This is a genomic window from Flavobacterium lindanitolerans (assembly GCF_002846575.1).
Lineage (GTDB): Bacteria > Bacteroidota > Bacteroidia > Flavobacteriales > Flavobacteriaceae > Flavobacterium > Flavobacterium lindanitolerans.
In genome coordinates this window covers 1,211,102-1,268,772 of record NZ_PJND01000007.1, presented here as the reverse complement: position 1 = coordinate 1,268,772, position 57,671 = coordinate 1,211,102, and the positions used below count along the sequence as shown (strand labels likewise).

Genomic DNA, 57,671 nt, shown 5'->3' with positions numbered 1-57,671 from the left:
CATCACAGGATTTTCACGAAAAGCTATAAAAAAGCCGGAAACAAGTTCCGGCTGTATCTCTAGGTATTTTCAATTTCCATCTGAATCGCTTCCCATTCTTCCAAAAGATTATCCAGGTCTTTTTTCTTTTTATTATAGGCAATAAAAAAAGAAGCATCTTCTATATGTTTGTCATACTCGGACTCTAATAGCTTGTCGTCTTTCTGAATGTCAATTTCCAACTGTTTAATCTGGCTTTCCACCTTACTCAGTTTATTTTGAAGTGCTTTATTTTTTTTCTGTTCGTCATAAGACAACGACTTTTCTTTCGGGGTTTCTTTCTTAACGACATCTTTCTTTTCCACTTCACGCATATTTTCAAGATTGCGCTGCTCTAAGAAGAAATTAATGTCACCCAAATATTCCTTTATCTTCTGATTTTTGAACTCATACACTATATTTGACATTCCCTGAAGGAAATCCCTGTCGTGAGAAACCAACAGCAAAGTCCCATCATATTGCTGCAATGCTGCTTTCAATACATTTTTCGATTTGATGTCCAAGTGGTTTGTAGGTTCGTCCATCACAAGCACATTTATAGGCTGCAATAACAATTTGCAAAGCGCCAGACGGTTTCTTTCGCCCCCTGAGAGCACTTTTACCTTTTTTTCGACATCATCTCCCCTGAACAAAAAAGAACCCAGCATATCGCGTACTTTTGAACGATTGGTATCATTAGCGGCATCCTGCATGGTCTGAAGCAACGTTATCTCACCATCAAGATATTCTGCCTGGTTTTGGGCGAAATAACCCAACTGCACGTTGTGTCCTAATTTTATGGTACCCGTATAGTCAATCTCGTTAACTATAGCTTTGATAAAAGTTGACTTTCCTTGTCCGTTCTGACCCACAAAAGCAATCTTACTGCCTCTTTCGACCAACAGCGAAATATCTTTCAGAATCGTCTTGTCGCCATATTTTTTAGTTACATTTTCCGCTTCAACAACTACCTTCCCGGGAGTTACCGAAACCGGAAATGAAATATTCATAACGGAATTATCGTCTTCATCGACTTCAATCCTTTCAACCTTATCCAGTTTTTTTATGAGCGACTGCGCCATTGAGGCTTTTGAGGCTTTTGCCCTAAACTTCTCGATTAATTTTTCGGTTTCCTCAATTTTCTTGGCCTGATTTTTCTGAGTAGCTAATTGCTTCTCACGGATTTCCTGTCGCAATTGCAAATATTGCGTATAAGGTTTATTAAAATCATAGGCTTTGCCTAGTGAAATTTCAATGGTTCTGTTTGTTACGTTATCCAAAAACATCTTATCGTGCGAAACAATGACTACAACACCGGGGAAATTACGCAAAAAACTCTCCAACCAAATAATCGATTCAATATCCAGGTGGTTCGTAGGCTCATCCAGTAACAATATGTCATTAGACTGCAAAAGCAATTTCGCCAGTTCGATACGCATTCTCCAACCTCCGGAAAAGGTTTCAGTCTGGTTATTAAAATCTTCTCTTTTAAAACCCAGTCCTAATAAAATCTTTTCTGTATCGCCTACATAATTATATCCGCCCAACAAATCAAAACGATGCGTATAGTCAGACAAATCTTCAATAATCTGGCTGTACTCTTCACTTTCGTAATCGGTTCGCTCGACCAGCTGCTTATTGATTTCTTCGAGCTTTTTTTCAACGATCTTTATTTCTGTAAATGCTTCATAGGCTTCTTCCAAAACCGTCCTTCCTTGTTCGAAGTCGATATCCTGACGAAGAAATCCTATTTTGACTTCCTTTTCAGTAGCTATGCTTCCCGTATCCGGAGCAATATCACGCGCCAGGATTTTCAGCATAGTAGATTTTCCAGCACCGTTTTTACCAACAAGACCTACCCTGTCACCGGCTCCCAATCTGAATGTAATTTCTTCAAAAAGATAAGTACCACCGAAAGAAACTGACAAATTATGTATATTAAGCATTTATTATATTTTTTTTGTAATTGTATGTGTAAATTTGTAATGCCAAATACGGCAATCAAAATTTTTTGCAAATGTTAAAAAAAGGATCCAAATTATATAGTATTTTAACAGGAACTTGTCCTAAATGCCAGAAAGAGAACATGTATGTGGACAGAAACCCCTATAATCTGCCTGCCGTTTTCAAAATGCATGAAAAATGCAGCCATTGTGGTCAAAAATACAAGATAGAGCCTTCCTTTTTTTATGGGGCAATGTATGTGAGCTATGCTGTAGGAATTGCTTTTGGAGTAGCTGCTTTTGTTATCTCTTACTTATTTTTGGGCACTAACCTTAAAGTTGCATTTGTTGCCATTATAGCCACACTCATTATTTTTATGCCAATTATTATGAGGGTATCCCGAAATATCTGGATCAATATGTTTGTGGATTACGATAAGGACTGGGATAAAAAATAAGTTACCATTTTACTTTTTTGAATCGCAGGATATCTGCAGAATTGTCTATCGATTTTCCAAATTCAATACTTTCAAATAATTGTTTTGCCATATCAGGCCCAATCATAACGCCCCTTGTGCCAAGCCCGTTCAGTAAGTGAAGGTTTGGATATTTTGGATGTGTTCCTACCAACGGCCTTCTGTCTGCCACTGTAGGCCTTATTCCGGCCAGATGTTCCACAATTTCAAAATCGCATTGCAGAATTTCCTTGCTGTTCTCTAAAAGCTGTTTTTTGGCTTCATTGGTCGGCTCATTGGTTTTGTCTGCCCAATTGTATGTTGCTCCTACTTTATACAAATCATTACCCAAAGGCAGCACAAATACCGATGCTTTGATTATGGCATCCAGGTCTAAATTTTTAGCTTTAATAATCAGCAATTCACCTTTTGTCCCCTTTAAAGGTAAGTGTCCAAAATAAGGATTGGCTGTCATTCCATAACCTTCGGCAAAAACAATATTTCTGGCCACAATATCCTTATATTGAATATAGCCTTCTTTAAATTCTATAACCGAATAATCAAAAGTATCTTCACTTAGCAGATTATTTTCTTTCAGATAATTGCGATAGCTTGACAATAGTATCTCTGTATCGACATAGCCAGACTGCAAAACTTCACCAAAATTAAATGGCGAATCAATTGCCTTATATTTTTTGGAAACCAATCTTGAAGAAAGAAAAGGCGCCAATCCAACCTTATCTGTTGCCAGAAACCAATCATTCTGTTCTTCTACAGAAAAGAATTTTCTGTAGACCGGAGTAGTGAAATTAAATCGGGTATTCAGCTTTTTTTCCAGATTTCCATAAAAAACCTGAAGCAGGTCCAGTTGTTCCTGAGCCCTCCATACTCCGCTAAATCTTTTCAGAATAACCGGATTATACAATCCGCCTGCAACTTTAGAAGAACGTTGCGAATTATTCTCAAAAAACAAAATAGATTTATTGTGCTGTGAGGCTGTTTCGCCAAACGCAATTCCGGCCAATCCGCAACCGACAATTAAATAATCAACCATAATGCAAAAATAAAAAAACTCTTGCCTTTGAAAGGCAAGAGTTTTATTTGTATTGGAGAAATTTTTATTAATAATTCCACATATCCTGTTCGAAGTTGCGGATCTTATCTTTTACTCTTTCTGATTCTAACAATTGCATCTGTGCATTGTCTTTCATATATTCTTCAATCTTTCTGTCACCCATAACGTTTTCTTCCTGATAAATCACTCCATTAAAACGGCGCGAATTCAATAAGTGGTCAAATGTAATTGGAAGTGCAGAGTTTTTGTCGTTGAAAGCTTTTGCTTCATGAAGAACGTCACGTACTGCCGGGAAGTATACCCAAAACAATTCGATTGGATCTTCTTGCTCGGTTCCCATTGTATAAACGTCTGGAACTACAGGACAGATACCTTGCAAACGGTATTTCAATTCACCTTGACGCTTGTCAAAATACCAGTAACCTTTGATTTTGTAACCCATTACGTCAGCAGGCATAATATCTGTTTTAACGATATTATCTTCAGTAATTTTTTCACCTGCATTGTATTGCTCACGACCAGCATCTGTTGTATCAATTTTTGACAATGATGATTCAATGTCTTTAAGTGATTTCTTAGTCGTAAAATAGCTGTCGTCATATACTTCAGCGATTTTTCCTGACTTCATATTATCCACAAGAACTGCATACAATGATTTTCTGTCTGGCCCAAGGTTACCCTCAACCGGAAAATACATTGGAAAATTGATTCTCTCATCAAGATCAATAAATTCCCAAACCATTTTGCCCATCAATACGTCACGATCGTGAACATATCCATAAGGTAGTGGTTTATCATTATCGGACTTAAGCTGAGCTTCGGTTTTCTTTCCGATTTCTTGAGGAGTTTTCGCATTCAAAAGATTAGACTGTGCAAAAGACACACCAGAAACTAAGCTTAATGCTACTACTAATGAAAAATTTCTCCAATTCATTTTCTTATAATTTATAGTTTGCTAAGTTTAAAAACTCAAACTTTCAATAATTATTGTGTTATTTCGTAAGCAACAGGTGCTGTTTTAGGAAGCATGATTGAACTACCTTCCAATTTAGTCTTAATTTCAGAAATAATGACTACATCACCTCTACCCGCTTTTTGGATTGCAGCTTTCGCTCTTCCATCCATTTTGTTACCAGAAACAACAATTGTAGGTTGTCCAGGAACTTTAATGTTGAAACCAACTACATTCAATGTAACATCAAAATCAAAATCTTCAAGAATAGCATTAACTGTCTGAACTTCAAGGTTTGATTTAGGACCTTTAACAGTACCTGTTTCTCTTCCTCTCAAAGCACCTGTTGGCCCTGGAATATTCTTGATTCTGAATACTTTCTTAGAATTTACTGATGTACCATCAGGTAATTTACCTGAAACATTGATAACCAATTCACGTCCAGCTCCAGGACTCATATTATAAGCACCAGCTTTACCAGCTTTTGTTAGACCAGGAGCAGATGCTGTAACATTATTATCAGATATACCAGCAAACGAAATTGTCATTGGGTTAACAACACCACGGTAAACAACGTTCATTTTATCAGCAGAAATGGTAGCTTCGTTAGGTCTAGGAACTACAACATACGTACCTTTAAATGGTAAATTAATTTTCTTACCATCTTCAATAAAATTAAATGAACCTCCAATGTTTTGCTCTCCGATACCACCAGCAGTCAAATTAATTTTAGCCTGTCCTGTTGCATTATCTAAAACCGCACCTGTAACACTTTCAGGCTTAGTATTTTCGTCATAACGACCCAAAACCACTTTACCAGTAACTTTTTCACCTTGGAAGTAAGCATTTTTATCAAGAACAACAATCGCCTGATAGTTGCTATATGAAGCTGCTTGTACGGCTGCTTTTCCTAAAGCCGCACTGATTACATCAGATTCTGCTTTTTTAACATCACTTTGCCAAGCTGACAATTTAGCCAAAGAAGCGATTGCAGGGAAACCTTTAAAGTGGTAGTTCAAGAATTTATCTTTCAAACCATCTTTTGTAGTAACATCAGAAACATCAAATGATTTGTTTACCTGATTTAAGATAGCTGAGTATTTTTTCTCATTACCAAGTGCATTTTTCATCTCAGCCTTATAGGTTTCGATAGCACTCATAACTTCATTACCTCTTTTAGTGTATCCATCACCAATGAACCAACTGTTGTCAAGGTTATCACCTTTATCCATAGATTCGTATGGTAATTTACCATTCTCCTGCTCAACACCTTTAAGTGTTTCAGCTTTCAAAGTACCGATAAAATCGTAAAATTTCTTCGTTGCAGCCTGAACTTTATGAGCTGTTTGTGCAGCTACAGCAAATTCTCCTTTAGCTTCCGCAGCTTTAGTATCCAAAGCTTGCATCATTTGCTCATTAGTTAATTTTGCTGATTCGTTTGCTGCTTCGAATTTTTCATTCATTAGTCCAAAAGCAGATAAAACTTCTTTGGACATATTTAGTGCCAACATCGCGATGAAAACCAGATACATCAGGTTAATCATCTTCTGTCTAGGGGTTAATTTTCCTCCTGCCATTTTTTCTAATTAGTTTATTTTTATTTTGTTAATGAAAAAATATAGTCTTAAACTAATTATCCTTTGTTACTCATTGCAGAAAGCATACCACCGTAAACATTGTTCAATGAAGCGATGTTTGCAGTCATAGATTGCATTTGTTCTTTTAATTTAGCAGCGTTGTCAGCGATTTCTTTGTTAGCCTCAGCATTTCTGGAAGCACTTTCCAATTGTACTTTGTACAAGCTGTTTAATGACTCCATTTGAGCTGCAGCCATAGATAATTCTTCGCTGTATTTTTTAGTAGCAGCAATTCCGTCAGCAGCCGGAGAAATTCCTTTAGCAGCAGATTCGAAATTTTTGATGCTGTTTCCTAAACTAGCCATCAATTCACCATCAATTTTAGCTTCTTTCAATAGGTTATCTAATTTTTGAGACAATAGACCTTGAGCTTCAGTTGGGTTTTCTTTTTTAGCTTCTTTCTTTTTAGCTTCACCTCCTGCTAATTCAGGATATACAAGAGTCCAATCAATTTCGTTATCTACAGGCTCGAACGCAGACAAAGCAAAGATAATCGCTTCTGTTACAAGACCGATAGTTAACATTACGTTTCCTGTTAGTGGTCCTATTTCGAAGTGGATAATCTTAAATAATGCTCCTACGATTACAACTGCCGCTCCCATACCGTAAGCGAAATTCATTGCTTTTTTGCTTAAAATTGCCATAATAATAAATAGTTTTTAGTTAGTTAAGTAAATATAATAATTATAAAGTTGGTTAAATTTTCTTATTTAGGTGTGTTTCCCGTATTTTGAACACCCATGTAATCCTGTACGGTTCTGAAACCGATAAAGCTTCTTGCAGAATCAGCATATTCAAAGTCTCTTGTACTTACCTGCAAGAAATAAGCAACATCTTTCCAGGAACCTCCGCGTGTTACTTTACGCTCATTTTTAGCATCCGGCACGTTAGGGTTCATTGTAGATACATATTCGTAAGATGATGCATCATAAGAAGAGTTTGTCCACTCCGCTACGTTACCTGACATATTATAAAGGTTATAATCGTTAGGCTCGTATGACTTCGCTTCTACAGTATATAAAGCTCCGTCAGCAGCGTAGTCTCCACGGTTAGGCTTGAAGTTTGCCAGGAAACAACCTCTGTCGTTTTTAGCATAAGGACCACCCCAAGGGAAAGTTCCTGACTCAAGACCTCCTCTAGCAGCGTATTCCCACTCTGCTTCTGTTGGAAGACGGAAAGAGTTGATTTGGTTTCTTCCTTTTTTCTTCGCCTTGATGTATGCATTTTTGTATAATGTTCTCCAAGCACAGAAAGCTTTAGCCTGTTTCCATGTAACACCTACTACAGGATAATCATCATAAGCCTGGTGCCAGAAGTAATCATTATGCATTGGCTCATTATAAGAGTAAGCAAAGTCTTTAATCCATACTGTAGTATCAGGATAGATTTCGATTGGCTCCGTCTTTTTATAGAAATCTTTTCTTCCTTTTTTCTTAACCGCATCGTTTAGATTCGCTTCAGAGTAACGGAATTTCAATTTTGAAACATCAATAGTTCTTAATCCGTTGTATGATTCAGCAGCAGGCAAGTACATTGAATCCATAACCTCAACATAATATTCATCCGGATATTTCTGAGGGTCTGTAATCAATTTTACTTTTTTATTCAGCTTTCTTCCCGCATACGGATCATCTCCTGTACCAACACTATAGTAATTCTCATACATATATTTGTCATAAGGAGACATTGTAGCCGGATCTGTATCATCAAACGCAAACTCACCGATACCACCAGTTCCTTTGGTCTGACCTACTTCTTCAGCAAGAATAGCCAAACGCATTCTGATAGTTGAGTCTTTCACCCAATTCACAAATTGCTTGTACTCGCTATTCGTAATTTCTGTTTCATCCATATAAAAGGATCGAACGGTAACCGTTTTTGTCGGAGCGTCCTGTACGTTGGCTAAATCATCATCTGATTTACCCATAATAAAAGCACCACCTGGAACCAGAGTCATACCGTATGGTTTTTCTGGATGCCATTTTCTGCCTTTCACACCTACTAACTCCCCTTTATCGCTCGAACCACAGCTTGTCAATACTGATGCTAATGCTGCTAATGCAATGAACTTCTTCATATAAATTTGGGTTATGATATATTCTTATTTTTTAAGGGCGTAAACCTATTTATTATTTTTCTAAAAAACAATTTTTTTATTAAAAATCCTTAAATAAAGTATAACATTGACCTAAGGATGTGTTAAAAAAAATAGGAACGTGCCGTCTATACTATATTTTTCCTTTGTGCCTTCCACCATCTTTCCGGGATTTCGTTGGCACAAGCACCTAAATAATCTTCATAAGTGCAAGGTAATAACGTATTTCTTTTTAATTTATTATTAACATTTGAAATAAAAGGTATTTCTATCCACCAACGTTCTGTTTTGTGGCTTTTAAAAAATACCAGTTCCTCGTCTTCTAAAGGCACAATGTATTTTAAATAGTTATCCCGGCTTCCAAACGGATACTCGTTCGAACGATAATGATAACCTTCAATAAAATACCACACAATCTGGGCGATCAGAACTGCCTCCTGTTTTGAATTATTGTGATTAAAAATGCCAAAAATTGAAACTTTATCGCTGATTCCTGCATATCTTGATAAAGAACAGATTTCTTTCCCGTTAAATCCGTTGGGTGTAAAAGTAATAAAATTACCGGAATCAGAAGATTTCACACATGTTAAATCTACACTCACAATATCCGCATCTCTGAAAACCGGCTCGGCTATTGAGATATTATTGGAAACTTCACCCAAACGATAGGCATCAAAGAATAATTTTTCTATTAAATCAATCTCTTCCTGTGAGTTATAATAAGTTTGATAACCCAGGTTGCTGTAATTAAAAAGATTGTTAGGTTCTTCAACAATCATTTTAGTAAGGTAGGAATTTGCAGAAAGTGGTCTATCGGCTGCTCCAAAGTCAAATTTACTATCGATAGAGGCAACATTTACCATTTGTTCCAATTCATCAAAGGCTCTGTATAGCGGATAAGTCAAATCCTGTGAACCACCAATAACTATCGGAATGATTTTGTTTTTCAACAAATAGGCTATCACTTTTTTTAAGGCGAAATAGGTATCTTCTATATCATTACCTGCCAAAATATTTCCCAGGTCTGCAATTGATGCCTCCCAGTTTCCCGGAAATAATCCATATAGTTCCTTGCGGATATGCGACAGCTTTGTATTTTCAATTTCAATATGGGCACCTCTGTTTTCCTTCACTCCCACAATTGCGAGTCTGATTTTGCTTAAATCAGGAAAGTCTTCTCTGGTATGCAGTACTACCTTACTCCCTAAATTCTGGGAAGACAGTCCGTTAATAAACTCCAGTATCTCTTCATCTAAAGGAGTCAGAAAATCAAATTCCATATATTATTTCTTTTTTACAGTAGTTTTTTTAGCAGCCGGCTTTTTCGTAGCGGTTGTCTTTTTTGCCGCAGTCTTCTTTGCGGGAGCCTTCTTCTCAATCATATCTTTTACTTCGTCCAAAGTAAGTTTGGATGCATCAACATCTTTACTCAATTCTATCTTGACCTTCCCTTTGGTAATGACTGAACGTCCCCAACGCGCTTTTTCAACCCGGATTCCGTCTTCTTTCCAATCATGAATTACCTTATCAATCTCTTTTTGGAGCTTGTCCTCTATCAACTCAGTAATGTCGGATTGGGAAAGATTGTCGAAATTGTATTTTTTGCTGACATTAATAAACATGCCATTCCATTTGATAAAAGGTCCGAAACGACCCACTCCTTTTTGTACCGGCTCATTTTTATACGTTCCGATTGGAGCATCTGCCTGTTCTTTTTCGGCTATCAATTCTTTGGCACGGTCAAAAGTAACATCCAAAGGATCTTCTCCTTTTGGAAGCGAAATGAACATTTTTCCAAATCGCACGTAAGGCCCGAAACGACCATTGTTAACTTCTACCTCTTCACCTTTATAATCTCCTAATTTTTTAGGCAGCAAGAACAAATTCAAAGCTTCTTCCAGAGTAATATTTCCAATATTCTGGTCGGCCATCAGACTTGCAAATTGCTTTTCATCATCTTCCGCATCACCTATCTGAGCCATTGGACCAAATTTACCCAAACGAACACTTACCGGTTTTCCTGTTTTCGGATCCGTTCCCAGAATTCTCTCTCCCGATTCTCTCTCTGCATTGGCTTCTACATCTTTTACATTAGGATGGAACTGGTCATAAAACTCCTGCATCATCTTTGCCCAGTTTACATTTCCTTCTGCAATTTCATCAAAATCCTGCTCAACTTTTGCCGTAAAATTATAATCTAATATTCTTTCAAAATTCTTTACTAGGAAATCGGTCACAATAACACCAATATCAGTTGGAACGAGTTTTCCTTTATCAGAACCTGTATTTTCCTTTAGTAGCTTTTCATCAACTTTTCCGGACTGTAAGGTCAATTGCGTATATTTTCTTTCCTGCCCGTCCAGATTTCCTTTTTCAACATAATTTCTATTAATAATTGTCGAAATGGTTGGAGCATAAGTCGACGGACGGCCAATTCCAAGCTCTTCCAGTTTTTTAACCAAAGAAGCTTCCGTATACCTTGCCGGCGGTCTGGAATAACGTTCTGTTGCAGTGATATAATTGTTCTGAAGTTTTTCATTCACTTTTAAAGCCGGAAGCATTCCTTCCTGTTCTTCGTCTTCATCATCATGTCCTTCCAGATATACTTTAAGAAATCCTTCAAAAAGCAAAACTTCTCCGGTTGCGGCAAACACCTCTGAATGGTTATTGGCTTCAATTTTTACATTGGTTCTTTCCAATTCGGCATCGCTCATCTGCGAAGCCAATGTTCTTTTCCAAATCAGGTCATAAAGTCGGGCCTGGTCTCTATCAATGTTTACCGTATGCCTTGACATATCTGTCGGACGGATGGCCTCGTGTGCTTCCTGAGCACCTTTGCTCTTATTGGCAAAAGTTCTGGGCTTTGAAAATTCCTTACCATACGATTTGATGATTTCTGCCTCAGCAGCATTTATGGCTTCATTCGACAGATTGACACTGTCTGTTCTCATATAGGTAATCAATCCCGCTTCATAAAGCCTTTGGGCCAATTGCATCGTCACCCCAACCGGAAGGTATAATTTTCTTGCTGCTTCCTGTTGCAAAGTGGAAGTAGTAAATGGTGCTGCCGGTGATTTTTTGGTAGGTTTCGTTTCTAAATCTGATACCTTATATGTAGAACCTATATTTTTATTCAGGAAATCTTCGGCTTCTTTTTTTGTATTGAAATTCTTTGGCAGTTTCGCCTTAAATGTTTTTCCGGCTTCATTTGAAAATTCTGCTACTATAGAGTAAGAAGCTACGGCTTTAAAGTTTTGGATTTCTCTTTCTCTTTCTACAATTAATCTTACTGAAACTGACTGTACTCTTCCGGCAGAAAGCCCGCCTTTTACTTTTCTCCATAAAACCGGAGAAAGCTCATAACCCACCAATCTGTCCAGGACTCTTCTTGCCTGCTGCGCATTTACCAAATCGTAATTAATTCCTCTTGGATTCTCAATCGCTTTTTGGATTGCCGTTTTGGTAATTTCATGAAAAACAATCCTTTTTGTTTTTGATGGCTCTAACTTTAATTCTTCTGACAAATGCCACGAAATGGCTTCTCCTTCACGATCCTCATCACTCGCCAGCCAAACCGTATCTGCTTTTTTAGAAAGATCCTTGAGTTTTTTCACCAATGCTTTTTTATCAGGAGAAACTTCATATTTTGGAAGAAAGCCATTTTCAACATCTACTCCTATTTCTTTAGAAGGCAAATCTGCTATATGCCCGTAACTGGACTCTACCTGATATTCGCTCCCTAAAAACTTCTCAATGGTTTTTGCCTTTGCAGGCGACTCAACAATCACTAAATTCTTTGCCATAATGCTTCTGTTTGTGTCGCAAAAGTATATGAATTTTTTAAATATTGCATTTCAGAAAATTTTAAAAGTAAAATTATTAACTCCTAACAGACTTCTGAGAAAGAGCAAAACACTGATTCTTAAAAGATTGAAAATACCATATAAATTTTAAGACTCCCTACCTTATATAGACACCCTTTACCTCCTATCGGCTTCCTTTTTATGTTAAACATTCGGATTTCATAACCGATTTTCATTTCTTATTTATAAATTTATGCAAACATATTACAAGATTTTTCCTACCATGAATCCAAACTAAAAACGAAAACATCGTGATTTCAGTCCTTAAGAAATACCTAGAACAGAATCGGCATGGCAATCTGAATGAGGAATTTAAAGATATTTATCTCTCACACCCCAACTACCCAAGCTTGTTTTCCGTCACAGACACTCTGGAAGTGTTGCGTATCGAAAACATGGCTGCCAATGTTCCTAAAAATCAGCTTGAAAATCTTCCGGAACACTTTATTGCAGCTATAGAAGTCAAGGATGCCCTAAACTTTGTCTTTGTCAGTAAGAACCAGGACACTATTATTTATGAGACCGAAAACAATGAAAAACATACCGTAACCCGGGAAGAATTTCGGGAATTATGGAATGGTTTGATTCTGGCAATTGAGAAAAACGAAAAACCATCTGATATAAAAAAATCAGAACACAAAATAGCCATTACTTTAGCAGTATTGGCCACTGTTTATCTGGTTTCTAATTTTGCTTACGGATTTGAAATTTACGGCTTCCTGTTCAGAACCCTATCATTTATAGGATTGCTTGCCGGTATTTTTATACTTTTAGAAAAAAACGAGAACGGCAACGAACTCGTTTCTAAAATCTGTAGCTTTAATTCCAATACCTCATGTGATTCAGTAATTAAGTCAAAAAACAGCCGGATTACCCAATGGCTTGATTTTACAGACTTGCCCATTTTATTTTTCTCCATCAATTTTATAGCCGGTTCATTAGCGGGGTCTGCTTTTGGCATTATCGGGTTGCTTAGCCTGCTGTCATTACCCGTCTGTCTTTATTCAGTATACCTGCAAAAGACAAAGCTTAAAAAATGGTGCATGCTCTGCCTTGTTGTGTCGTCTTTGGTTTTGGCACAATCATTATTGTACGTTTCATACTTTGATAATTTCAAGATAAATCTAACGGCTGTCATCCATTACACTATTATAGCTTTAATCTGTTCTGCCTTGTGGTTTCCACTAAAAAAAATCATATCTGAAAGAAAAGACCTGGCAGACAAAAACAAGGAACTTTCCAGATTCAAAAGGAATTTCAACCTATTCGAGTTTCTTTCTTCAGATGTACAGGAGTTGCCGGAATTGACAAGCCTAAAACCTATTCTTTTTGGAAATCCGGAAGCTTCATTAACCTTAAGGCTTTTCCTTAGCCCTAGTTGTGGTCATTGCCATACAGCTTATCAAAAAGGGAAAGACTTTATGGAAAAATATCCCGAAAAAATCAGGTTGGCGGTTTATTTTAACCTGAATATAGACAATCTTGGAAATCCTTATGTGCCTGTCGCAACAAATCTGCAGCAAATCTATTTCAGCAATGGCAATATCAGACAGGCTATTGAAGACTGGCATGTCCAAAATCTCAATATCGAAGACTGGTTAAAAAAATGGAAACAGCAAACCATCAGCGAGGAAGTAGCGACAGAACTCAATAGACAATACCAATGGTGTATCAAAAACGAATTCAATTATACGCCGGTAAAAATAGTAGACCATAAATTATTGCCTAAAGAATATGAATTGGAAGAAATAAAATATTTCCTGTCGGAACTGGAAGACCTAAAAGCCGCAATCGTTTAGACGTAAATTACAGACTAGTTGTTCATCCTAAGGAAATAAGAAATATATTTGACTAAATTCTGAAAAAATTAATGCAGAAATTCCCTTTTTTCAAACAAGCCGACCAAAAAGACTGTGGCCCTACCAGCTTGAAGATTATTGCCAAATACCATGGCAAAAATATCAACATACAAAAGCTTCGCAGTCTAAGCGAAACCACCAGAGAGGGAAGCAATTTGCTATCGCTAAGTGAAGCGGCAGAAAAAATAGGATTCCGGACACTGGGTGTACGGCTCAGTTTAGAAAAACTGGAAGAAGCACCTTTACCGTGCATATTACATTGGAATAACAATCACTATGTAGTACTGTATAAAATCAAAAAAGGGGTTTATTATGTTTCCGACCCGGCCTTTGGGCTGCTCCAATACAATAAAGAGGATTTTTTAAAATCCTGGATTGGAAATAATGCAACCGAAGCAACTCCAGAAGGAATAGCCCTTCTTTTTGATACTACACCCAAATTCTACGAAAACGAATTTGAAAAAGAAAACAAAAGCGTTTTTGGTTTCGGACTGCTTTCAAGATATGTATTCCGGTACAAATCGTTTATTATTCAATTAGCGATTGGACTTCTGGCAAGCAGTTTATTACAACTGATTTTTCCATTTCTTACGCAAAGCATCGTCGATATTGGAATCCAAAACCAGAATATTCACTTCGTTTATCTGGTCTTGTTTGCCCAGCTTTTTTTGTTTGCCGGAAAAACAGCCTTGGAACTTATCAGAAGTTGGATATCGCTCCATCTTTCGGCAAGAATAAACATTTCGCTTATTTCTGATTTCTTTATCAAACTGATGAATCTGCCAATTTCCTTTTTTGACGTCAGGATGACCGGAGACATCATGCAGCGAATCAACGACCATAACAGAATTGAGCGACTGTTAACAACCTCGTCACTGGATGTGCTGTTTTCTATAATCAACATGATTATAATGGGAGGTGTTCTGGCCTATTACAACCTGAAAATCTTTTTGGTTTTCTTTGCCGGAAGCCTGCTCTATTTTCTTTGGATTATCCTGTTTCTTAAACGAAGAGAAGCCTTGGATTACAAACGTTTTTCAGAAATCAGCCAGGAGCAAAGCAAGGTCATCGAACTCATAAACGGAATGCAGGAAATCAAGCTCCACAATGCCGAAAAGCAAAAACGCTGGAGCTGGGAATATATTCAGGCCCGCCTTTTTAAAGTTTCCATGAAAGGATTGGTATTGGAACAAACACAAAACATTGGTTCCTCAACCATCAACCAACTTAAAAACATCTTCATTATTTTCCTTTCTGCCAAATTGGTTATTGATGGAGAAATTACGCTGGGTATGATGATGGCAATTACCAGTATTGTAGGAAGCCTAGATGGCCCGATTACACAACTCATCCAATTCATCCGGGAAGTACAGGACGCAAAAATATCGCTTTCCCGATTATCTGAAATCCATGAAAAAGAAGACGAAAGCCAACAGGAAGAAAATCAGATTCATGAATTTCCTGTTGATTCCGACATTGTACTTAAAGACGTCAGCTTTAGATATACAGGAACAGACACTCCTGTTTTAGAAAACCTGAATCTTGTCATCCCTGCCAATAAGATAACGGCAATTGTAGGAACCAGCGGCAGTGGTAAGACAACGCTGATGAAGCTCCTGTTGAAATTTTACGAATGCGACAAAGGAGAAATTACGGTTGGAAACACGCTCCTTAAAAACATTGCCCAAAAAACATGGCGTGCCAATATTGGCGCTGTGATGCAGGAAGGCTATATTTTTAATGATACAATAGCCAACAACATTGCGATTGGTGTTGACATTATAAACAAGGAAAGACTCGCCTATGCCAGTGATGTGGCAAATATCAAAGGATATATTTCAGGTTTGCCTTTGGGATATAACACCAAAATTGGCATGGAAGGCATTGGCATGAGTACCGGGCAAAAGCAACGATTATTGATTGCCAGGGCGGTTTACAAAAACCCGGAAATGTTGTTTTTTGACGAGGCTACATCGGCACTTGATGCCAACAATGAAAAAGAAATCATGGAAAAACTGGATGTTTTCTTCAAAAATAAAACCGTTGTGGTAATTGCACACCGACTAAGCACCGTCATGAATGCTGACCAGATAGTAGTTCTCGATAATGGAAAAATAATAGAACAGGGCAATCACGAAGCATTAGTAAAATTAAAAGGAAGCTACTACCAGCTTGTTAAAAACCAACTGCAACTCGGAACATAATATGCCAGACGATAAACACATAGAACTACGAAGTGAAGAGGTTCAGGAAATCCTGACCAAAGTACCGCATTGGATGATACGATGGGGAAATGTGGTTATTTTGACCGTACTGTTATCCTTACTGGTCATGTCGTGGGTTGTAAAATATCCTGACATTGTTACTTCAGAAATTACCATAACCACGCAAATCCCTCCACAGAGACTCATTACCAAAAGTTCGGGGCGTATTGAGAAAATTTTTATCAAAAACGGAGAAACTGTTTCGGCAAATACAGCTTTGGCCGTAATTGAAAACACGGCCCGATATCAGGATGTGTTTTTGCTAAAAAGCATCATCGACACCCTTAAAATAGATAAGAGTTTTATCCGGTTTCCGTTTGAATCGCTCCCTTCCATGCAGCTGGGTGAAATTGAAGGGCCATTTGCCGTATTTGAAAAAGATTTTATTGCTTACAGCCTTAACAGAAAATTACAGCCTTATAAAGTAGAAGGCGCTGCACAAAATTATGAAGTCATCGAAATCAAAGAAAGACTAAACCTTTTGCAACAGCAAAAACAAATAAGCGAAACGGAGATACAGCTTAAAAAGAAAGAGCTTGACCGTTATAAAAAACTTTACGACAAAGGCATTATATCCACACAGGAATGGGAAACTAAAAATTTAGATTATCTCCAGACAGAAAAAAACTTGCGTGGACTCAGTTCCTCTATTTCGCAAATGAAATCGTCGTTGAATGATTTGAACAAAAACAGCAAATCGACAAAAATTAACGAGACTAAAGACGATGTAAGTCTGTTCAGGAATGCTATACAGTCCTATAACCAGTTGAAAAAAGCCATTGCCGATTGGGAATTAGCCTATGTGCTCCGGTCATCAATTTCAGGCGAAGTCTCTTTCATGCAAGTATGGACAGAAAACCAAACCATTACAGCAGGCGATAATGTTTTTTCTATTATCCCGAAAGAATCTGACAATTACATCGGAAAGATAAAAGCCAAGGCTCAAAATTCAGGAAAAATCAAAATTGGCCAGAATGTAAATATCCGTCTGGCAAATTATCCTGACCGGGAATTTGGAGTCATCAGAGGGAAAATACAATCCATCTCTTTAACCCCTGATAAAGAAGGTAACATTCTTATTGATGTATCCTTGCCAAACAAACTGGAAACTTCCTATCACAAAAAGATTGCATTTCGTCAGGAAATGAGCGGAACTGCTGATATTATCACCCAGGATTTGCGATTAATGGAGCGACTGCTTTACCAATTTCGGGATTTATTCCGAAGAACCTAAAAACGGTAAAAAACATTCCAAAAACATTGTTAAATCTAAATATGACATCTTGTCATATTACTTCAAATAATTGTATCTTTGCAAACTGATTAAATTTCTCTTTGGGAGACTATGGAAAAGATAATAGAAGAAAACAAGCAAGGGGAAAGCCTTGTATTAGAACATAAAACAGGAAACACCAAAAAGCTTTTTATTGAAAGTTATGGTTGTGCCATGAACTTTTCAGATAGTGAGGTTGTAGCCTCTATTTTGTCTGAAAATGGTTTCAATACTACTCAAATTCTGGAAGAGGCCGATTTGGTATTGGTCAACACCTGTTCCATTAGGGACAAAGCAGAACAAACCGTACGAAAAAGACTGGAAAAATACAATGCTGTAAAACGCAGCGTGAATCCAAAAATGAAAGTGGGTGTATTGGGCTGCATGGCGGAACGTCTTAAAAGTCAGTTTTTAGAAGAAGAAAAAATTGTCGATTTGGTTGTCGGCCCGGATGCTTATAAAGACCTTCCAAATCTTTTGCAGGAAGTAGAAGCCGGAAACGATGCCATTAATGTTATTCTTTCCAAAGATGAAACTTATGGCGATATTTCTCCGGTTCGTTTGCATAGCAATGGCGTTACTGCATTTGTTTCCATAACAAGAGGATGCGACAATATGTGTACCTTTTGCGTAGTTCCTTTTACCCGTGGCCGTGAAAGAAGCCGTGAGCCGCAAAGCATTATGGAAGAAATCGCCGACTTGTCTAACAGAGGTTTTAAAGAAATTACCTTATTAGGACAGAATGTAGACAGCTATCTTTGGTATGGTGGTGGTTTGAAAAAAGATTTTGTCAAGGCAACCGAATTCCAAAAAGCTACGGCTGTTGATTTTGCCCAATTACTGGAAATGGTCGCTACAGGATTTCCAAAAATGCGTATCCGTTTTTCAACATCGAATCCGCAGGACATGCATGAAAGCGTATTGCATGTTATTGCAAAATATCCAAACGTATGCAAACACATCCACCTTCCTGTACAATCCGGAAGTGACAGGATATTGGCAGCAATGAACCGACTGCATACCAGAGAAGAATATATCCAACTGATTGATAAGATAAACCGTATCATTCCGGGTTGTGGCATCACTCAGGATATGATTTCAGGATTTCCTACCGAAACGGAAGAAGACCACCAGGATACATTGAGCTTAATGGAACATGTCAAATACGGTTTCGGATATATGTATGCCTATTCTGAACGTCCGGGAACATTGGCCGGAAGGAAAATGGAAGATGATGTACCGGAAGAAACAAAACTAAGAAGGCTTCAGGAAATAGTTGATTTACAAAGAAAACACAGCGCTTTCAGAACCCAGGAATTCTTAGGGCAAACTGTAGAGGTGCTGATAGAAAAGACTTCAAAAAAATCTGAAGAGCAATTCTCAGGCAGAAATTCACAAAGCATAACAGTTGTTTTTCCTAGAGAAAATTATAAAATAGGTGATTTCGTAAATGTAAAAATCAATAGTTGTACCAGCGGCACTTTAATTGGAGAAGCCGTTGGATATAGTGATATGAATTAATTTTTAGATTTATGATTTAAGATTGCAGATTTAAGATTGCAGATTTAAGATTTGAGAAGGCAGTTAAAAGAAAAAAAACATCATTTAAAATAATTTAAATGGAATCAGTTCAAGCCATAAAACAACGATTTGAGATTATCGGGAATGACCCGAAACTGAATCGTGCAATAGAAAAAGCAATTCAGGTTGCACCAACAGACATTTCCGTCTTAGTGGCAGGAGAAAGTGGTGTCGGAAAAGAAAGCATTCCTAAAATCATCCACTCGCTTTCACACAGAAAGCATGGAAAATATATAGCCGTAAACTGCGGTGCGATTCCGGAAGGAACTATTGACAGTGAATTATTTGGCCACGAAAAAGGTGCTTTTACCGGAGCAACTTCAACCCGCGAAGGCTATTTTGAAGTCGCTGACGGAGGTACTATTTTCTTAGATGAAGTTGGTGAACTTCCTTTAACCACACAGGTACGTCTGTTACGTGTTTTGGAAAACGGAGAATTTATAAAAGTAGGTTCCTCTCAAGTCCAAAAAACAGATGTAAGGATTGTGGCGGCTACCAATGTTAATATGTTTGATGCCATCGAAAAAGGAAAATTCAGGGAAGACCTTTATTACAGATTAAGTACTGTCGATATTACGCTTCCGCCTTTAAGAGAAAGAAAAGATGATATCCACCTGCTGTTCCGGAAATTTGCAGCCGATTTTGCACACAAATATAAAATGCCTCCAATCAAGCTTGATGACAATGCAGTCCATTTCTTGTTGCAGTTCCGTTGGAGCGGTAACATCCGTCAGCTTCGAAACGTGGCAGAGCAGATTTCTGTTTTGGAAACCAACAGGGATATTTCGGCGGCAACATTACAATCTTACCTTCCATCAGAAGGCAGTCAGTTACCGTCTGTAATCAAGGACAAAAAAAGCGAAAGTGATTTCAGTAACGAAAGGGAGATTTTATACAAAGTGCTTTTTGATATGAAAAGCGACCTGAATGACCTGAAAAAACTGACATTGGAATTGATGCAGAATGGAAATACAAAAGTTCAGGAAAACAACAAAAACCTGATTCAGAAAATTTACGGAAGCAACCCTTCAGACAGCGAAATTGCTTTTGAAGAACAGCCAAGTGTGGCCCTAATCACAAAGCCAAAAGCGGAAGAACATTTTGAAGAAAACGATGACAATTTCACATTTGCTGAAACCGTTGAAGAAGAAGAAATCCTGAAACTGGAAGAAAAGGAAATCGAACTTATCAAAAAATCATTGGAAAAAAACAAAGGAAAAAGAAAGGCAGCGGCAGATGAGCTTGGAATTTCCGAAAGGACACTATACCGAAAAATAAAGCAATTTGATTTGTAAAAACTGTCTATATTTGACAAACTAAAGCATGAAATACATTAAATACATCATCCTTCCGGTCTTATTCCTTGCCTTCAATGGCTGCTCTGTATATAATTTTACAGGAGCGAAACCCATTAACGCCAAGACCTTCCAGGTTAATTATTTTCAGAATAATGCCGACCTTATCGAACCCGGAATTGAACGTAAATTTACTCAGGATTTGCAAAACCTGATTCAAAACCAAACGAATCTCAGCCTGACAAATTCAGGAGGCGAATTGGTTTATGAAGGCGAAATTGTAGATTACAGAGTTTCTCCAATGACTGCCACGGCCGACCAAAGAGCTGCCCAAAACCGCTTGACAATCTCTGTAAACGTACGTTTTACAAATAAGAATAAAGAAGAAGATGATTTTGAAAAAAGATTTTCTTTCTTCTATGATTTCCCTGGAACCAGCCAGCTTGTAGGGTCACAACTAACCACTGCATTGGACGTAATTTTTGAAAGGATTACGCAGGACATCTTTAACGAATCATTAGCCAAGTGGTAACAAAATAAACTATTGAATTTGAACCTTACAGAATTTACAACTTTACTAAGCCACCCAAATGCCGTCAGTGAAAGACAGGTATCTGCTTTGGATAAAATAGTCGAAGAATTTCCCTATTTCCAAAGTGCAAGGGCTTTGCGCTTAAAAGGATTGTACAATCAGGACAGTTTTAAATACAATGGCGAATTAAAAGTCACTGCGGCACATACAACAGACAGGAGCGTATTGTTTGAATACATCACCTCGGAAAATTTCATGGCCATCAACAAAGCTTTTTTTGCAGAAAAGGAAGCCCGAATCAATGCCATTAAAGTTCATGAGATTGAGATTCTGAATCCGGAGAAAAAAGAGGAGCCTGTAAAAATCGACCCTCTTGAACAATCTATTCTGACTTCAATACGCGAAGCTTCTGCCTCAAAACCGCAGCAGGCTGAAGAAGAAAAAGCTATAGAAATTCCGCAGCAAGAAACAAAGCCGGAAATCTCGGAAGAAAGCATAGAAGAAAAACTGGAAATTGGGAAACCATTGGAATTTTCACGTGGAGAGAAACATTCTTTTCAGGAATGGCTTCAATTATCGACTTTTAAGCCAATCCAGAGAGAACAAGCCCCAATTGAATCTGAAAAAACAGCTAATACGGAAGAAATTTCAGAAATAGATTCAGAAAAAAAGAAAAAATTAGAAATAATTGACCGGTTTATCGAAGCCAATCCAAAAATTTCTCCTGTTAAAAACACTACTCCTATTTCATTGATTTCTGAGCGGAACTCCCAAGATAATTCATATCTGATGACAGAAACCCTGGCAAAAGTTTATCTCGAACAAAAGAAATATCAAAAAGCAATTCAAGCTTATGAAATATTAATTTTGAAATATCCAGAAAAAAGTCATTTCTTTGCAGACCGAATTTTGGATATTAAGACATTACAACAAAATAACAATAATTAAAACAATGAGCACATTTACAATTTTTTTGGTTTTAATCACAATCGTTTGTTTTCTACTAGTCGTAGTTATTATGGTACAAAACCCTAAAGGTGGCGGTTTGTCATCTACACTAGGCGGTGGCGGACAAATGGGTGGAGTTCAGAAAACTACTGATTTCTTAGACAAAAGTACCTGGACACTAGCCGGATTGTTAATTGTTTTGATTTTATTGTCTAGTTTGAGCTTCACAGGAACTTTTGGTGGCAATACATTAAAAACAATCGACCCAAAAGCGGCTCCGGCTCCAAAAACGGCTGCGGCTCCGGCAAAAACCAATGCAGCAGAAACTCCAGCTACAGCGCAACCAGCAGCTACAGCACAGGACACAGCAAAATAATTTTTTTGAAAAAATACATTCAAAATGCCAACACGTCAGATGTTGGCATTTTTTTTTGACCAAAATGTCATAAATAGCGATTGGCACAATTTCTGTCTAGTAGAAGAAAACTTCAAAAACACATATAAATATAAAATTTTATAATTATGGCTTTAAACATTAAACCTCTTGCAGACCGTGTATTGGTTGAACCGGCAGCAGCAGAAACAAAAACTGCTTCTGGAATTTTTATCCCTGACACAGCAAAAGAAAAACCTCAAAAAGGAACCGTTGTAGCTGTAGGAAACGGAACAAAAGACCACAATATGACCGTGAAAGTCGGTGATTCTGTACTTTACGGAAAATATGCCGGAACAGAATTAAAATTAGAAGGTAAAGACTACCTGATTATGAGAGAAGATGATATTCTTGCAATAATTTAAAGGCTAAACGCTATAAGCTATAGGCTAAAGGCTGTAAGCCTTAAAAACATATTCAATATAAGCCAAAAAAACATGAGAGATTTTAAAAAGTATGACATCTGGCAATCAAGTCATTCTTTCACCTTAGAAGTTTATAAAATGACTTCCCAATTTCCGAAAGAAGAAACTTATAATTTGATAAGCCAAATCCGAAGGGCTTCCTCTTCTATTCCAACTAATATCAGTGAAGGTGGTGGAAGAAACAGTGATAAAGAATTCAATCAATTTCTCAACATCGCATTGGGATCAGCTAATGAAACAGAATATCTTTTGATCTTGTCCAGAGATTTGCATTATATCAATACTGAAATTGCATTAGACTTTCTTGATAAAATCAATTCTATAAAAAGCAAAATATACAATTTAAAACAAAAATTAATTTCACCAACGGCCTAAAGCGTATAGCTTAAAGCCTAAAAAACAAATAAAAATGGCAAAAGAAATAAAATTTGATATCGAAGCACGCGACGGTTTAAGACGTGGTGTTGACGCTTTAGCAAATGCAGTAAAAGTAACCCTGGGACCTAAAGGACGTAATGTAATTATAGGAAAATCATTTGGCGGACCTACTGTCACTAAAGATGGTGTTTCTGTGGCCAAAGAAATAGAACTACAAGATACGCTTGAAAATATGGGCGCCCAAATGGTTAAAGAAGTAGCTTCTAAAACCAATGACCTTGCCGGTGACGGTACTACAACCGCGACGGTTTTGGCACAGGCTATCGTAAAAGAAGGATTGAAAAACGTTGCTGCGGGTGCAAACCCAATGGACTTGAAAAGAGGTATCGATAAGGCTGTAGAAGCTATCGTAGCCGATTTGGCAAAACAAGCTACAGAAGTAGGTACAAATACAGACAAAATCAAACAGGTTGCCTCTATTTCGGCTAACAATGATGATGTAATCGGAGAATTGATTGCTACGGCATTCGGTAAAGTGGGTAAAGAAGGTGTAATTACTGTTGAAGAAGCTAAAGGAACAGACACTTATGTTGATGTAGTTGAAGGTATGCAATTTGACAGAGGTTATCTTTCTCCATATTTCGTAACGAACTCTGAAAAGATGGAAGCGGAATTGGAAAATCCTTACATCCTGCTTTACGATAAAAAAGTTTCTTCATTAAAAGAATTACTTCCAATCCTTGAGCCAGTGGCACAATCCGGAAAACCATTACTGATTATTGCAGAAGATGTTGACGGCGAAGCATTATCTACTTTGGTTGTAAACAAACTAAGAGGTGCCTTGAGAATTGCTGCTGTTAAAGCGCCTGGTTTTGGTGACAGAAGAAAAGCAATGTTAGAAGACATCGCAATCCTAACCGGAGGTACAGTCATTGCTGAAGAACAAGGCTATACTTTAGAAAATGCAACGCTTGAAATGCTTGGAACAGCAAAACGTGCTACTATCAATAAAGACAATACTACATTAGTTAGCGGAGCCGGTGACATCGAAATCATTAAAAACCGTGTCAACCAAATCAAGAGCCAGATGGAAACTACAACTTCTGACTATGACAGAGAAAAACTTCAGGAGCGTTTGGCTAAATTAGCCGGTGGTGTTGCTGTACTTTATGTTGGAGCTGCTTCAGAAGTAGAAATGAAAGAGAAAAAAGACAGAGTTGACGATGCTTTACACGCTACCCGTGCGGCAGTTGAAGAAGGAATCGTTGCTGGTGGAGGTGTTGCCCTTTTAAGAGCTAAAAGCGTTTTGAAAGACATCAAAGCTGACAATGCTGATGAAGCTACCGGAATCCAGATTGTTTCCCGCGCAATTGAATCTCCTTTGAGAACAATTGTTGAAAACGCCGGACTTGAAGGTTCTGTAGTTGTTGCCAAAGTAGCTGAAGGTTCAGGAGATTTTGGTTACAACGCTAAAACTGATGAATATGTAGACATGCTAAAAGCAGGAATCATCGACCCTAAAAAAGTAACCCGTGTTGCTTTGGAAAATGCAGCTTCTGTTTCAGGAATGATTCTGACTACAGAATGCGCTTTGGTTGAAATCAAAGAAGAAAATGCCGGAGCAAGCCCAATGGGTGGCGGCATGCCGGGAATGATGTAAAAATAAATTTCTATTTTTTTTAAAAAAGGACGCTAAATAGCGTCCTTTTTTATTTCTGATAAACAAAATCATTAATTTAATACATATATTGCATCTATTAACCATTATACAACATTATTATGCAATGCATCTTTCGCCTCCATGTAGTTTTTATTTTTTTCGCTGCCACATTTTCCTGCTACTCCCAGGAAACAGATTCCCAAAAAAACTTTATTTCAAAAACCATTGAAGATTATTTCTTTTTGGAAAGAGAAAATATCCATCTTCAGCTTGACAAATCAGTATTCCTTTCAGACGAAGATGTCTGGTTTAAAGGCTACGTATACCACAGAAAAGAAGAAGTTCCGTTTTTCACGACTACCAATGTCTATGCTTCCCTCTATGACGAAAACGGAAACAGAATAAAAGACAAATTATTATTCAGCAGCATGGGCAGCTTCTCCGGGAAATTTGAACTGGGAGATAGTTTCAAAAGCGGCAACTACTATATCCAGGTTTTTACCAACTGGATGAACAACTTCAAAGAAGACGAATCTTCTGTTTTTAGATTTAGTGTCATAAATAAAAATGACAGGACCGCCTCTATCAAGAGCTCACCCGATTATTCAAAAATAAACATTGAGTTTTTCCCCGAAGGTGGCTCTATCATTCAAGGCACTCAAAATACAGTGGGTATAAAAGTAAGCGATTGTCACGGTAATCCTTTGCCATCAATTGAAGGTGAGATTATCGGTCCGGAAGGCAAAAGCATTCAAAAAGTCAGCCTGAACAGATTCGGATTGGGGAAATTCCAGATTTTTGGTGACAGCAAAACCTCAAAAGCCTCTTTTCTGGTCAACGGCAAAAAAGTAGAAGAAAATTTGCCATTTGCATCCCCAAATGGTCTGGCACTTGAAATCAACAACTTTGCATTAAAAGACAAGACGATTGTCAAAATCAGAACCAACGAAAAAAACATTGCTTCTTTTAAATCAAAAAAACATTATCTGGTAGTACATCAGGACAACAAATCCATCATCTTTGACATAGATTTCAAAAATACTTTAGAACAAAACATCACTTTCACCAAAGACAACCTCTCCGAAGGTGTCAATACCGTCAGAATAATCGATTCTGATATGAAGCAACTTGCTGAAAGGTTTATTTTTAAATATCCCGAAGAATCCTTAAAGCTTGATATAAAGCTTTTGAAAAAAGGAAAAGATTCCATCCATTTTTCCGGAAACCTGAACTACGCCAACACTAGCATCAGTATTTCAGCCGTTCCGGAACAATCAATCGCAATAAACCAGGATTATTCAATCCGCGCTTCCTTTCTGCTAAATCCGTATTTGTCTAAAAACCAGTCCAACACCAACTATTATTTTGAAGAAGTATCAAAAGCAAAAGAGTTTGAGCTTGACCTTCTCCTTTTAACCCAAAGTGCCGGAAAATACAAATGGGAAAACATTGTGACTACACCTCCAAAAGACAACAACACCTTTGATTTTGGACTTACGATCAAAGGAACGATAAATCAGACCCTGGCTGACCGTAAAAAATTCAAGGTAAAGTTATTTTCATTACAATCCAGCATTAGCGAATCCACAGGAATCAATGATAAAAATGAATTTTATTTCAACAACATGGTTCTGGCCGATTCAACCTGGGTAAACTTCACACTAACCGACGACAAGAACAAGCCAATTGTTTTAAAATTATATCCGCAGATTTTAAACGGACGAAGAACATTCAACAAGCCCTTCAAAACAGAAAAAAAGGAATGTGCCTCCATTGAAGAAAAGGTAGAATATGAAACCCCAAGTTTTGTAAACGGAACAATTATGCTTGAAGACGTTGAAATTGCTGTAGAAAAGAAAAAGAAACTTAAATATTCGAATAGTTTAGGAAACGGAAATCTTAGAGGTTACAAAGTGGCAGAAAATGACCAGACAGACGTATTGAACTTTATTAGAAACAATGGCTTTGAAGTTCCAACGATTAACGGTTTTTCCAATACGGTAGAAATCTACAGCCGTTCCGTAACAACCATAAACGGGGCAAGAAGTACTCCGATACTTTTTATTGACGGACTTCAGCAAATGAGCTTTGATTTACTTCTGAATATGAGAATGAATGAAGTAGATGAAATTTACATCAATGCACATGCTATCGTTCCATCTGTAAACAACAATATCGGAATTATAAAAATTTATATGAAAAAAGGCGGTAGCAATTCGCCACAAAAAAACAACGCTATTCCTTTTGAAATAAAAAATGCTTTTTCAAAGATTGAACCTTTTAAGAATAAGCTGTATACTTCAACTGAAAACAGAGGCTTTCAAAATTTTGGATTAATTCATTGGATTCCTGCCATATATACCCATGACAGCAAGGAATTTAAATTTCAGATTCCAAATATGGGACAAAAAAACGTAAAATTGCTTATTGAAGGTTTTTCTGCCGAGGGGCAATTAATTTCAGAAACCAGAACAATCACTTTGGAATAAAAAAATCCGAAGCCTAAACTTCGGATTTTACCAACTAAAAAAACCAACCAACTATTAAATAGAAACTTGATACTGTGCGATAAAAGCTCCTTTATGGTCTGTCAGATTGCCCGATGTATTATATATCGGGCGATTCTGATAGGATACCGTAAACTTTGAAGTCTGTCCGTTTAACAGCCAGTTTACGCCTATATCATAAAAACTCATATCCTTATTCAATCTTTCATAATGGGCATGTTGGATTGCAACATACGGCATCAGAGTTGTCATTCCAATCAGGTTATCTTTAAGTTTGTAGCCTAACTGTGCATACAAAACATTTCCTGTTCCATAGGCCGGGAAACCATTTCCGCTACCATTCAAAACAGCTGAATCACTACTTCCATTGGCAGGATTCATTGGCGCGGCATTACGGATGTAATTGGTTCCGAAATCATAATGCGTAAAATTTCCGTAGAAACTTATCGCCTCACCTCTTGAACCTATTGGCGTATCATAAAAAACATCTGCTGCCAAATGAAGCATATCTGTATAAATAGTATCATTGACCGCATTTCTATGCCACATGGCATCTTGCTGGTATACAATCCCGGCTCCTATATTGAAGACTTTCTTTTTCCCTAAATAACTTCCGGTAGCGTAAGGTGTCAGATTGGATTCCTGTTCCTTAAACTGGTACTGGAAATAACCATTGAATTGCATCTGTGGCGGCTTCGGAGAAAAATTAGACCTTTCACTTATTGCCGCAACATAGCCGGAACTTTTCTGTATGGCCAGTGGCTGTGCAAAAGCCATCCTATAGTCTAACTTACCCAGCTTGCCTTTTGCATAAAACGAAAGCTTTCTGACAAACTGGTCTGTTACATCGTTTGTTGATTCAAGAAATAACGGTATATCAATACCCATAATAGAACCTACGGAAGAAGCAGAAAATCTTGACAATCCAGTCCATGAAGACAAGCCCGCTCCTAAAGACAACTTTTCTTTATCAATAGCATATTCACCCAATGCATCATGAATAAAAAAACCCTGTTTCCTGTCGGAAACATTATTGAAGTTATTCTGGCCAATTTGCCCATAAATAAAAACACGGTCTGCAACCTGTCCGTACATCTGAACCCTGAATCTTCGGATACCGATATCTGTTCCGGCCGTTTTAGGGGAATCAAAAATTGTAGTCCCCGGATTATACTCCTGATTTCTAATCCAAACCTGGGAAAGCATTGCAAACTTCAGATAATTGGAACCGTCTTCATTCAGGTATAATTTCTTATCGTGCCAAAATTCATGTTTCGGTTTTTCCGGTGCAGGCTGTTGTTCCTGTGCAATCGTTTTTTGCGACAGGAAAAGGACTGATAGTCCGCAAAAAGCCAGTGAATACTTCAATGATTTCATTCTATGTAATTATTTATTTCCAATCCTCAATATCTCAATCCCGACAGCATCTTTCCAATCCGTCTGGTAGCTGTTAATCCCACGTTATTTTGTCAGACCATTGATGTAAAAATACCTTGAAAAAATTCAAGGTATTTTTTTACTGTTTTTAGTTTCTTTCGTAAGCACAACAAGTATGAAGCTTTGCATAGTCTTCATCTGTCGCCTTTACTTTTTCAGTATCGTGCCCCACTTTGGCAATGGCTTTCTGCACTTCCTCTTCGGATGTTTTTTCTTCATTCAGAATAAGGTGCAGTTGCTTATCTCCAATATCCCAGCTGGCCGATTTTACACCTGCAACTGAAAAAGCAGCTTTTTCGATTCGTTTTTTACACATCTCGCAGTTGCCTTTAACTTCAACGGTATGTTTTGCATTTTTATTCTTTTTCTCTTGTGCCTGTACTGCAAATCCTATTAGGGAAACGAAAAGCACTATCATTAATTTTTTCATATTTTTTGTTTTTAATTATTTATTCTTAGTTTATTTTATCTTAAATCGCAATCCTGCATAATACATCTGTCCAAAAATTGGCGCATAGATTATGGAACTATCAAAATTTGGTCCAAACGGATTATCACTTCCTAAAATGGCCTTATCCTGTTTATAATTCCCTATGTTTTCACCACCAACATACACTTCAAAGGTAGAAGAAAAAGTTCTTGTGATTTGGGCATTCATCAGAGAAAAAGATGGCGAATAGTCCGGAAGCCTGTCAGATGCAGGATTTGATGCCGTATTTGGCAACTGTTGTTTCCCAAGCCAATTGTATGTAAAATCGAATTTCCATTGCTGCCCTTTATCCGTGATATGTGTCTCATACTCTAAGTTACCAAAGAAACGATGTTTCGCCTGTAACGGTCTTTGCGCGCTTCCGCTTAGGTAATCGGTTTCAATTTCATAAAACTTATACGCCGTTCTTAAATTAAAATGTGTTGCCAGTTCATAATTAAAATCAAGCTGTAAACTGTTGGCAAATGATTTTCCGTCCAGGTTATAAAACAAAGCCTGTTGTGGACTAGCATACAAATCTACAACAGCCTGATTTTGGAAATCAGTTCTGTAAAAATCAAAAGTAACTTCTGCCGGCCTGTTGAAAAGCGTAAAACCCTGCATAAAGCTGACTCCGTAATTCCATGCAATTTCCGCATCCAATCCGTAGATTTTGCCTCCCGTATTCAGAATATCAAAAACCCTTGAACTGGCAAAAAGCTGTTGGTTCTCTGCAAAAATATTCGCAGAACGTTTTCCTCTTCCTGCAGAAGCCCTCAATACTGCCCTATCCCACGGATTGTATCTTGCATGGATTCTTGGCGTAATAAAAGTTCCTAATCGGTTGTGATTATCAACTCTGGCGCCAGCAACCAAACTGAAGTTTGTGGTATTATCATAAGTATATTCAAAAAATGCACCAACAGAATTATCAATTCGGTTGAAATCTCTTGCAATATTTGGTACGCCCACAAACTCATCGTATTTGTCATAGGTAAAATTCAACCCGGTTGCAAACTTATTCAGCGTATTGCTGATAATGGAATTAAAAATCAGGTTGGAATAAAAACTTTTCTGATTGATATCATACCTGTTCAGACCAAAATACGATTCCTGGTCATGACCATTGAAAGAAGTCTGGAACCCGATACTCTGGTAAGGCATATCAGGAAAAACATAACCCAATTTTGCGGAAACATCATAACGCTGTGTTTTGATTTCAGAACCCCAGTAATTTGTCGTGAATTTATCGCGGTCTTTATCAAAATCAACCTCTCCGGTCTGCTTTGCATCATTCATGTATCTGAAATTCAAAAAGCTTACCCAGCCTTTTTCCATGTCGGTATATTGCCATCTGTTCAATACGTTAATTTGTTTTGAAAGCGGATTATCCAAAAATCCGTCATCATTCATGTCGTTCTTACCCAATCTGGCATTACCATGAAGAAATAAACTTGTACTCCATTTATCAGATACCTTTTTGTTGAAGTGGGTATTTAGTTCAAAACGGCTGTCTGTAGAACCATAGGCATTCAGGAAAAAAGGAATATCGTTTACAGGTTTGATAAGCTCTGTATTGATCTGTCCCGAAATACTTTCAAAACCGTTAACAACAGACCCCGCACCTTTTGTAATCTGGATGCTTTCCACCCAGGTTCCGGGCGTAAAAGAAAGGCCATAAGCCTGTGAAGCTCCTCTTACCGAAGGAAGATTTTCTTCCGTAATCATCAAATAAGGGCTTGTTAACCCTAACATCTTAATCTGCTTTGTTCCTGTCAAAGCATCAGAAAAGTTGACATCGATTGACGGATTCGTCTCAAAGCTTTCTGCCAGGTTACAGCAAGCCGCTTTCAGCAATTCTTTGCTGGACATTGTAGTAACGTTGGCCGTTTTCATATACGATTTCTGAAGGCTTTTTCGCTCTTTGTTAATCGTCACTTCTTCCAGCTCGTTATTCTGAACAAGGGAATGGTGAATAAAATTTGGAGAATTTACAGTAATCGTGTCTGTTGAGAATCCAACATAACTAATCACCAATTTTGTAAATTCCGGCTTATAAGAAATGGAAAAGTCTCCATTTACATCAGTAGTTGTACCTATCTGGGTGTTGAGCCATTGTATACTGGCCCCAATGATTGGCTGTCCTGTAGCAGTTCCTTCTGTTATTTTCCCTTTCAACTCTTGCGAAAAAGAAGCGGCAGAAACGATAAGACATAACAGCAGTATGAATTGTTTTTGCATAAAAAAAGATTTAATAGTATAATTATAGTTAAGCCATAAAAGGCTTTACGGAATTATCTATCAAATCACGCGTAGAAAATATACTGGGAATATAGCTTGAATAAGGGCGGTGCATTGGCATCGCAATAGTATTCAATATTTTCCTGCTTTTGAGCCTGAAGTGGCTTTCCAAAAACTTCCGGTTTCCAATCCTGGAATATAACAGCAGGTCCTGAATGAAATGAAAAGGTTTTTACAACAACCTGTTCTGATTTTTTCTTAAGTTCAACTTTCTTATCAGAGCAGCATTTTTTTCCTTCTTCTGCTTTTTTGGCACAACACTTCTTTTCAGTAGTTTCCTTTTTAGGCAGGGCACATACTTCAGAAGTTTTATAAGCCGCTGAAATGGAAGAAACTTTTCCGCCACAGAAATGCACATTGAAAGCAAATCCCATATTGGAAACCAACAGGAAAAGTGCTAAAATCAAACTTGTGCTTTTTCTTAAATTCATTAACTTATAAATTGTCTGGTGCAAAACTATTAAAATTGCCAACACAAAACTATTTAAGAATTGTTATTTTTTTTCGAAATCTTATTCTGATAAAAAAAGGCCGGAACAAATAACAACAAAAACAGCGGTTGGATTAAAAACCTTCGGACATAAAAAAGCAAAAGGTTGTTTTCCTGGTCGGAAAAACTGAGAATGGAAAAAAAGACCGCTATCAGCAGGATGAAAAAAACCAGATATAGTATACCTGCAAATTTTGACAACCCTAAATCTTTAAACAAAACCTGTATGATAGCAATTGAAATCAGACTATTTAATGAATATCTTAAAAAAAGGCTGAAAAACAACTTAAAGGAATCATACTGCGGAAAAGGTTTTTCCATATAATCACTTCTGAAATAAGCCAGAAACGGATCGTAAAAACGCTCTTCAAACATCCTGATTAAGGCCAGAAGAAAAACCAGCATTAGCGATAAAGCGATTTCTTTTTTATAATTAAGAAGCTTTTGCATGCAATGAAAATTTTTGAACCCACAATACCCAAAGACCAAATACTACTCCATAAATAAAGAGTGGAAAAACAACACCGTGCAAAATATGCTCATATTCCGGATAATAATACAACGCAATGGCAAGCAATGCAATTCTAAGAATATTTAATATGTGGATAACCAGAATACTTATCAGAACAAACACTATTGTTTGCTTCATTCTCCCTTTAAAAGCAACAACAAATGCCACGAAAAGAATCATAACACTCATGGCATTGCAGCCTTCCACTACTCTTGCTATAAATTTGCCGTTAAGAAAAAGTTTTACAGAGGGCTGGGAGTCATGTGGAGCAATTGAAGTATCCTGCCCGAAAAGATGGAGTACATCATTAGTCTGTGAAGCTACAAGTTCTGTAAAACTGTCCGTTTCAAATTTTTCAGCATCAAAACTATTGAGATACAACTGATATGCAAACATCAGCACTCCATAAGTCAGAAAAAACTTTAGGAGAAATATAAAAAACGGCCGGTATTGGACGAAGTAGCTTTTCAAAAAAATATTTTTAACAAAACTATACAATTTTAGCTTTCCGTAATTAAATACTTTTGTATAGTAAAAACCATCATTATGACTTTTGAAGAATTAAAACCTAAGGTTGAGGACATCCTCCACCACAAAGACATTTTAAGAGAAGACAAATTAATGCAGATTTGCCATCTCTTAAGAGACAACATTGACTATTATGACTGGGTTGGATTCTATTTCAGGAATGGTGATAAAGAAGAATTGATTTTGGGCCCTTATGCCGGCGAACCAACAGACCACACGGTTATTCCTTTCGGAAAAGGAATTTGCGGACAGGTGGCCGTTTCCAACCAAAACTTTGTAGTGCCTGATGTAAAAGCACAGGACAATTACATTGCCTGCAGCTTTACGGTAAAATCTGAAATCGTAATTCCGCTTTTTGTTGAAGGAAAAAACATAGGCCAGATTGATATCGATTCCAACGTATTGGATCCTTTTACTGAAATGGACGAACGCTTCCTTGAATTTGTAAATGCTGAAGTAGCCAAATTATTTTAGGAACTCCAATCCCTAAGCAGATTCAAAAACAAGCTAACTGTCAGCCGTTTAAACAAAACAAACTCTACAAACCGTATTTTTTAAAATCTTTTTTCTGAAAATTATTTTTTCTGAAAATAAATATTACCTTTGCACTCGAATAAGAAAAACTTATTCATTACATAATAATCATTTAAACAAATATTGGCATGTACTTAACTAAAGAAGTTAAAGAGCAAATCTTCGCTAAACACGGAGGATCAGCTAAAAACACAGGTTCAGCTGAAGGACAAATCGCGTTATTCACGCACAGAATTGGTCACTTGACTGAACACTTGAAGAAAAATCGTCACGATTACAACACGGAGCGTTCGCTTGTCCTACTAGTAGGTAAAAGAAGAAGCTTGCTTGATTATCTTAAGAAAAAAGATATCAACAGATATCGTGAGATTATCAAAGAATTGAATATTAGAAAATAATTCAATAGAAAAGAGGTGCTCACGCGCCTCTTTTTGTTTTTACATATTGCCGAAAAAAAGTTTGGTTTTTCATTGGGTTTTAGATAACTACACACAACAACAACTACAACACAACTAAAACCCATTGTTTAATCAAAAGAGGAAAAATTTTATGATTCCAAAAGTTTCAAAAGAAATTATCGATTTAGGAGATGGAAGAAGCATCTCGATCGAAACAGGAAAACTGGCAAAGCAAGCCGACGGATCTGTAGTAGTAAGAATGGGAGATACAATGTTGCTTGCTACCGTAGTATCTGCAAAAAAAGCAACTCCCGGAGTTGACTTTTTGCCTTTAACAGTTGACTATCGCGAAAAGTTTGCAGCTGCAGGTCGTTTCCCTGGCGGGTTTTTCAAACGTGAGGCACGTCCAAGCGACAGCGAAATCCTTACCATGAGATTAGTTGACCGCGTTTTGCGTCCGCTTTTCCCGGATGATTACCATGCAGAAACACAGGTAATGATCCAGCTGATGTCTCATGACGAAACCGTAATGCCTGATGCTTTGGCAGGTTTGGCTGCATCTGCTGCACTAGCAGTTTCAGACGTACCTTTCTCAACCCTGATTTCAGAAGTACGTGTGGCCCGAATCGACGGTAAACTCGTAATCAACCCAAGCCGTGCTCAATTGGAATTATCTGACATCGACATGATGATTGGAGCTTCAAAAGATTCTATCGCAATGGTAGAAGGTGAAATGAAGGAGATTTCAGAGAAAGAAATGGTTGAGGCTATCAAATTTGCACACGAAGCTATCAAAATCCAGATTGAAGCGCAGGAAAGACTGCAAAATCTTGTTGGCAAAAAAGAGGTTCGTACTTATGAAGAAGAGCGCAATGATGAAGCTATCTACGAAAAAGTAAGAGAATTGGCTTACGACAGATGTTTTGCTATTGCCCAGGAAGGAACAGCCAAGCAAGAGCGTTCTGAAAAATTTGCCGAAGTAAAAGAAGATGTAAAAGCTGCTTTTACTGAAGAAGAATTATTAGAAAACGGAGACCTGATCTCTAAATACTATTCAAAAGTTAATAAAGAAGCCGTTAGAGAAGTTATTCTTCAATTAGGATTGCGTCTTGACGGAAGAAAAACTACCGAAATCAGACCAATCTGGTGTGAAATCGACTATCTTCCATCTGTTCACGGATCTTCTTTGTTTACAAGAGGAGAAACTCAGGCGTTGGCTACTGTAACTTTGGGAACTTCAAGAGAATCCAACCAAATTGACACTCCATCAGAACAAGGTGAAGAGAAATTCTACCTGCACTATAACTTCCCACCTTTCTCAACAGGTGAAGCAAAACCGCTAAGAGGAACTTCAAGAAGAGAGGTTGGACACGGAAACCTGGCGCAACGTGCCTTGAAAAATATGATTCCTGCAGACTGCCCATACACTGTAAGAGTAGTTTCAGAAGTTTTGGAATCTAACGGTTCTTCATCTATGGCTACCGTATGTGCCGGAACTCTGGCTTTAATGGATGCCGGTATCCAAATGACAAAACCTGTTTCAGGTATTGCAATGGGATTGATTTCTGATGATAAAACCGGAAGATGGGCTGTATTGTCTGACATCTTAGGTGATGAAGACCACCTGGGTGATATGGACTTTAAAGTTACCGGAACTGCTGACGGAATCACGGCCTGCCAAATGGACATCAAAATTGAAGGTCTTGCCTATGACATCATGGAAAAAGCCCTTGAACAGGCTCGTGACGGACGTTTACATATTCTGGGAAAACTGACTGAAGTTATCGCTACCCCAAAAGCAGAAGTGAAGAAACATGCACCAAAAATCGTTACCAGAATCATTCCTGGCAACTTCATTGGAGCTTTGATCGGACCTGGTGGAAAAGTAATTCAGGAACTACAAAAAGCTACCGGCACAACTATCGTTATCAACGAGGTTGACGAGCAAGGCGTTGTAGAAATTCTTGGTACTGATCCAGACGGAATGGCAGCAGTATTGGCAAAAATCGATTCAATCGTTTTCAAACCTGAAGTAGGCGAAACATACGAAGTGAAAGTAATCAAGATGCTTGATTTTGGTGCGGTAGTAGAATATACTGCAGCTCCGGGTAATGAGGTATTGCTTCACGTATCCGAACTGGCATGGGAAAGAACTGAAAATGTTGCTGATGTGGTAAAAATGGGTGATGTATTCCAGGTAAAATACCTTGGGGTTGATCCTAAAACCAGAAAAGAAAAAGTTTCGAAAAAAGCTTTACTGCCAAGGCCTCCTAGAGACGAAACAAAAAGACCTCCAAGAGAAGAGGATAAAAAATAATTAATTCTTATATAAGGTTAATTCAACTGAAGCCCCGTTTCATTTATTTGAAATGGGGCTTTTAAATTGTATACATTTCATTTTAAAAACGATTTCCTTATTCGCGGTTTATTTCCTCCGTAGTTTTATTTCTTCTTCTGTACATTTTTTTTCTTAAGAAAAGGCATTAAGAAATTAACACTACTAAATGACAATCAATAAGTTACACCTATAAACATAACATTCAAAATAAAATAAAAATATTTTGTTTACCTTTTTGTAACTTTTTTGCAACTCGTTACGTATAACAACCTGAATACATAAATTAAGGAAAAACCAGAATGAGACAGCTCAAAATTACCAAGCAGGTAACTAACCGTGAAACTGCTTCCTTAGACAAATACCTACAAGAAATTGGAAAAGTTGACCTTATTACCGCTGATGAAGAGGTAGAATTGGCTCAGAAAATAAAAGCCGGAGACCAGAGAGCATTAGAAAAATTGACAAAAGCCAATTTGCGTTTCGTGGTTTCTGTAGCAAAACAATATCAAAACCAAGGACTTACACTTCCCGACTTAATTAACGAAGGAAATCTGGGTCTTATTAAAGCCGCACAACGTTTCGATGAAACACGTGGTTTTAAATTTATCTCTTATGCAGTTTGGTGGATTCGTCAATCTATCTTGCAGGCTTTGGCAGAACAGTCACGTATTGTTCGTCTGCCATTAAACAAAATCGGTTCTATCAATAAAATCAATAAGATGTATGCGTTATTGGAGCAATCTAATGAGCGCCCGCCATCTGCTGAAGAAATTGCAAAAGAACTTGACATGACAGTAAACGACGTAAAGGAATCTATGAAAAATTCCGGACGTCACCTTTCAATGGATGCTCCTCTTGTTGAAGGAGAAGATTCTAACCTTTATGACGTTTTGCGTTCTGGTGAATCTCCAAATCCGGACAGAGAGCTAATCCACGAATCTTTGCGTACGGAAATCGAACGTTCATTAGAAACATTGACTCCAAGAGAAGCAGATGTTGTCCGTTTGTACTTCGGTCTGGGCGACCAGCATCCTATGACTTTGGAAGAAATAGGCGAAACTTTTGACCTGACACGTGAGCGTGTTCGTCAAATTAAGGAAAAAGCAATCCGCAGGTTGAAACACACTTCGAGAAGCAAAATCCTGAAAACCTATTTAGGATAACAAATTGCAAAGTTTTCTAAAATCATTTTGATTCTTAGATTTTATTTGTATCTTGTTTTCCCAAAAAATTGACACCCTTATATTATAATATTTAACGTAACAACAGTTCAAAACTGTTCGTTTTTTGATTGATGATTGAAACTCCGGCTGATTACCGGAGTTTTGTTTTTTTTATCAAACAAAACTGCCGGTCTGTTCGCTCCGCTCGGGTTTCCGGAGTTTTGTTTTACCTAAAGAAAGAACACAAAAAACTATTTTTAATAGCTCTTTCACACAAAGTACACAACCTTACTACTCAGAGCCTTAGAACTTTTTACACAGCCTTTGTTAAGATCCTCATTTTAGCCACAGATTGAATGATTACACAGATTAAAAACAATTTCAATTACCCTCCATTCTTACACAAAAACACAACCTTAGCCACTCAGAACCTTAATTCCTTAGCCCCTTTAAAAAAAATCTTGTATGCTTAGCTGTTTAACTGTACTTTTGCACAAAACAACACAACAACATGAAAAATACCCTCATTGCACCTTCTGTGCTGGCTGCTGACTTTGGAAACCTGCAGCGTGACCTTGAAATGATTAACAACAGTGATGCCGATTGGTTCCATGTAGATATTATGGACGGTGTTTTTGTACCTAATATTTCTTTTGGGATGCCTGTACTGGAAACAATACAGAAACACGGCAAAAAGACAATTGATGTACATTTGATGATTGTTGACCCTGATCGTTATATCAAGACTTTTGCTTCACTTGGAGCCAACGTATTGAGCGTTCATTATGAAGCCTGTACTCATCTTCACAGAACATTACAGGCTATCAAAGCCGAAGGAATGAAAACCGGAGTTGCTTTGAATCCCCATACCAGTGTTACCGTATTGGAAGATATTATTAATGATATTGATGTGGTTTGCATCATGAGCGTGAATCCAGGTTTTGGAGGACAGTCATTTATTGAATCGACCTATAAAAAAGTAAGACAATTAAAAGAAATTATTTCCCGTAATAAAGCAGAAACCCTGATTGAGGTAGACGGCGGTGTAACAGACAAGAATGCCAAACAACTGGCTGAAGCCGGTGCTGATGTTTTAGTAGCCGGAAACTATGTTTTCAAGTCTGCCAATCCAACCGAAACCATTTCCCATTTAAAGAAGACTGCCTCGCTTTAAAAGGCATTTCTATAACAAAAAACCTGTTCTGCGAACAGGTTTTTTTATGCAATTAATTCAGATATTCCTCCTTAAAATTAATCATCTTTTTTACCCTTTCATATAATTCAGGGTGTTCTTTCCTGAAAACCTGTGGAGACTCAAAAAAGTGTTCCAGCAATACGGCCAGGAACTCAAATTTATTTTCATACGCATATTCGCGAAAATAGCCTCTCTGAACCAATTCTAACGATAATGCGGCATCATCATAGTATTTTACGATTTCGTTGAACTCATCGTAAAATATGGACGCATTTGGGTCACCATTTGTCTTTTTAGAATGAAAATGGAGTACATGTGCAAATTCGTGCAATCCTAAATTTACATTATCGTTTGTTGTATTGTGTCCTGAAAGAAAATCTTCCCAAGAAAAAACTACTGCTTTCAGCCGGAGGTTAAATTCTCCTTTATGGTTTTGCTGTGTTATGACGGACGTATATTGGCCAGGATAAATAATGATTTTTCTAAACAGCGGTGTAAGATAAAACCGCATTCCGAACGTCAGCATAACATAGGTTCCGGCAATCATAACTTTCATTTCTTCTGTAACGGAAATGTCTTTGCCATGAAATTGGTAATTCATAAGGAATGACTTGACACGGTGCTCAAAATAGACTTTTCTCTTATCAGAAAGCTTTCTGTAAAAAGAAAATTCTCTTTCCAGAATCTGTCTTTGAAATGGTATTATTTTTTTAGGAACGGGATACCAATGAATATATAAAGGCTTATTAAAAATCAGCACGTAAGCCGGCTCAACAAATAGCCTTATAAAGCCTGCAATTACTAAAAGTATTACGATTGCCACAAGCAAAAAAGTTAAAACAGTAAAGATGGCTTCACTCATGTCCTGAATTTATTTTTTGGAAATAAAAAAGGGACTAAATCAGTCCCTTTAAAAAAATCTGTGACCCTGGAGGGGTTCGAACCCCCAACCCTCAGAGCCGAAATCTGATATTCTATCCAGTTGAACTACAGGGTCAGTTTAGATTTTAAGTTTTATGACAATAATTTCTTTACGATAGTTGAGATAGTCTTTCCGTCAGCCTTTCCTGCCAATTCAGCAGAAGCCTGCCCCATAACCTTACCCATTGAAGCCATTCCTGAAGCACCTGTTTCAGCAATAATTTTAGCTACAACAGCCTCTACTTCTTCTTCGCTTAATTGGGCCGGAAGAAATTTTTCAATTACAGCAGCCTGCTGCAATTCCGGTTCTGCCAAATCAGGTCTACCTTGCTCAGTAAAGATATTAGCACTGTCCTTCCTCTGTTTTACCAAACGTTGCAAAAGCTTGATTTCATCATCCTGAGTAATTTCTTTTGCCCCCGAGTCTGTTTGCAGAAGCAACAATGCAGACTTTACAGCTCTTAACGATTCAAGGCTTACTGTATCTTTGGCTCTCATCGCCGTTTTGATTTCTTCGTTGATTTTATCTTGTAAGCTCATTAGTATGATTCTTTTCTATTTACAAATTATCTTAAAATCAGGCAGATAAACTTTTCAGATTACAAAACATTATTATTTCACGCTCTAAATGCCTAAATGCTTCTTTTAAACTTGTTGCGAAGATAAAAAAAATAACCCGAAAATCAATTGAATTTTCGGGTTATCGGGTTTTGGTTTGAGTTAGTTAATCTACGTTGTCGTGAAGAAAGGAGTTATTTGAACGCAATTGTAAATCGTCGTTACTGTCCGTTCCTAGTGACATCCTAGATTTGCTATTATCAGCCTGGGTATGATTCAAATCAATTCCCATTCTTTTGTAAGCTGGTTCTTTTTCGAACTCATCAACTCTTGATGGATTGTTATGGAATTTATAGTTAAATTCTTTCATCTTCAATCTTCTTTCATCAGCTCTCTTTTTCAAAGTCTGCTCGATAGTCATTTCAAGAGGCGATATTTCTTCAAAGGCAGTATTGTTGAATTTAGGTTCCTCTACCTTCATTTTCAAATCCAATTCTTTATCTACCGGCTCTTCAACTTTAGCTACCGGTTTTGACTGAATCAGTTCGTTTTCAACTTCCATATATTCTTCCAAAGAATATTTCACAATACCTTTTTCGTTCAATTCTGTTACAGGAACCACCTGAACCGGCTGGTTTACCTTAATATCCTTAGTCTCGTTTGACAATTCGAAAAGAATTCTGTCTTCTTTTGGCTCTTCTGCTTTTTTAATTGGCAGGTCAAAAGAGAAAGTAATCTGCTCTTCTTCTTTGTAGGCCACAAATTCCGGCTCACGAACTTCCATCTCTCTCACTTCCGGAGTCGTAATATAAAATTCATGCTCGCTGATAGGTGATACTATTTGAAATTCAACATCGATATTTTTGATGAATTCGGTCGTTTTTATCAAATCAGAAACGATTTCCGGCTCTTCAACTTTTGCATCTGCTACTTCAAAATCTTCCAATGCAAAAACAATCTTTTCTTCAGTCTCTTTTTTTTCTTCTACTGGAGCCGGCGAAAAATTGAATGATGGCACTACTTGTTTTTGTGACAGGTCACGGCCCATTTTTTGCTCATCCTCTAAAGCGTGGATAATTTTTTTTGGTTCCGTATTAACGATTTCGTTTTGCTGCTCTACATTAAATCCCGTAGCGATAATCGTTACAGCAATAGAATCTCCAAGCGCTTCATCTTCACCAACCCCCATAATGATGTTAGCATTAAAGCCTGCTTCCGTCTGGATATGGTCGTTGATTTCTCCGATTTCGTCAATAGTAATTTCATTGGTTCCAGAAACGATAAGCAACAATACGTTTTTGGCTCCGGTGATTTTATTATCATTCAACAATGGAGAATCTAAAGCCGCAATAATCGCTTCTTTAGCACGATTTTCACCAATTGCTGTAGCAGACCCCATAATTGCAGTACCGCTATTTGACAATACTGTTTTGGCGTCTTTTAAGTCAATGTTTTGAGTATAGTGGTGCGTAATTACTTCGGCAATACCTCTTGAGGCTGTTGCCAAAACTTCATCCGCTTTAGAGAAACCCGCTTTAAAGCCCAGGTTTCCGTATACTTCTCTTAATTTATTATTGTTGATTACGATAAGCGAATCTACCTGTTTTCTCAATCGTTCAACACCAACCAAAGCTTGTTCAGAACGGACTTTTCCTTCAAACTGGAACGGAATGGTAACGATTCCAACTGTAAGAATGTCTCTCTCTTTAGCCAACTGAGCAATTACCGGTGCGGCTCCTGTTCCGGTTCCGCCTCCCATACCAGCCGTGATGAAAACCATCTTGGTATTGCTGTCCAACATTTTTTCAATATCGGCAATACTTTCTATAGCTGACTGCTGCCCAACTTCAGGATTTGCCCCTGCTCCAAGACCTTCTGTAAGGTTCACACCTAACTGAATCTTGTTTGGAACGGCGCTATTTTGCAATGCTTGAGAATCTGTATTGCAAACGATAAAATCCACTCCTTTAATCCCTTGCTGAAACATGTGGTTGATCGCGTTGCTTCCGCCTCCTCCAACACCAATTACCTTAATTACATTTGATTGATTTTTAGGTAAATCAAATGAAATGCTTCCAAAATCTGAGTTGCTCATCATAATATTTGGTTTTAATTTCTTTTCCTTTTCTTTTTAATTTCTGTCTGGCAATTATGCCCTATTCTGCATTGTCTAAAAACTCTTTTATCTTGTCGATGTATTTGTCAAAGAATGACTTTTTCATCCTGCCTTCTGTAGAAACAGATTTGGACTGTTCTACTTTTTTAGGCTGCTCTTCGATTACTTCTTCTTCATAATGGTTTGAAGTTTCTACAACCACTTCTTTATGAACCTGAACCGGAGGCGCTTTTTCAACTTCTACCTGATTCAACGGAACCGCGCTTCTGGTATTGTTTCTGATACTGTTCATCACCAATCCAACAGCAGTAGCATACAACGGACTTGAAATTTCCTCATCTGAATTTCCTGCCAGATGTTCATTTGGATAACCGATTCTTGTATCCATTCCGGTAATATATTCTACCAATTGCTTGATGTGCTTTAATTGGGCTCCTCCACCTGTCAGAACGATTCCTGCTATTAGTTTCTTACGAGGGTCTTCGTGTCCGTAGGATTTGATTTCTGTAAAAACCTGGTCAATAATCTCAACTACACGGGCATGAATAATCTTTGATAAATTCTTCAAAGAGATTTCTTTCGGTTCTCTTCCTCTCAAACCCGGAATCGAGACAATTTCATTGTCTTTATTTTCGCCCGGCCATGCTGAACCAAACTTCACTTTTAAAAGCTCTGCCTGTTTTTCTATAATGGAACATCCTTCTTTGATATCATCGGTAATTACATTTCCGCCAAAAGGAATTACTGCCGTATGGCGAATAATTCCGTCTTTGAAAATAGCAAGATCTGTAGTTCCACCTCCAATATCAATCAGGGCAACACCCGCTTCTTTTTCTTCCTGGCTCAATACCGCATCTGCAGAAGCCAATGGTTCTAATGTCAAACCTGATAAATCAAGACCTGAACTCTTAATGCAGCGACCAACATTTCTGATAGAAGAAGCCTGTCCAACCACAACGTGGAAGCTTGATTCAAGTCTTCCTCCGTACATTCCGATTGGCTCTTTGATTTCTGCCTGTCCGTCAATTTTAAATTCCTGCGGCAGGACATGGATGATTTCTTCACCCGGAAGCATAGCCAGCTTGTGAACCTGATTGATTAACAAATCAATATCATTTTCACTGATTACTTCTTCAGGATTGCTTCTGCTGATGTAGTCACTGTGCTGAATACTTCTGATGTGCTGGCCGGCTATACCCACCACCACATCTTTTATTTTATAACCCGAATCCACTTCAGCTTCATGCACAGCCTGTTGGATGGATTGAATTGTCTGTGTAATATTGTTAACAACACCTCTTGCAACACCCAGGCTCTTGGATTTTCCAACACCCAAAATTTCAAGTTTTCCGTATTCATTTTTCTTGCCAATCATAGCGACAATCTTGGTTGTCCCAATGTCTAAACCTACTGCAATGCTCTCTTTTTCCATATCCTAATTTTTGGTGCACACTACCTGTTGCGTAAACTTCAGATTTACTGTCTTGTATTTATTTATCAAACTGTCCTGAATTGCCTTTTGAAAAAAGGCTTTATAATTCTTGAACTTCCTGTCTACATTGATGGTTCTTCCGAAATCGATAACATAATCAAAATTTCTGTTCATCATTTTCAGGCTTCCATTCGGCAAAACCTGTATGGCAATGATATTTTTATGCAAAAACTCATCGTCATAGATGTAACGAAAAACTTTGTTCAGTTCTTCTTTATTTTTACTGCTAATCCCCCCCGTAACCATTGGAACTCTGGCAGTGAAATTATCAGATAACGGCATCTCATGTCCTTCATAATCAATATAAAAAGAACCGTTATCGTCAAACACCCGGGCTACCGGCGTCTTTTGTTTCACCACTGCTTTTAGGACACCATCAACACTCACAAATACGTCACACTTTTCGATCACATTGTGATTATTGAGGTTTTTCTCCAACTTATTCAAATCTAACTCATCTTTTTGAATGCTCGTAGGGGCTGCATTATTTTCTATTAACAATTTATTAACCGCTTCTTGTGTAATAAATGGGCTGTTTTCATTGACAAATTCCACTACAGATTTTTTCAATTTTCGTTGTTCATTTCTCTTCGAAGTAAATGAATACAGAAAAATTACCAATGCGAACATCAGCACCAATTTAATGTTTGTCCAGTTAAACTTTTTCATGCAAAGCCTGCTTAATTGGTTTCACTAATTCTCCTATATCACCTGCTCCTATTGTAACAACAACACGGGCATCACTTTTCAAAATTTCCGAAATCAGGCTGTCTTTTGACACCAGTTTTTTATTCGGATTATCAATCTTCCCCAGCAACCATGCTGAATTTACTCCTTCTACCGGAAGTTCTCTTGCGGGATAAATATCCAACAGGATTACTTCGTCAAAAGCCGAAAGGCTTGAGGCAAAACCATCGATAAAATCCTTGGTTCTGCTAAAAAGATGCGGCTGAAAAACAGCCAGAACCTTGTCTTGCGGATAGAGTTCAGAAACCGCCTGATGTACTGCGTTTATTTCCGTCGGATGATGGGCATAATCATCAATATAAACTCTGTTTTTTTCTTTAATCTGATAGGAAAACCTACGTTTTACACCCTGAAATGAAAATAATGCTTTGGCAATGGCTTCGGTCGGGGTGCCGTAAGTATATGCCATTGCCAAAGCGATAAGGGCGTTCGTTAAATTGTGTTTTCCCGGCAAATTGAACCGTATGTCTTTTATAACTTCTGACGGTGTCTGTACGTCAAAAACATAAGTGCTGTTTTCAATTCGTATATTGAAAGCCTTATAGTCTGCTTCATCATTAACTGCAACGGTGATTCCTTCAAGCGGAAGTCCTTTTGCAACAAATAGTTTTTTCTTGTCTTTTACCTTATCGGCAAATTCTACAAACGATGCTTCAATAGAAGCCGTATCGCCATAAATATCCAAATGGTCCGCATCCATAGATGTCACGCAGGCGATGTCCGGATATAGATGCAGGAAGGAACGGTCGAATTCATCTGCTTCAACAACCGTTACGGTTTTTCCGCTGCCAATCAGGTTGGAATTATAGTTTTCTACGATTCCTCCCAAAAATGCCGTTACATCTGCTCCACTTTCATATAGGATGTGCCCTAAAATACTTGATGTAGTAGTTTTTCCATGTGTTCCCGCAACTGCAAAACAAAAGGTGCCTTTTGTAATTATTCCCAGTACTTCTGCTCTTTTTTTGACCTGATATTCTCTTTCCAGAAAATAGTTCCATTCTGAATGCGTTTTTGGAACTGCCGGGGTTATTATAACCAGCGTGTTTTCTGCATAATAGTCTTTGGGAATCAAAGAAATGCTGTCTTCAAAATGAATTTCGATTCCAAGAGCTTCCAATTCTTTTGTCAGCTCAGTTTCCGTCTTGTCATATCCAGATACGCTTTTACCGATAGCCTTGAAATAGCGCGCCAAAGCGCTCATTCCGATGCCTCCGATTCCGATAAAATAAACGTTATGTATCTGATTCAAATTCATTTTTTTTATTTTTTAGTCTAATGTTACAAAGTCTTAAAGTCTTAAAGTTTTAAAGTCTAAAGATTTTTGCCTTTATGACTTTTGTCTTAACAACTTTTGTCTTTATTACTTTTGTCTTAACAACTTTTGACCTTATTACCTTTGACTTTCAATTAATTTTATTATTTCATCAACAATGTCTTTTGTTGCATTTGGCATTGCCATTTTTTTTATGTTCTCCCCCAGGCTTTCCTGTAAGGCTTTGTCTTCCAAAAGCTTGTTAAAAGTTGAAGTGAATTGGGTATCCAATTCGTTTTCCTTCATCATCAGCGCTCCTTTTTTATCAACAATAGCTTTTGCATTTTTTGTCTGATGGTCTTCAGCCACATTAGGCGATGGAATAAAAATTACCGGTTTCCCTACCAAACACAACTCAGAAACAGACGATGCTCCTGCTCTGGACAGTATCAGATCGGCAGCTGCATATGCCAAATCCATCCTGTCAATAAATGCCTTTACCTGTACGTTTTCTTTTTCATCGAAGTGTTTGTATTCTTCAATATAGAATTTTCCGCATTGCCAGATTACCTGTACATCCTGTGATATAAAATTCACCAATTCTTTTGCAATTAGCTGGTTGATTCTTCTGGAGCCTAAACTTCCACCCAAAACCAGTAACACTTTTTTATCCGGGTCCAGTTTAAAATAGTCCCTGCTTTCTTTTTTCTTTCCTTTTATGTCTATCAAATCCTGACGGACCGGATTTCCTGTGAAAACTATTTTGTCTTTTGGAAAAAACCGTTCCAGATTTTCATAAGCCACGCATATTTTGCTGGCGTTGCCGCTCAGCCACTTGTTTGTAATTCCCGGATAGGAATTCTGTTCCTGTATTACAGTCGGGATTCCTGCCGAGCCTGCTGCCTTTAACAATGGCCCGCTGGCAAATCCTCCTGTTCCGATGGCTACATTTGGCTTAAATTGCTTTATAATTTTTCTTGATTTAAGCAAGCTATCCATAAGCTTAAAAGGAAACATCATGTTGTCAAGCGTTAGCCTTCTTTGTATTCCTGCAATCCACAATCCTTTGATAGGATAACCGGCCTGCGGAACTTTTTGCATTTCCATTTTGTCTTTTGCTCCTACGAATAGGATTTCACAATCCGGGAAACGGCTTTTTAATTCATTAGCAATGGCAATTGCCGGGTAAATATGCCCGCCAGTTCCGCCTCCGCTTAATATGAATTTTAATTTCTGCATTTTTTATTTTCTTTTCGCAGATTAACCTGCCCTCTTAAATCTTATATCTCAAGTCTTTTTTTTGCCACTGATTACTCAGATTACACTGATTCACTTTTCAAACTGTATCTTAAATCTAAAATCTGCAACCTTAAATCTCGAATCACTTCCCCATCACCGCTTTCATCGGGTTGTCGCTTACATCTTCAATTGCATATTGCGGCTCTTTATTTTCAACAGCCGTATCTTCATCCGGATTGTTTTCACCATTCATTTCCCTTTCAATCAATCTTTGAAGCGCTTCTTCTCTTTGCGCCCTTTCAAGATTTTCCTGAGCAATTTCCTCATCTTTCTTGGTTACACTTAATATAATTCCTAATGAAACACAAGTCATCCAGATTGAACTTCCTCCACTACTTATGAGCGGCAAAGTTTGTCCTGTTACCGGTAATAATTCAACGGCAACTGCCATGTTTATGAGTGCCTGGAATACAATTGGAAATCCTAACCCAACAACCAACAGTTTTCCAAACAGCGTATTTGCCTTATGCGAAGCAATCAGGAACCGAATAAAAAGCATGATATATAAGAACATTACCGTGAGCGCACCAAGCAACCCATTTTCTTCCACAATAATCGCATAGATAAAATCTGAAGAAGACTGTGGCAGAAAATTTTTCTGGATACTTTTTCCCGGCCCCACACCATAAATCCCGCCAGTGGCTATTGCAATTTTTGCTTTTTCAATCTGGTAGTTATCTTCATCCGGCTTGTCGCTTGTAAAATTTTCAATACGGCTAACCCAGGTATCTACACGGTTTGGAAAAGCATCAGGAAAGTTTTTCGCTAGCAAGATAAATAAGGTCAGACCCACGATTCCCGCTCCAATAACAAGTCCCAGATATTTCAAGGGATATTTCCCTACAAAAACCAACATAACCACCATCGAAAATATCAATGCCGCGGTAGAAAAGTTGGCAGGCAGTATAAGCATTATGATTGCAAAAACCGGGAGCCATAACTCGATTACAGATTTTTTAAACGTATCTTCTACTTCACGTTTTTTAGCCAGGTATCTTGCCACATAAATCATCAGCACCATAGAAGCCAATGTTGATGTCTGGAAGCTGATACCCACAAACGGAATCTGAATCCAGCGGCTTGCGTTTGCGCCGCCTATTGTTTTCCCTTGCAAGAGCGTATACAGCAACAGCAATCCTACGATTGGCAAAGCAATCATAGAGATGGCTTTGAAATAATGGTACGGAATTTTGTGTACCATGTAGACTATCAGGAATCCGATTCCAACGTGTGCAAAATGCTTTATCAAAAAACTCATAGTGTTTCCTGACCCGTTTGCACTGTATGCCAAATTACTACTCGCGCTGTAAACAGGCATAAACGAAATCAAAGCCAACAGGGCGATGAATGCCCAAATGACCTTGTCTCCTTTAAGATTGTTTATAAACTCTTTCATAATTCCCTTTCTTTATTTTCTTTTATCTAAAAACAGTAATCGTTACAGATTTTGGACTGCCTGCTTGAACTGCCTTCCTCTGTCTTCATAATTTTCAAACAGGTCAAAGCTGGCACAAGCCGGAGAAAGCAATACTGTATCCCCTTTTTCTGCCATTCTTTGTGCATATTTTACAGCATCTTTCATGTTCTGGGCTTCAATCAACTCATCAACAACATCACCAAAAGCATCAATAATTTTTTTGTTGTCAATACCCAGACAAATAATTGCCTTTACTTTTTCACGCACCAAAGGCATCAATTCCGAATAGTCATTGCCTTTGTCAACACCACCTACAATCCATACTGTTGGGGTGTTCATACTATCCAAAGCATAAAATGCAGCATTTACATTCGTTGCTTTTGAATCGTTCACATATTGCACGTTTTGAATTTTAAGCACTTTTTCCAAACGATGCTCTACACCCTGAAAATCAGAAAGGCTTTCACGGATTGTGGATTTTCTGATTCGCAATAATTGCGCAACCGTAGCGGCTGCCATTGCATTTTTCACATTGTGTTTTCCTTCTAAGGCTAGTTTGTCTTGTGGCATAACAAATTCTTCGTTATTGATGTTTATATTGATTGTATCTTCTTTTGCAAAGGCTCCGTTTTCTATTGTTTTTGTCATTGAAAAAGGCAGCAGTTGCGCTTTTGTTTTATTCATTTTAAGCCAATTATGGATGGCTTCGTCATCAGCATCATAAATCAGGTAATCTTCTTCTGTCTGGTTTTCCGTTATCCTGAATTTTGCGGCGATGTATTTTCCGTAATCGTAATCGTACCGGTCTAAATGGTCAGGGCTGATATTGGTGATTATGGCAATATGCGGCTTGTAATCTATAATTCCGTCGAGTTGAAAACTGCTTAATTCAAGAACGTATATGTCGTGTTTTCCTTCTGCAACCTGCCAGGCGAAACTTTTGCCTACATTTCCTGCCAATCCTACATTGAGTCCTCCCTGTTTCAGCAAATGATAGGTCAGCATGGTGGTAGTGGTCTTTCCGTTGCTTCCGGTGATTCCAACTGTTAATGCTTTTGTGTATTGGGCCGCAAATTCAATTTCAGAAATGACCGGTATGCCTCTCTCCATAAGTTTTTTTACTATTGGAGATTTTTCAGGAATTCCGGGGCTTTTCATCACCACATCTGCATTCAGAATCAAATCTTCCGTATGCTTTTCTTCTTCCCATTTTATGCCATGAAGACCAAGAACTTCTTTGTAATTGTTTTTTATTTTCCCAAAATCCGACACAAAAACGTCGTATTCTTTTTTCTTTCCGAGAATTGCCGTGCCGACACCGCTTTCTCCACCTCCTAAAATGACCAGTCGTTTTTCCATTTACCTTAATTTTAGGGTTACGATTGACAGAATTGCCAATAAGATTCCCACGATCCAGAAGCGGGTTACAATCTTACTTTCGTGGTAACCCTTCTTCTGGTAATGGTGATGCAATGGCGACATCAAAAATATTCTCCGGCCTTCGCCGAAACGTTTCTTTGTATATTTAAAATAAGACACCTGTAATACGACGGAGAGATTTTCTGCGAGGAAAATACCGCACAATACCGGAATCATTAATTCTTTTCTGACTGCAATAGCTAAAACAGCGATAATTCCACCTATGGTTAAACTTCCTGTATCACCCATAAATACGGTTGCCGGATAGGTATTGTACCAGAGAAATCCGACGAGTGCTCCGACAAAGGAGGCAATGTAGACCGTCATTTCGCCCGAATTCGGTATATACATTATGTTCAGGTAATTCGAAAAAATAATGTTACCGGATACAAAAGTGAAAATTCCGAGTGCAATGACCGAAATAGCCGATGTTCCTGCGGCGAGACCGTCAATCCCATCTGTAAGATTGGCTCCGTTAGATACGGCAGTGATGATAAAAATCACAACCGGAATAAAAATCAGCCAGGCATAATCCTTATAATTATCTCCTGCCCAAGAAAGCAGTTCTGCATAATCAAATTCGTTGTCCTTGAAAAACGGAATTGTTGTAGCGGTAGATTTTTCTTCCAACGGAACAGCCGAAACGGTTGTCTGATTTGTAGCAAAAATATTAGTGTTGCCTGTATCCGTTCTTACCGTAACACTTGGATGAAAATACAAAACTGTTCCTACAATCAATCCCAAACCAACCTGTCCGATAACTTTAAATCTCCCTTTAAGCCCCTCTTTATCTTTCTTGAAAATTTTAATATAATCATCTATAAATCCAATGGTTCCCATCCAAAGCGTGGTGACAATCAGTAACAGGATATAGATATTATTCAATTTGGCCAATAACACGACCGGCACTAACGTAGCGACGATGATAATGAGCCCTCCCATGGTAGGTGTTCCTGCTTTTTCATTTTGTCCTGCAAGACCCAACTCTCTAACCGTTTCACCAACCTGCTGTCTTCTCAAAAAGTTGATAATCTTTTTACCAAAGACTGTCGAAATCAATAGCGAAAGTATGATTGCCAGTCCGGAACGAAACGTTATGTATTGGAAAACTCCTGTTCCCGGAATGTCCATCTGGTCTAAATAGTCAAATAGATAGTATAGCATAGATTCTCTATTTATTCAATTGTTCTAAAAGTTCTGTTACAATTTTCATATCGTCAAAGTCATAGCGCACACCATTAATTTCCTGGTAGGTCTCATGTCCTTTTCCTGCAATCAGTATAATATCTTTTGGCTGTGCCAACTGGCAAGCTGTTTTTATAGCCTGCTTTCTATCTACGATAGCCAGTGTTTTTTTATAGTTTTGGGGCTCAACGCCTTTTTCCATTTCTAAAATAATGGCTTCAGGGTCTTCCGTTCTCGGATTATCTGAAGTCAGTATTGCCTTGTCACTCAATGTTGACGCAATGTTTGCCATTATTGGGCGCTTGGTCTTATCTCTGTCGCCACCACAACCTACAATTGTTATAAGCTGCTCATTTTTAGTTCGGATATCGTCGATTGTCTTTAATACATTTTCCAAAGCATCCGGTGTATGTGCATAATCAACAACAGCGGTAATATTTCCTTTAGAAACGATATATTGGAATCTCCCCGACACACTTTCCAGTTCTGACAACAATCTCAAAACTTCCATAGTATCCAGGCCTAATTCGACAGCCGTTCCATAAATAGCCAGCAAATTATAGGCATTAAAATTCCCTATCAACCGAACCCAAACTTCCTGTTCATTAATTTTCAGCAAAAGTCCGGAAAGCTGGTTTTCTAAAATCTGCGCTCTGTAATCGGCATATGATTTTAGAGCATAGGTCAGCTTTTTTGCATTGGTATTCTGCAGCATGACCGGTCCGTTTTTGTCATCGATATTTACCAGGGCGAAAGCGCCTTTTGGCAACTGGTCGAAAAATGTTTTTTTGACATCGCGGTATTCTGCAAATGTTTTATGATAATCCAAATGATCGTGCGAAAGATTTGTAAAGACCCCACCTGCAAACTGCAATCCTTCGGTTCTTTTCTGTGCGATTCCGTGCGAGCTTACCTCCATAAAGCAATATTCTACTCCCACATCGTTCATTTCTTTCAAGAACTTATTAATTGTAATGGAATCTGAAGTAGTAAGCATCGACTTGTACTCCACATCGTCCACGACATTTTTTACCGTAGAAAGCAATCCTACCTTATAACCGGCTTTTTTGAACAATTGATAGAGCAGGGATGCAATGGTTGTTTTTCCGTTTGTTCCTGTAATACCTACCAATTTCAAATTAGCCGATGGATTTCCATAATAGTTCGAAGCAATAAAAGCCAAAGCTCTGTTCGTGTCTTTTACCTGCACATAAGTCACCCCTGAAACTATATTCTCCGGAAAAGTATCACAGATAATTGCGATTGCTCCTTTGCTTATAGCTGTTTCTATATATTCATGTCCGTCTGCAACAGTTCCACGAATAGCTATAAATACATCATTATTTTCAATTTTTCTTGAATCGAAATTGATGGCATTGATAGCAATTTCCGTCGAACCTTTTACAGCTTCAATTGCAACTTTGTATAATATATCTTTTAGAATAATCACGATAATTCTAATATTATGGTTCTGTTTTTTACTATGGCTTCACCCGGCGGGATGGATTGTTTTTTCACTTTTCCGATTCCGATAACTTTAACTTTCATTTTCATGTTCTCAAAAAGCGCTACGGCATCCATTCCTGCCATTCCCTGCACATTCGGGATTGTTTCTTTCGAAACCAAATCGGAATATTTCGCATAATTCTTTTCCTGGTTGATGCTTTTTCTATTCAGATTTTTAATTTCATTGGTTGACGGTACATCGGTAAAAATCTTCTGAGCGATTCTTTTGAAAACCGGTCCGGACACATCACCTCCATAAAAACCTTTGCTTTTGCTTGGTTTATGGATGATGACAATACAGGAATATTTTGGATTGTCTGCCGGAAAATATCCTGCAAATGACGAAGCATAATACATTGCATCTGTATGTTTTCCTTTGGCATAATCTACCTGCGCCGTTCCTGTTTTTCCTGCCATTGAAAAGTCTTTGGAATACAATTTGGAACCCGTTCCTTTTTTTACCGTATTTTCAAGAACTTTTCTGACTTTTTTCAAGGTTTCATCAGAACATATTTTTGGGTTGATGACTTCCTTGTCAAATTTTTTGATGGTTTTGTTCCATTCTTTGATTTCTTTTACAAAGATTGGCTTCACCATTTCACCATTATTTGCAACGGCATTGTAAACCGTAAGCGACTGCAATGGCGTCATTGAAACCCCATAACCAAAAGCCATCCATGGAAGTGACGTACCATTCCATCGTTTTGTTTTTGGCTGTGGAATAAACGGAACCCCTTCGCCTTTGAAAGGCAACCCTAACGGCTTGTTAAGTCCCATTTTATTAATTCTTCCGACAAACTCCATCGGGTTGTCCTTATAATTTTCATAGACCGCCTGCACCATCACTGTATTGGAAGAAAGTTCAAAACCTCTTGCCAATGAAACTTTTCCGTAGCCGCCTTTTTTCGAATCTCTTACGTGTCTGTTATGGTAGGTAATGTCACCACCACGACTGTCATATATCTGGCTTGTATCTACTTTTTTATCATCCAAAAGGGCAATCAGGTCTATCAGTTTGAAAGTAGAACCCGGTTCATGAGATTCTGCCACTGCATAATTCAGCGTTTCGGAATAACTGCCGTCTTCTGTCCTTCCAAGATTTGAAATCGCCTTTACTTCGCCTGTTTTAGTTTCCATCACAACCACACATCCGTGTTCTGCTTCATAATACTCCAACTGCTTTAGCAAAGCATGGTGGGCAATATCCTGTATGTAAACATCAATTGTAGAAATAATGTCATATCCGTCCTGAGGCTCTACCTGGTTGTTATCGCTGATTGGCTTCCATTGCCCTTTGGCGATTTTCTGCTTCAGTACTTTTCCGTCCTTACCGTTGATATAATCTTTAAAAGCCCATTCGATTCCTTTTCCATCAACTCCGCCGTCTACATATTCTCTTTCATAACCAATTGTTCTTTGGGCAATCATGCCAATTGGATGTTCCCTTACCGTTTTCTGCTCTGCTATCAGGCCGCCTTTATTGGCTCCCAAGTTAAACAGCGGGAAAGTTTTCACTCTCATATATTCTGTGTAACTCAATCCTCTTGCCAACAGCATATATCTGTTTTTATTGGCTTTTGCCTTACGGAATTCATTGAGATAATGAGAACTTGGCTTACCCAACAACACCGAAAGTGAATCGGAAAGCGCTTCAATATTTTTATTAAAATCTTCCTTTTTAGGTGCTACGGCATCAAACCGGATGGTGTAATTTGGAATGGAAGTAGCCAAAAGACTTCCGTCTGCAGAATACACATTTCCTTTGTTGGCAGGAATCACAAAATTTTTCACAGTGCGGTCTTTCGCCAGCTTCCTGTAATAATCACCCTCAACCCACTGAATATTGGTCAGCTTTACGATTATTCCAGTAGCCATCACCACGATTGCAAATGCAACGAGGTAAATCCTGTAAGAAATATTTTTTTCTTCTACTGCCATAACTTTTCAAAAAAGCCTTTTTCTTTTTCTTTTAATACCTTAATTTTTTTTGGGGGAACAGATGATGGAAAAATTCCTTTGACTTCCATTTTCTGGGAAATTGTCGATTCCATTTTCAGCTTCATCAACTCAGAGCGCCTGTCTACAAATTCCGAACGCAGTTCTTTTACTTCTTTGTCCAACTCGGTAATCCTGTATGTTTTCTGCTCGTAATTGTGGGAATTTGCAATCATTATCAAAGCCAGTACAATCAAAAAGATGATGAACTGCCAATTTTTAGCCGCATCATCGTTAATGAGAAATTTTGCTTTTAATATGCTGTAGATTCCACCTTTCATTTCCTGATTTATGATTTTGGATTTTTTGATTTATGATTTGGATTTATGATTTTGGCCAGTTTGACCCATTAACTAAAATCTTAAATCATAAATCTTACATCTAAATACTATATCTTTTCTGCTATCCTCAATTTTGCACTTCTCGCCCTGTTGTTTACCCTGATTTCTTCTTCATCAGGAACAATCAATTTCCCTATTGTTTTGAATGGAACCGAAAAATTCCCGAAGAAATCACGTTCCGGCTCACCTTCAAACATTCCGTTTTTGATGTATCTTTTCACCAAACGGTCTTCAAGAGAGTGATAGGAAATCACGCTCAGGCGTCCGCCCGGTTTTAATATTTCCAGAGATTGCTCTAAAAACTCTTTTAAGACATCCATTTCCTGGTTTACTTCAATACGGATAGCCTGATACATCTGCGCCAAAATCTTATTGCTTTTGTGCGCCGGTAAAAAACGACCCAAGACTATCTTTAATTGCTCTGTATTTCTTATGTCACCGTGCTCCCTGGCTTCTAAAATCACCCTTGCAATGGCAGGAGCATTTTTCAGCTCACCATAATCATAAAATACACGACGCAGGTTTGCCTCGTCATAACCATTAACTACGGTATAAGCACTCAAATCATTTTTTTGGCTCATTCTCATATCCAGCTCCGCATCAAAACGCGTTGAAAAACCTCTTTCCGCTACGTCAAACTGATGAGAAGACACCCCTAAATCAGCCAAAATTCCATCAACGCTTTTCACATTGTGGAATCTTAAAAACCTTTTGATAAACCTGAAATTCTCATTAATCAGCGTAAATCGGTCGTCATCGAGAGCATTCGCCAATGCATCTTCATCCTGATCAAAAGCAAACAGCCTTCCTTCAGGCCCTAAACGCCTCAGGATTTCTTTTGAATGACCGCCGCCTCCGAAAGTCACATCCACATACACCCCATCCGGCTTGATATCCAAACCGTCTACAGTTTCTTTCAGCAAAACCGGATTATGATATTCCATTGTCGTCATCATTTATATTTCCCATTACATCTTCAGCCAAATCTGCAAAATCTACATCATCGCCTGAAATTGATTTTTCATACAAGTCCTTATCCCAGATTTCGACAATATTTACCGCCGAAGACAATACCAAATCTTTTGAGATATTTCCAAAAGCCGTCAGGTCTTTCGGAATCAGAAGCCTTCCCAGATTATCAATCTCCACCACTTTCACTCCGGCAGTAAAGCGTCTGATGAAATCATTGTTCTTCTTCACGAAGCGATTCAGCTTATTGATTTTCTGCATCATCAAATTCCACTCTGCCATTGGATAAAGTTCCAAACAAGGCTGAAACACGGAACGTTTCAACACGAAACCATCATTCAATGAATCCGTAAGCTGCTTTTTCAAAGGAGCAGGCAGAAGCACACGCCCTTTGGCATCCATCTTACATTCATATGTTCCGATAATGGTATTCAATGAGTTACATTTTTCATTGTTTCATAGCAAATGTAGAAAAATAATTACCACAATTTACCACAATCTACCACTTTGTTGATAAGTTTTACCACATTACACTCGAAATCGACACAAATCAGCCACTCAAAATATCAGGTTTTATTGCTAATATTTTAGCTAAATTTAATTTTGCCGATAAATTCAATAAGAGATTTGTGATTTACATTAAAAATTTTACGCATTTTTAAAAACGAAACCACAAGAATAAAAAACCGAAATAATTGACTGATACCACTTTAGGTTCCGAAGGCCCAGAAAAAACGTTTTCGTTAGAAATTACTTACAGCATTAAAAAATAAGCTGAAATTTTAAAAGTAAATTATCAATACAAAAATTCGTTTTTATCTATAAAATCATATATTTGTGTGAATTTGAAATGCCTAAAACAATCAATGGAAGAACACTTAATAAAAGAAGGTAAATACAAATATTTTGAAACCGGTGAAGGAACACCCATCGTTATCCTTCATGGACTTATGGGAGGGTTAAGCAATTTTGACGGCGTTGCAGAATATTTCCCAAAACAAGGATATAAAGTCGTCATCCCCGAATTGCCCATCTACACGCAAAGCATCCTAAAAACCAATGTAAAAGCCTTTGCCAAATATGTTAAAGATTTTATTACCTACAAAGGTTTTGAGCGTGTGATACTTTTAGGAAATTCATTAGGCGGCCATATTGCCCTGTACCACACCAAAATGTATCCTGAAAAAATGCTTGGGCTGGTAATAACAGGAAGCTCGGGTCTTTATGAAAGCGCCATGGGTGACAGTTATCCGCGCCGGGGCGATTATGAATACATCCAGAAAAAAGCCGGCGATGTTTTTTATGACCCAAAAATAGCCACCAAAGAAATTGTTGATGAAGTCTATGCCATGGCCAATGACAGAATCAAATTAATCAAAACCTTAACGATAGCCAAAAGCGCCATTCGCCATAACATGGCAAAGGATTTACCAAAAATGCACGTTCCTACCTGCATCATTTGGGGGAAAAATGACAAAGTAACACCTCCGGAGGTTGCTGAAGAATTCCACCAGTTATTGCCAAACTCAAGTCTTTACTGGATTGACAAATGCGGACATGCCCCAATGATGGAACACCCGGATGAATTCAACAGATTGATGCACGATTGGCTGCAAAAGACACATCTATAATTTTTTTAGCCTATATAAATAACCGCGGTTTTACGGATTCCTTTCCAGAAAACCGCGGTTATTTTTTTTGACTACCTTTGCAGAAATCGAATAACTGTTATGAAAATCAATTCCGCCGAATTTATTATAAGCAATTCCGAAGTCAGTAAATGTCCTCAGGAACGCCTTCCTGAGTATGCGTTTATTGGAAGGTCGAATGTAGGGAAGTCTTCCCTAATCAATATGCTGACCAATCATAAAAATCTGGCAAAAACTTCAGGAAG

General features: G+C 37.9%; 50 protein-coding genes and 1 tRNA gene (2 of these 51 running past the window's edge). 21 read left to right on the top strand and 30 right to left on the bottom strand.

Going from position 1 to position 57,671, the window contains the following annotated elements; genetic code table 11:
• Positions 1 to 29, top strand: the 3' portion of a protein-coding gene (locus B0G92_RS05595; protein WP_101471369.1) for an App1 family protein phosphatidate phosphatase. Its footprint begins 961 nt before the window's first position; 29 of the gene's 990 nt are visible here — the last part of the coding sequence; its start codon lies beyond the left edge, outside the window; the stop codon is at positions 27 to 29.
• Between the two features lie 30 nt (positions 30 to 59).
• Here B0G92_RS05595 and B0G92_RS05590 read toward each other — a convergent pair whose 3' ends face one another.
• On the bottom strand, positions 60 to 1,964 hold the full coding sequence (locus B0G92_RS05590; protein WP_101471368.1) for an ABC-F family ATP-binding cassette domain-containing protein: 1,905 nt from the start codon (positions 1,962 to 1,964) through the stop codon (positions 60 to 62).
• A 71-nt stretch (positions 1,965 to 2,035) separates the two neighbouring features.
• Between B0G92_RS05590 and B0G92_RS05585 the strand changes: the two genes are divergently transcribed.
• Positions 2,036 to 2,419, top strand: a complete 384-nt coding sequence (locus tag B0G92_RS05585; RefSeq protein WP_101471367.1) for a DUF983 domain-containing protein — start codon at positions 2,036 to 2,038, stop codon at positions 2,417 to 2,419.
• 1 nt (position 2,420) lies between these two features.
• On the opposite strand, the gene B0G92_RS05580 is transcribed toward B0G92_RS05585, so the two are convergent.
• The 7 genes from B0G92_RS05580 to topA form a co-directional block, all read right to left on the bottom strand.
• Positions 2,421 to 3,470: an NAD(P)/FAD-dependent oxidoreductase gene (locus tag B0G92_RS05580; protein WP_101471366.1), complete on the bottom strand. Its 1,050-nt coding sequence runs from the start codon at positions 3,468 to 3,470 to the stop codon at positions 2,421 to 2,423.
• Positions 3,471 to 3,537: 67 nt separating this feature from the next.
• The gene (gene porN, locus B0G92_RS05575; RefSeq protein ID WP_056068394.1) at positions 3,538 to 4,425 is read right to left on the bottom strand and encodes a type IX secretion system ring subunit PorN/GldN; all 888 of its coding nucleotides are present in this window, start codon (positions 4,423 to 4,425) and stop codon (positions 3,538 to 3,540) included.
• Positions 4,426 to 4,475: 50 nt separating this feature from the next.
• Complete coding sequence (gene porM / locus B0G92_RS05570) at positions 4,476 to 6,020, bottom strand: type IX secretion system motor protein PorM/GldM (RefSeq protein ID WP_101471365.1); 1,545 nt, start codon at positions 6,018 to 6,020, stop codon at positions 4,476 to 4,478.
• A gap of 56 nt (positions 6,021 to 6,076) precedes the next feature.
• Positions 6,077 to 6,724, bottom strand: a complete 648-nt coding sequence (gene porL / locus B0G92_RS05565; protein ID WP_056068390.1) for a type IX secretion system motor protein PorL/GldL — start codon at positions 6,722 to 6,724, stop codon at positions 6,077 to 6,079.
• Between the two features lie 62 nt (positions 6,725 to 6,786).
• Entirely contained in the window at positions 6,787 to 8,157 is a 1,371-nt protein-coding gene (gene porK / locus B0G92_RS05560) for a T9SS ring complex lipoprotein PorK/GldK (protein WP_101471364.1), read from the bottom strand.
• Positions 8,158 to 8,303: 146 nt separating this feature from the next.
• Entirely contained in the window at positions 8,304 to 9,455 is a 1,152-nt protein-coding gene (locus tag B0G92_RS05555; RefSeq protein ID WP_101471363.1) for a formimidoylglutamase, read from the bottom strand.
• 3 nt (positions 9,456 to 9,458) lie between these two features.
• Positions 9,459 to 11,978 (bottom strand): type I DNA topoisomerase, encoded by a 2,520-nt coding sequence (topA, locus tag B0G92_RS05550; protein WP_101471362.1) that lies wholly within the window; start codon positions 11,976 to 11,978, stop codon positions 9,459 to 9,461.
• Positions 11,979 to 12,289: 311 nt separating this feature from the next.
• Here topA and B0G92_RS05545 point away from each other — a divergent pair, with 311 nt between their 5' ends.
• The 12 genes from B0G92_RS05545 to B0G92_RS05490 all read left to right on the top strand — a co-directional run bounded on the left by B0G92_RS05545 (position 12,290) and on the right by B0G92_RS05490 (position 27,175).
• Positions 12,290 to 13,837 carry a vitamin K epoxide reductase family protein gene (locus B0G92_RS05545; protein WP_143394995.1) on the top strand — a complete coding sequence of 516 codons (1,548 nt, stop codon included), beginning with the start codon at positions 12,290 to 12,292 and terminating at the stop codon, positions 13,835 to 13,837.
• Positions 13,838 to 13,908: 71 nt separating this feature from the next.
• A complete protein-coding gene (locus B0G92_RS05540; RefSeq protein WP_101471360.1) occupies positions 13,909 to 16,101 on the top strand; it encodes a peptidase domain-containing ABC transporter in 2,193 nt (730 codons plus the stop codon).
• Between the two features lies 1 nt (position 16,102).
• Positions 16,103 to 17,395: an HlyD family secretion protein gene (locus B0G92_RS05535; RefSeq protein WP_101471359.1), complete on the top strand. Its 1,293-nt coding sequence runs from the start codon at positions 16,103 to 16,105 to the stop codon at positions 17,393 to 17,395.
• A 111-nt stretch (positions 17,396 to 17,506) separates the two neighbouring features.
• Complete coding sequence (gene miaB, locus B0G92_RS05530) at positions 17,507 to 18,955, top strand: tRNA (N6-isopentenyl adenosine(37)-C2)-methylthiotransferase MiaB (protein ID WP_056068375.1); 1,449 nt, start codon at positions 17,507 to 17,509, stop codon at positions 18,953 to 18,955.
• Between the two features lie 98 nt (positions 18,956 to 19,053).
• Complete coding sequence (locus tag B0G92_RS05525) at positions 19,054 to 20,310, top strand: sigma-54 interaction domain-containing protein (protein WP_101471358.1); 1,257 nt, start codon at positions 19,054 to 19,056, stop codon at positions 20,308 to 20,310.
• Between the two features lie 28 nt (positions 20,311 to 20,338).
• Positions 20,339 to 20,842, top strand: coding sequence for an LptE family protein (locus tag B0G92_RS05520; protein WP_056068371.1), 504 nt, complete (start codon positions 20,339 to 20,341; stop codon positions 20,840 to 20,842).
• 18 nt (positions 20,843 to 20,860) lie between these two features.
• Positions 20,861 to 21,790 carry a tetratricopeptide repeat protein gene (locus B0G92_RS05515; protein WP_101472036.1) on the top strand — a complete coding sequence of 310 codons (930 nt, stop codon included), beginning with the start codon at positions 20,861 to 20,863 and terminating at the stop codon, positions 21,788 to 21,790.
• Between the two features lie 4 nt (positions 21,791 to 21,794).
• The gene (secG, locus tag B0G92_RS05510; RefSeq protein ID WP_056068481.1) at positions 21,795 to 22,166 is read left to right on the top strand and encodes a preprotein translocase subunit SecG; all 372 of its coding nucleotides are present in this window, start codon (positions 21,795 to 21,797) and stop codon (positions 22,164 to 22,166) included.
• A 146-nt stretch (positions 22,167 to 22,312) separates the two neighbouring features.
• Positions 22,313 to 22,588, top strand: coding sequence for a co-chaperone GroES (locus tag B0G92_RS05505; protein WP_056068368.1), 276 nt, complete (start codon positions 22,313 to 22,315; stop codon positions 22,586 to 22,588).
• 72 nt (positions 22,589 to 22,660) lie between these two features.
• Positions 22,661 to 23,023 (top strand): four helix bundle protein, encoded by a 363-nt coding sequence (locus tag B0G92_RS05500; protein ID WP_101471357.1) that lies wholly within the window; start codon positions 22,661 to 22,663, stop codon positions 23,021 to 23,023.
• 34 nt (positions 23,024 to 23,057) lie between these two features.
• Positions 23,058 to 24,686, top strand: coding sequence for a chaperonin GroEL (gene groL, locus B0G92_RS05495; RefSeq protein WP_056068363.1), 1,629 nt, complete (start codon positions 23,058 to 23,060; stop codon positions 24,684 to 24,686).
• A 119-nt stretch (positions 24,687 to 24,805) separates the two neighbouring features.
• Complete coding sequence (locus tag B0G92_RS05490; RefSeq protein ID WP_101471356.1) at positions 24,806 to 27,175, top strand: hypothetical protein; 2,370 nt, start codon at positions 24,806 to 24,808, stop codon at positions 27,173 to 27,175.
• A 54-nt stretch (positions 27,176 to 27,229) separates the two neighbouring features.
• Here B0G92_RS05490 and B0G92_RS05485 read toward each other — a convergent pair whose 3' ends face one another.
• From B0G92_RS05485 to xrtF, 6 genes are all read right to left on the bottom strand, one after another.
• On the bottom strand, positions 27,230 to 28,570 hold the full coding sequence (locus tag B0G92_RS05485) for a hypothetical protein (RefSeq protein ID WP_101471355.1): 1,341 nt from the start codon (positions 28,568 to 28,570) through the stop codon (positions 27,230 to 27,232).
• Positions 28,571 to 28,718: 148 nt separating this feature from the next.
• The gene (locus tag B0G92_RS05480) at positions 28,719 to 29,060 is read right to left on the bottom strand and encodes a heavy-metal-associated domain-containing protein (protein WP_056068357.1); all 342 of its coding nucleotides are present in this window, start codon (positions 29,058 to 29,060) and stop codon (positions 28,719 to 28,721) included.
• A 30-nt stretch (positions 29,061 to 29,090) separates the two neighbouring features.
• Positions 29,091 to 31,340, bottom strand: coding sequence for a TonB-dependent receptor (locus tag B0G92_RS05475; protein ID WP_101471354.1), 2,250 nt, complete (start codon positions 31,338 to 31,340; stop codon positions 29,091 to 29,093).
• A gap of 65 nt (positions 31,341 to 31,405) precedes the next feature.
• Positions 31,406 to 31,831, bottom strand: a complete 426-nt coding sequence (locus tag B0G92_RS05470; RefSeq protein ID WP_101471353.1) for an HYC_CC_PP family protein — start codon at positions 31,829 to 31,831, stop codon at positions 31,406 to 31,408.
• Between the two features lie 53 nt (positions 31,832 to 31,884).
• Positions 31,885 to 32,340 (bottom strand): exosortase F system-associated membrane protein, encoded by a 456-nt coding sequence (locus B0G92_RS05465; RefSeq protein WP_245867708.1) that lies wholly within the window; start codon positions 32,338 to 32,340, stop codon positions 31,885 to 31,887.
• Positions 32,324 to 32,872, bottom strand: coding sequence for an exosortase family protein XrtF (gene xrtF / locus B0G92_RS05460; RefSeq protein ID WP_101472034.1), 549 nt, complete (start codon positions 32,870 to 32,872; stop codon positions 32,324 to 32,326). Before xrtF ends, B0G92_RS05465 begins: the two co-directional genes overlap by 17 nt.
• Positions 32,873 to 32,947: 75 nt before the next feature.
• On the opposite strand from xrtF, the gene B0G92_RS05455 reads away from it, so the two are divergent.
• The 5 genes from B0G92_RS05455 to rpe all read left to right on the top strand — a co-directional run bounded on the left by B0G92_RS05455 (position 32,948) and on the right by rpe (position 38,536).
• The gene (locus tag B0G92_RS05455; protein ID WP_056068352.1) at positions 32,948 to 33,403 is read left to right on the top strand and encodes a GAF domain-containing protein; all 456 of its coding nucleotides are present in this window, start codon (positions 32,948 to 32,950) and stop codon (positions 33,401 to 33,403) included.
• 188 nt (positions 33,404 to 33,591) lie between these two features.
• Positions 33,592 to 33,861, top strand: a complete 270-nt coding sequence (rpsO, locus tag B0G92_RS05450) for a 30S ribosomal protein S15 (protein ID WP_056068350.1) — start codon at positions 33,592 to 33,594, stop codon at positions 33,859 to 33,861.
• Positions 33,862 to 34,012: 151 nt separating this feature from the next.
• Positions 34,013 to 36,178: a polyribonucleotide nucleotidyltransferase gene (locus B0G92_RS05445; protein WP_101471352.1), complete on the top strand. Its 2,166-nt coding sequence runs from the start codon at positions 34,013 to 34,015 to the stop codon at positions 36,176 to 36,178.
• 320 nt (positions 36,179 to 36,498) lie between these two features.
• Complete coding sequence (locus tag B0G92_RS05440) at positions 36,499 to 37,362, top strand: sigma-70 family RNA polymerase sigma factor (RefSeq protein ID WP_026707723.1); 864 nt, start codon at positions 36,499 to 36,501, stop codon at positions 37,360 to 37,362.
• A gap of 511 nt (positions 37,363 to 37,873) precedes the next feature.
• On the top strand, positions 37,874 to 38,536 hold the full coding sequence (rpe, locus tag B0G92_RS05430; protein WP_101471350.1) for a ribulose-phosphate 3-epimerase: 663 nt from the start codon (positions 37,874 to 37,876) through the stop codon (positions 38,534 to 38,536).
• Positions 38,537 to 38,588: 52 nt separating this feature from the next.
• On the opposite strand, the gene B0G92_RS05425 is transcribed toward rpe, so the two are convergent.
• The 16 genes from B0G92_RS05425 to mraZ form a co-directional block, all read right to left on the bottom strand.
• The gene (locus tag B0G92_RS05425) at positions 38,589 to 39,419 is read right to left on the bottom strand and encodes a zinc-dependent peptidase (protein WP_101471349.1); all 831 of its coding nucleotides are present in this window, start codon (positions 39,417 to 39,419) and stop codon (positions 38,589 to 38,591) included.
• A 61-nt stretch (positions 39,420 to 39,480) separates the two neighbouring features.
• Positions 39,481 to 39,554 (bottom strand) — tRNA-Arg (locus B0G92_RS05420).
• A 17-nt stretch (positions 39,555 to 39,571) separates the two neighbouring features.
• Complete coding sequence (locus tag B0G92_RS05415) at positions 39,572 to 40,018, bottom strand: GatB/YqeY domain-containing protein (protein WP_056068332.1); 447 nt, start codon at positions 40,016 to 40,018, stop codon at positions 39,572 to 39,574.
• A 184-nt stretch (positions 40,019 to 40,202) separates the two neighbouring features.
• Positions 40,203 to 42,134 carry a cell division protein FtsZ gene (ftsZ, locus tag B0G92_RS05410; protein WP_056068330.1) on the bottom strand — a complete coding sequence of 644 codons (1,932 nt, stop codon included), beginning with the start codon at positions 42,132 to 42,134 and terminating at the stop codon, positions 40,203 to 40,205.
• A gap of 58 nt (positions 42,135 to 42,192) precedes the next feature.
• Entirely contained in the window at positions 42,193 to 43,584 is a 1,392-nt protein-coding gene (gene ftsA, locus B0G92_RS05405; RefSeq protein ID WP_101471348.1) for a cell division protein FtsA, read from the bottom strand.
• Between the two features lie 3 nt (positions 43,585 to 43,587).
• On the bottom strand, positions 43,588 to 44,313 hold the full coding sequence (locus B0G92_RS05400) for a cell division protein FtsQ/DivIB (protein WP_101471347.1): 726 nt from the start codon (positions 44,311 to 44,313) through the stop codon (positions 43,588 to 43,590).
• A complete protein-coding gene (murC, locus tag B0G92_RS05395; RefSeq protein ID WP_101471346.1) occupies positions 44,300 to 45,649 on the bottom strand; it encodes a UDP-N-acetylmuramate--L-alanine ligase in 1,350 nt (449 codons plus the stop codon). Before murC ends, B0G92_RS05400 begins: the two co-directional genes overlap by 14 nt.
• Before the next feature lie 135 nt (positions 45,650 to 45,784).
• Entirely contained in the window at positions 45,785 to 46,885 is a 1,101-nt protein-coding gene (murG, locus tag B0G92_RS05390) for an undecaprenyldiphospho-muramoylpentapeptide beta-N-acetylglucosaminyltransferase (protein WP_101471345.1), read from the bottom strand.
• 142 nt (positions 46,886 to 47,027) lie between these two features.
• Positions 47,028 to 48,341, bottom strand: coding sequence for an FtsW/RodA/SpoVE family cell cycle protein (locus B0G92_RS05385; RefSeq protein ID WP_101471344.1), 1,314 nt, complete (start codon positions 48,339 to 48,341; stop codon positions 47,028 to 47,030).
• Between the two features lie 42 nt (positions 48,342 to 48,383).
• The gene (gene murD, locus B0G92_RS05380; protein WP_101471343.1) at positions 48,384 to 49,721 is read right to left on the bottom strand and encodes a UDP-N-acetylmuramoyl-L-alanine--D-glutamate ligase; all 1,338 of its coding nucleotides are present in this window, start codon (positions 49,719 to 49,721) and stop codon (positions 48,384 to 48,386) included.
• Positions 49,722 to 50,945, bottom strand: coding sequence for a phospho-N-acetylmuramoyl-pentapeptide-transferase (gene mraY / locus B0G92_RS05375; RefSeq protein ID WP_056068314.1), 1,224 nt, complete (start codon positions 50,943 to 50,945; stop codon positions 49,722 to 49,724).
• A gap of 7 nt (positions 50,946 to 50,952) precedes the next feature.
• The gene (locus B0G92_RS05370; protein ID WP_180326401.1) at positions 50,953 to 52,416 is read right to left on the bottom strand and encodes a UDP-N-acetylmuramoyl-L-alanyl-D-glutamate--2,6-diaminopimelate ligase; all 1,464 of its coding nucleotides are present in this window, start codon (positions 52,414 to 52,416) and stop codon (positions 50,953 to 50,955) included.
• Complete coding sequence (locus B0G92_RS05365; protein WP_056068309.1) at positions 52,413 to 54,410, bottom strand: penicillin-binding protein; 1,998 nt, start codon at positions 54,408 to 54,410, stop codon at positions 52,413 to 52,415. Before B0G92_RS05365 ends, B0G92_RS05370 begins: the two co-directional genes overlap by 4 nt.
• Positions 54,401 to 54,748 (bottom strand): FtsL-like putative cell division protein, encoded by a 348-nt coding sequence (locus B0G92_RS05360; protein WP_056068307.1) that lies wholly within the window; start codon positions 54,746 to 54,748, stop codon positions 54,401 to 54,403. The genes B0G92_RS05365 and B0G92_RS05360 overlap by 10 nt, the downstream gene beginning before the upstream one ends.
• A gap of 107 nt (positions 54,749 to 54,855) precedes the next feature.
• Positions 54,856 to 55,764 carry a 16S rRNA (cytosine(1402)-N(4))-methyltransferase RsmH gene (gene rsmH, locus B0G92_RS05355; protein WP_180326400.1) on the bottom strand — a complete coding sequence of 303 codons (909 nt, stop codon included), beginning with the start codon at positions 55,762 to 55,764 and terminating at the stop codon, positions 54,856 to 54,858.
• Positions 55,739 to 56,212 carry a division/cell wall cluster transcriptional repressor MraZ gene (gene mraZ / locus B0G92_RS05350; protein ID WP_101471342.1) on the bottom strand — a complete coding sequence of 158 codons (474 nt, stop codon included), beginning with the start codon at positions 56,210 to 56,212 and terminating at the stop codon, positions 55,739 to 55,741. Before mraZ ends, rsmH begins: the two co-directional genes overlap by 26 nt.
• Before the next feature lie 431 nt (positions 56,213 to 56,643).
• On the opposite strand from mraZ, the gene B0G92_RS05345 reads away from it, so the two are divergent.
• Positions 56,644 to 57,408 carry an alpha/beta fold hydrolase gene (locus tag B0G92_RS05345; RefSeq protein ID WP_056068303.1) on the top strand — a complete coding sequence of 255 codons (765 nt, stop codon included), beginning with the start codon at positions 56,644 to 56,646 and terminating at the stop codon, positions 57,406 to 57,408.
• A gap of 99 nt (positions 57,409 to 57,507) precedes the next feature.
• Positions 57,508 to 57,671 carry the beginning of a ribosome biogenesis GTP-binding protein YihA/YsxC gene (gene yihA / locus B0G92_RS05340; protein WP_056068301.1) on the top strand. The gene runs 457 nt beyond the window's last position, so the window shows 164 of its 621 coding nt (coding positions 1-164); it begins with the start codon at positions 57,508 to 57,510; its stop codon lies off the right edge, out of view.

What these genes read in the sequence shown, in the direction of transcription:
- mraY (WP_056068314.1), bottom strand. Translation starts at nt 50,945, where the DNA reads ATGCTATACTATCTATTTGACTATTTAGACCAGATGGACATTCCGGGA.
- B0G92_RS05360 (WP_056068307.1), bottom strand. Translation starts at nt 54,748, where the DNA reads ATGAAAGGTGGAATCTACAGCATATTAAAAGCAAAATTTCTCATTAAC.
- B0G92_RS05365 (WP_056068309.1), bottom strand. Translation starts at nt 54,410, where the DNA reads ATGGCAGTAGAAGAAAAAAATATTTCTTACAGGATTTACCTCGTTGCA.
- porL (WP_056068390.1), bottom strand. Translation starts at nt 6,724, where the DNA reads ATGGCAATTTTAAGCAAAAAAGCAATGAATTTCGCTTACGGTATGGGA.
- B0G92_RS05540 (WP_101471360.1), top strand. Translation starts at nt 13,909, where the DNA reads ATGCAGAAATTCCCTTTTTTCAAACAAGCCGACCAAAAAGACTGTGGC.
- ftsZ (WP_056068330.1), bottom strand. Translation starts at nt 42,134, where the DNA reads ATGATGAGCAACTCAGATTTTGGAAGCATTTCATTTGATTTACCTAAA.
- porM (WP_101471365.1), bottom strand. Translation starts at nt 6,020, where the DNA reads ATGGCAGGAGGAAAATTAACCCCTAGACAGAAGATGATTAACCTGATG.
- B0G92_RS05415 (WP_056068332.1), bottom strand. Translation starts at nt 40,018, where the DNA reads ATGAGCTTACAAGATAAAATCAACGAAGAAATCAAAACGGCGATGAGA.
- ftsA (WP_101471348.1), bottom strand. Translation starts at nt 43,584, where the DNA reads ATGGAAAAAGAGAGCATTGCAGTAGGTTTAGACATTGGGACAACCAAG.
- B0G92_RS05485 (WP_101471355.1), bottom strand. Translation starts at nt 28,570, where the DNA reads ATGAAATCATTGAAGTATTCACTGGCTTTTTGCGGACTATCAGTCCTT.
- murG (WP_101471345.1), bottom strand. Translation starts at nt 46,885, where the DNA reads ATGCAGAAATTAAAATTCATATTAAGCGGAGGCGGAACTGGCGGGCAT.
- porK (WP_101471364.1), bottom strand. Translation starts at nt 8,157, where the DNA reads ATGAAGAAGTTCATTGCATTAGCAGCATTAGCATCAGTATTGACAAGC.
- B0G92_RS05425 (WP_101471349.1), bottom strand. Translation starts at nt 39,419, where the DNA reads ATGAGTGAAGCCATCTTTACTGTTTTAACTTTTTTGCTTGTGGCAATC.
- B0G92_RS05580 (WP_101471366.1), bottom strand. Translation starts at nt 3,470, where the DNA reads ATGGTTGATTATTTAATTGTCGGTTGCGGATTGGCCGGAATTGCGTTT.
- rsmH (WP_180326400.1), bottom strand. Translation starts at nt 55,764, where the DNA reads ATGATGACGACAATGGAATATCATAATCCGGTTTTGCTGAAAGAAACT.
- B0G92_RS05440 (WP_026707723.1), top strand. Translation starts at nt 36,499, where the DNA reads ATGAGACAGCTCAAAATTACCAAGCAGGTAACTAACCGTGAAACTGCT.
- B0G92_RS05525 (WP_101471358.1), top strand. Translation starts at nt 19,054, where the DNA reads ATGGAATCAGTTCAAGCCATAAAACAACGATTTGAGATTATCGGGAAT.
- B0G92_RS05500 (WP_101471357.1), top strand. Translation starts at nt 22,661, where the DNA reads ATGAGAGATTTTAAAAAGTATGACATCTGGCAATCAAGTCATTCTTTC.
- rpsO (WP_056068350.1), top strand. Translation starts at nt 33,592, where the DNA reads ATGTACTTAACTAAAGAAGTTAAAGAGCAAATCTTCGCTAAACACGGA.
- rpe (WP_101471350.1), top strand. Translation starts at nt 37,874, where the DNA reads ATGAAAAATACCCTCATTGCACCTTCTGTGCTGGCTGCTGACTTTGGA.
- B0G92_RS05400 (WP_101471347.1), bottom strand. Translation starts at nt 44,313, where the DNA reads ATGAAAAAGTTTAACTGGACAAACATTAAATTGGTGCTGATGTTCGCA.
- B0G92_RS05345 (WP_056068303.1), top strand. Translation starts at nt 56,644, where the DNA reads ATGGAAGAACACTTAATAAAAGAAGGTAAATACAAATATTTTGAAACC.
- B0G92_RS05555 (WP_101471363.1), bottom strand. Translation starts at nt 9,455, where the DNA reads ATGGAATTTGATTTTCTGACTCCTTTAGATGAAGAGATACTGGAGTTT.
- porN (WP_056068394.1), bottom strand. Translation starts at nt 4,425, where the DNA reads ATGAATTGGAGAAATTTTTCATTAGTAGTAGCATTAAGCTTAGTTTCT.
- B0G92_RS05480 (WP_056068357.1), bottom strand. Translation starts at nt 29,060, where the DNA reads ATGAAAAAATTAATGATAGTGCTTTTCGTTTCCCTAATAGGATTTGCA.
- B0G92_RS05505 (WP_056068368.1), top strand. Translation starts at nt 22,313, where the DNA reads ATGGCTTTAAACATTAAACCTCTTGCAGACCGTGTATTGGTTGAACCG.
- B0G92_RS05475 (WP_101471354.1), bottom strand. Translation starts at nt 31,340, where the DNA reads ATGCAAAAACAATTCATACTGCTGTTATGTCTTATCGTTTCTGCCGCT.
- murD (WP_101471343.1), bottom strand. Translation starts at nt 49,721, where the DNA reads ATGGAAAAACGACTGGTCATTTTAGGAGGTGGAGAAAGCGGTGTCGGC.
- B0G92_RS05455 (WP_056068352.1), top strand. Translation starts at nt 32,948, where the DNA reads ATGACTTTTGAAGAATTAAAACCTAAGGTTGAGGACATCCTCCACCAC.
- groL (WP_056068363.1), top strand. Translation starts at nt 23,058, where the DNA reads ATGGCAAAAGAAATAAAATTTGATATCGAAGCACGCGACGGTTTAAGA.
- miaB (WP_056068375.1), top strand. Translation starts at nt 17,507, where the DNA reads ATGGAAAAGATAATAGAAGAAAACAAGCAAGGGGAAAGCCTTGTATTA.
- B0G92_RS05470 (WP_101471353.1), bottom strand. Translation starts at nt 31,831, where the DNA reads ATGAATTTAAGAAAAAGCACAAGTTTGATTTTAGCACTTTTCCTGTTG.
- B0G92_RS05520 (WP_056068371.1), top strand. Translation starts at nt 20,339, where the DNA reads ATGAAATACATTAAATACATCATCCTTCCGGTCTTATTCCTTGCCTTC.
- B0G92_RS05585 (WP_101471367.1), top strand. Translation starts at nt 2,036, where the DNA reads ATGTTAAAAAAAGGATCCAAATTATATAGTATTTTAACAGGAACTTGT.
- B0G92_RS05385 (WP_101471344.1), bottom strand. Translation starts at nt 48,341, where the DNA reads ATGAAAGAGTTTATAAACAATCTTAAAGGAGACAAGGTCATTTGGGCA.
- murC (WP_101471346.1), bottom strand. Translation starts at nt 45,649, where the DNA reads ATGAATTTGAATCAGATACATAACGTTTATTTTATCGGAATCGGAGGC.
- topA (WP_101471362.1), bottom strand. Translation starts at nt 11,978, where the DNA reads ATGGCAAAGAATTTAGTGATTGTTGAGTCGCCTGCAAAGGCAAAAACC.
- B0G92_RS05445 (WP_101471352.1), top strand. Translation starts at nt 34,013, where the DNA reads ATGATTCCAAAAGTTTCAAAAGAAATTATCGATTTAGGAGATGGAAGA.
- secG (WP_056068481.1), top strand. Translation starts at nt 21,795, where the DNA reads ATGAGCACATTTACAATTTTTTTGGTTTTAATCACAATCGTTTGTTTT.
- B0G92_RS05590 (WP_101471368.1), bottom strand. Translation starts at nt 1,964, where the DNA reads ATGCTTAATATACATAATTTGTCAGTTTCTTTCGGTGGTACTTATCTT.
- B0G92_RS05535 (WP_101471359.1), top strand. Translation starts at nt 16,103, where the DNA reads ATGCCAGACGATAAACACATAGAACTACGAAGTGAAGAGGTTCAGGAA.
- B0G92_RS05490 (WP_101471356.1), top strand. Translation starts at nt 24,806, where the DNA reads ATGCAATGCATCTTTCGCCTCCATGTAGTTTTTATTTTTTTCGCTGCC.
- B0G92_RS05465 (WP_245867708.1), bottom strand. Translation starts at nt 32,340, where the DNA reads ATGCAAAAGCTTCTTAATTATAAAAAAGAAATCGCTTTATCGCTAATG.